The sequence below is a fragment of the Actinacidiphila yanglinensis genome, from assembly GCF_900107965.1.
Taxonomy (GTDB): domain Bacteria; phylum Actinomycetota; class Actinomycetes; order Streptomycetales; family Streptomycetaceae; genus Actinacidiphila; species Actinacidiphila yanglinensis.
In genome coordinates this window covers 93,687-151,357 of record NZ_FNVU01000024.1, presented here as the reverse complement: position 1 = coordinate 151,357, position 57,671 = coordinate 93,687, and the positions used below count along the sequence as shown (strand labels likewise).

The 57,671-nt window shown below is 73.6% G+C and carries 26 protein-coding genes and 1 pseudogene (1 of these 27 only partly in view); 7 read left to right on the top strand and 20 right to left on the bottom strand.

The window, feature by feature from the left end:
- The 15 genes and pseudogenes from C4U44_RS35450 to C4U44_RS35380 all read right to left on the bottom strand — a co-directional run.
- A pseudogene (locus tag C4U44_RS35450) lies at positions 1-1,508 on the bottom strand (type I polyketide synthase) (its annotated part extends 3,913 nt beyond the left edge of the window); the annotation flags it as partial.
- Between the two features lie 38 nt (positions 1,509-1,546).
- Positions 1,547-10,009 (bottom strand): type I polyketide synthase, encoded by an 8,463-nt coding sequence (locus C4U44_RS35445; RefSeq protein ID WP_103890193.1) that lies wholly within the window; start codon positions 10,007-10,009, stop codon positions 1,547-1,549.
- Positions 10,010-10,277: 268 nt separating this feature from the next.
- Positions 10,278-11,453, bottom strand: coding sequence for an acyl-CoA dehydrogenase family protein (locus tag C4U44_RS35440; RefSeq protein WP_146088421.1), 1,176 nt, complete (start codon positions 11,451-11,453; stop codon positions 10,278-10,280).
- Between the two features lie 192 nt (positions 11,454-11,645).
- The gene (locus tag C4U44_RS35435) at positions 11,646-13,157 is read right to left on the bottom strand and encodes an MFS transporter (protein ID WP_103890191.1); all 1,512 of its coding nucleotides are present in this window, start codon (positions 13,155-13,157) and stop codon (positions 11,646-11,648) included.
- 72 nt (positions 13,158-13,229) lie between these two features.
- The gene (locus C4U44_RS35430) at positions 13,230-16,091 is read right to left on the bottom strand and encodes an aminotransferase class III-fold pyridoxal phosphate-dependent enzyme (RefSeq protein ID WP_235032596.1); all 2,862 of its coding nucleotides are present in this window, start codon (positions 16,089-16,091) and stop codon (positions 13,230-13,232) included.
- Between the two features lie 15 nt (positions 16,092-16,106).
- A complete protein-coding gene (locus tag C4U44_RS43000; RefSeq protein WP_103890190.1) occupies positions 16,107-26,513 on the bottom strand; it encodes a type I polyketide synthase in 10,407 nt (3,468 codons plus the stop codon).
- A 33-nt stretch (positions 26,514-26,546) separates the two neighbouring features.
- Positions 26,547-32,846 carry a type I polyketide synthase gene (locus C4U44_RS35420; RefSeq protein WP_407642935.1) on the bottom strand — a complete coding sequence of 2,100 codons (6,300 nt, stop codon included), beginning with the start codon at positions 32,844-32,846 and terminating at the stop codon, positions 26,547-26,549.
- Between the two features lie 148 nt (positions 32,847-32,994).
- Positions 32,995-34,977 (bottom strand): BTAD domain-containing putative transcriptional regulator, encoded by a 1,983-nt coding sequence (locus C4U44_RS35415; RefSeq protein WP_103890188.1) that lies wholly within the window; start codon positions 34,975-34,977, stop codon positions 32,995-32,997.
- 67 nt (positions 34,978-35,044) lie between these two features.
- A complete protein-coding gene (locus C4U44_RS35410; protein ID WP_103890187.1) occupies positions 35,045-36,136 on the bottom strand; it encodes an HAD-IIIC family phosphatase in 1,092 nt (363 codons plus the stop codon).
- Positions 36,137-36,163: 27 nt separating this feature from the next.
- Complete coding sequence (locus C4U44_RS35405) at positions 36,164-37,273, bottom strand: acyl-CoA dehydrogenase family protein (RefSeq protein WP_103890186.1); 1,110 nt, start codon at positions 37,271-37,273, stop codon at positions 36,164-36,166.
- Positions 37,257-37,532: an acyl carrier protein gene (locus tag C4U44_RS35400; RefSeq protein WP_103890185.1), complete on the bottom strand. Its 276-nt coding sequence runs from the start codon at positions 37,530-37,532 to the stop codon at positions 37,257-37,259. Before C4U44_RS35400 ends, C4U44_RS35405 begins: the two co-directional genes overlap by 17 nt.
- A gap of 14 nt (positions 37,533-37,546) precedes the next feature.
- Positions 37,547-38,218 (bottom strand): O-methyltransferase, encoded by a 672-nt coding sequence (locus tag C4U44_RS35395; protein WP_103890184.1) that lies wholly within the window; start codon positions 38,216-38,218, stop codon positions 37,547-37,549.
- The gene (locus tag C4U44_RS35390) at positions 38,218-39,081 is read right to left on the bottom strand and encodes a 3-hydroxyacyl-CoA dehydrogenase family protein (protein WP_103890183.1); all 864 of its coding nucleotides are present in this window, start codon (positions 39,079-39,081) and stop codon (positions 38,218-38,220) included. Before C4U44_RS35390 ends, C4U44_RS35395 begins: the two co-directional genes overlap by 1 nt.
- A gap of 648 nt (positions 39,082-39,729) precedes the next feature.
- Positions 39,730-40,716 (bottom strand): helix-turn-helix transcriptional regulator, encoded by a 987-nt coding sequence (locus C4U44_RS35385; protein ID WP_103890182.1) that lies wholly within the window; start codon positions 40,714-40,716, stop codon positions 39,730-39,732.
- A gap of 470 nt (positions 40,717-41,186) precedes the next feature.
- Positions 41,187-41,765 carry a flavin reductase family protein gene (locus C4U44_RS35380; protein WP_103890181.1) on the bottom strand — a complete coding sequence of 193 codons (579 nt, stop codon included), beginning with the start codon at positions 41,763-41,765 and terminating at the stop codon, positions 41,187-41,189.
- Positions 41,766-42,271: 506 nt separating this feature from the next.
- Between C4U44_RS35380 and C4U44_RS35375 the strand changes: the two genes are divergently transcribed.
- From C4U44_RS35375 to C4U44_RS35360, 4 genes are all read left to right on the top strand, one after another.
- The gene (locus tag C4U44_RS35375; RefSeq protein ID WP_160145177.1) at positions 42,272-44,083 is read left to right on the top strand and encodes a peptide ABC transporter substrate-binding protein; all 1,812 of its coding nucleotides are present in this window, start codon (positions 42,272-42,274) and stop codon (positions 44,081-44,083) included.
- Between the two features lie 10 nt (positions 44,084-44,093).
- Positions 44,094-45,047 (top strand): ABC transporter permease, encoded by a 954-nt coding sequence (locus tag C4U44_RS35370; protein ID WP_103890179.1) that lies wholly within the window; start codon positions 44,094-44,096, stop codon positions 45,045-45,047.
- Positions 45,034-45,960: an ABC transporter permease gene (locus tag C4U44_RS35365; RefSeq protein ID WP_103890178.1), complete on the top strand. Its 927-nt coding sequence runs from the start codon at positions 45,034-45,036 to the stop codon at positions 45,958-45,960. Before C4U44_RS35370 ends, C4U44_RS35365 begins: the two co-directional genes overlap by 14 nt.
- 61 nt (positions 45,961-46,021) lie before the next feature.
- A complete protein-coding gene (locus C4U44_RS35360) occupies positions 46,022-48,097 on the top strand; it encodes a dipeptide ABC transporter ATP-binding protein (RefSeq protein ID WP_103890177.1) in 2,076 nt (691 codons plus the stop codon).
- Positions 48,098-48,491: 394 nt separating this feature from the next.
- Here the strand turns inward: C4U44_RS35360 and C4U44_RS35355 are convergent, their stop codons facing one another.
- Entirely contained in the window at positions 48,492-50,951 is a 2,460-nt protein-coding gene (locus C4U44_RS35355; protein WP_103890176.1) for an FUSC family protein, read from the bottom strand.
- Between the two features lie 114 nt (positions 50,952-51,065).
- Positions 51,066-51,902 carry an NAD-dependent epimerase/dehydratase family protein gene (locus tag C4U44_RS35350; RefSeq protein WP_103890175.1) on the bottom strand — a complete coding sequence of 279 codons (837 nt, stop codon included), beginning with the start codon at positions 51,900-51,902 and terminating at the stop codon, positions 51,066-51,068.
- A 299-nt stretch (positions 51,903-52,201) separates the two neighbouring features.
- Here C4U44_RS35350 and C4U44_RS35345 point away from each other — a divergent pair, with 299 nt between their 5' ends.
- Positions 52,202-53,347, top strand: coding sequence for an enolase C-terminal domain-like protein (locus C4U44_RS35345; protein WP_235032594.1), 1,146 nt, complete (start codon positions 52,202-52,204; stop codon positions 53,345-53,347).
- A 28-nt stretch (positions 53,348-53,375) separates the two neighbouring features.
- On the opposite strand, the gene C4U44_RS35340 is transcribed toward C4U44_RS35345, so the two are convergent.
- Positions 53,376-53,843, bottom strand: coding sequence for an NUDIX hydrolase (locus C4U44_RS35340; protein WP_103890209.1), 468 nt, complete (start codon positions 53,841-53,843; stop codon positions 53,376-53,378).
- A gap of 147 nt (positions 53,844-53,990) precedes the next feature.
- Positions 53,991-55,181, bottom strand: a complete 1,191-nt coding sequence (locus C4U44_RS35335) for a PP2C family protein-serine/threonine phosphatase (RefSeq protein WP_235032593.1) — start codon at positions 55,179-55,181, stop codon at positions 53,991-53,993.
- A gap of 135 nt (positions 55,182-55,316) precedes the next feature.
- On the opposite strand from C4U44_RS35335, the gene C4U44_RS35330 reads away from it, so the two are divergent.
- Entirely contained in the window at positions 55,317-56,363 is a 1,047-nt protein-coding gene (locus C4U44_RS35330) for a zinc-dependent alcohol dehydrogenase family protein (protein WP_103890174.1), read from the top strand.
- A gap of 121 nt (positions 56,364-56,484) precedes the next feature.
- Positions 56,485-57,351, top strand: a complete 867-nt coding sequence (locus C4U44_RS35325; RefSeq protein WP_103890173.1) for an EI24 domain-containing protein — start codon at positions 56,485-56,487, stop codon at positions 57,349-57,351.
- Positions 57,352-57,416: 65 nt separating this feature from the next.
- Here C4U44_RS35325 and C4U44_RS35320 read toward each other — a convergent pair.
- The coding region (locus C4U44_RS35320) for a SpoIIE family protein phosphatase (RefSeq protein WP_160145176.1) at positions 57,417-57,671 on the bottom strand (255 nt) is incomplete at its 5' end.

The following is a 57,671-nucleotide window of genomic DNA, read 5'->3' as shown; positions in this document are numbered from 1 at the left end:
TCCAGCGGGTCCGCCGACCGCGCGGCGGACAGCAGCCGTTCGGCCTGGTGCGCGGGCGCGTCCGGGGTCCGGCCGGAGAGCACCACCGGCACCAGCGGCAGCGCGGCCCGTGCCTTCAGCTGGTCCGCTGCGCCGTCCGTGCCGTCCGCCTCTTGCCGGGGGGCCTGTTCCAGGATCACGTGCGCGTTCGTGCCGCTGATCCCGAACGCCGACACCGCGGCCCGTCGCGGCGCGCCGGTGCTCGGCCACTCCTGACGCTCGGTCAGCAGCCGTACGTCCCCCGTGGACCAGTCCACGTGCGAGGACGGGGCGTCCACGTGCAGGGTCTTCGGCAGCACGCCGTGCCGCAGGGCCTGCACCATCTTGAGCACGCCGCCGACACCGGCGGCGGCCTGGGTGTGCCCGATGTTGGACTTCAGCGACCCGAGCCACACGGGGCGGTCGCGGTCCAGGCCGTAGGTGTCCAGGATGGCCTGCGCCTCGATGGGGTCGCCGAGGCTGGTGCCGGTGCCGTGCGCCTCGACCGCGTCCACTTCCGCGGTGGACAGGCCGGCGTCCTCGAGGGCCTGACGGATCACCCGCTGCTGGGAGGGGCCGTTCGGTGCGGTCAGGCCGTTGGTCGCGCCGTCCTGGTTGACGGCGCTGCCGCGCACCACGGCCAGCACGCGGTGTCCCAGCCGCCGGGCGTCCGCGAGCCGCTCGACCAGGAGCATGCCGGCGCCCTCGGCCCAGCCGGTCCCGTCGGCCGCGTCGGAGAAGGACTTGCAGCGCCCGTCCGTCGACAGCCCGCGCTGGCGGCTGAAGGCGACCAGCATGCCCGGGGTGGACATCACCGTGGCGCCGCCGGCCAGCGCCAGCGAGCACTCCCCGCGGCGCAGCGACTGGATCGCCAGGTGCAGCGCGACCAGCGACGAGGAGCATGCCGTGTCGACGGTGACCGCGGGCCCCTCCAGTCCCAGGGTGTACGCGATCCGCCCGGAGGCGACGCTGTTGGTGGTGCCGGTGAGCAGGTGCGCCTCGGCGCCTCCGGCGGCCTGGTGCAGCCGGGGCCCGTAGTCCGGTGACATCGCCCCGGCGAACACCCCGACCCGGCCGCCGTGCAGCGAGGACGGGCGGATGCCGGCCCGCTCCAGCGCCTCCCAGGACGTCTCCAGCAGCAGCCGCTGCTGCGGGTCCATCGCCAGCGCCTCGCGCGGCGAGATCCCGAAGAACTCGGCGTCGAAGTCGGTGGCGTCGCGCAGGAATCCGCCCCGCCGGGTGTAGGTGCGGCCGGGTGTCTCGGGGTCCGGGTCGTAGACGCCCTCCACGTCCCAGCCGCGGTCGGTGGGGAAGTCGGCGATCGCGTCGGTGCCGGTGTCCAGCAGCCGCCACAGGTCCTCGGGCGAGTCGACGTCGCCCGGGAAGCGGCAGGCCATGCCGATGATGGCCACCGGGTCGCGGGTCACCGGGTCCTGGCTCGCCCGCTCGGCGTCCTGCAGGCGCTGCTTGGTCTGCTGCAGTTCGGCCGTGACGCGCTTGAGGTATTCGACCAACTTCTCTTCGTTACTCACAAGTCCTCCGTCAGGACGCCGAGTTCGCCATCGATGAAGTCGAAGAGCTCGTCGAGCTCCAGCCCGTACACCTCGGTGCCCGCCCGCGCGGGCTTCGCCGCGGTCCCGGCCGGGACGAGTGCCGCGCCGAGGTGGCCGGCCAGCGCCGTCGGCGTCGGGTAGTCGAACACGAGGGTGGCACGCAGCCGCAGCCCGGTCGCCGCGCCGAGCCGGTTGCGCAGTTCGACCGCGGTCAGCGAGTCGAGCCCGAGTTCCTTGAAGGTGCGGGCGGGGTCGACCCCGCCCGAGGTGCCGTGGGCCAGCACGGTGGCGGTGTGCTCGCGGACCAGGCCGAGCAGGGCCTCCTCGCGCTCCTCGTCGGTCATCCGGGCCAGGCGGTCGCCGAGCGGGACGGCGGCGGCCGGGCCGCCCGCGGCGGCCTCGGCCCGCCGGACCCGCTCGCGGACCACGCCGCGCAGCAGCGGCGGCACCGCGCCCTGCGACCGTACCGCCGCCGGGTCGAGCCGGGCCGGGACGAGCAGGGGCGTGCCGGCGGCGAGCGCGGCGTCGAACAGGGCCAGTCCCTCGGCCGAGGACAGCGCGGCCAGGCCGGCGCGGCGCATCCGGCTCAGGTCGGCGTCCGCGAGGTGGCCGGTCATCCCGCTGGCCTGCGCCCACAGGCCCCAGGCGAGGGAGACCGCCGGCAGGCCGCGGGCGGCGCGGTGCTGGGCCAGGGAGTCCAGGAAGGCGTTGGCGGCGGCGTAGTTGGCCTGTCCCGGCAGCCCGAGGACGCCGGCGACCGACGAGAACAGCACGAACATCGACAGGTCCGACTCGCGTGTCTGCTCGTGCAGGTTCAGGGCGGCGTCGACCTTGGGCCGCAGGACGCGGGCGAGTTGCTCCGGCTCCATCGCCTCGATCAGGCTGTCGTCGAGCAGCCCGGCGGCGTGCACCACGCCGGTCAGCGGGTGCTCGGGCGGGACGGCGGCGAGCAGCCCGGCCAGCGCGTCGGGGTCGGCGGTGTCGCAGGCGGCCACGGTGACGGTGGCGCCCATCCCGGTGAGTTCCGCGGCGAGTTCGGCCGCTCCGGGGGCGTCGGGTCCGCGCCGGCTGACCAGCAGCAGGTGCGCCGCGGCGTACCGGGACACCAGGTGGCGGGCGAACAGGCCGCCGAGCGTGCCGGTGGCGCCGGTGATCAGGACCGTGCCGGTGGCGAGGTCGGGGCGCCCGCCCGGCGTCCCGACCGCCCGTGCCAGCCGGGGGACGAGCAGTTCCCCGCCCCTGAGGGCGAGTTGCGGTTCCCCGGTGGCCAGGGCGGCGGGCAGTGCCGCGACGGACCGCTGGTCGCCGTCGAGGTCGGCGACGACGAACCGGTCCGGGTGCTCGCGCTGCGCCGAGCGGACCATGCCCCACGCGGCGGCGCCCGCCACGTCGGGGCGGTCCGTCCCGGCACGCGGCACCCCGGGTCCGGCGCCCGGTTCCGGGTCCGGCGCCGCGGTCACGGCGTCACGGGTGAGCAGCACCAGCCGCGCCCCGGCGAACCGTTCGTCGGCGAGCCAGTCCTGGACCAGCCGCAGGGTGCGGCCGGCCACGTCATGGGCGCCTTCCGCGCCGGGCGCCCCGGCCAGGGCCGCGCACACCACCTCCGGTACCGGTCCCGCGCCGGCCAGCGCGCCGAGGTCGGCGTGGGCGGGCCCGCCGACGCCGAAGTGGTCGGCGCCCAGGACCGCCCACGGCGCCGCACCGGAGGTCTCCGGCAGCGGGGCCGGAACCCAATCGACCCGGAACAGCGCGTCGGTCGGCCCGGCGGTCGGCTCGCCCGCCGGGATCGGCCGCAGTGCCAGCGCCTCCACCGATGCCACCGGTGCGCCCGTGGCGTCGGCGAGGCGCACCGAGACGGTGTCCGGGCCGTCCGGCGCGATCCGCACCCGCAGCGTGGACGCGCCGGTGGCGCGCAGGGACACGCCCTGCCAGGAGAACGGCAGGCGGCAGTCCCGGCCGCCGGCGACCGCGGCGTGCAACGCCGCGTCCAGCAGCGCCGGGTGCAGCCCGAACCGGCCCGCGTCCCCCTCGATCTGCGGCGGCAGCGCGACCTCGGCGAAGGTCTCCTCGCCCCGCCGCCACCAGGAGCGCAGGCCCTGGAACGACGGGCCGTAGTGGTAGCCGAGCGCGGTCCAGCGGTCGTAGCCGCCGTCCCACTCGACCGCTTCCGCGCCCGGCGGCGGCCAGGAGGTCAGCTCGAACTCCTCGCCGGGGCCGGTGGCGAGCAGCCCGCTCGCATGCCGGGTCCAGCCGCCGGAACCGTCGGCGGGGCGGGCGTGGACGGCCAGTTCACGCCGGCCGGCGCCGTCGGGCTCCGCGACGGTGACCCGCAGATCGACCGCGCCGTGCGGCGGCAGGACCAGCGGCACCTCGCAGGTCAGCTCGGCCAGCTGGTCGCAGCCGACCTCGTCGCCGGCGCGGATGGCCAGCTCGACGAAGGCCGCGCCGGGCAGCACCACGGTGTCCCCGAGCCCGTGGTCGGCCAGCCAGGGCTGGGCCTGCACGGAGAGCTGACCGGTGAGCAGCAGGGCCCCGGAATCGGGCAGTTCGACCACGGCGCCGAGCAGCGGGTGCCCGGCAGTGGCCAGTCCCGCCGCCTCGACGTCGGCCGATGTGCCGGGCGTCGCCGCGTCGAGCCAGTAGCGCTGCCGCCGGAAGACGGAGGTGGGCACGTCGACCTGCCGGGCGCCGGGGAAGACGGCCCGCCAGTCCGGGCGCACCCCGCGGACGTACGCCTCGCCCAGCGAGGTGAGGAAGCGCTCGGGGCCGCCCTCGTCGCGGCGCAGGGACCCGACGGCGATCGCGCCCTCGTGGACGTCCTCGACCGCCGCGGTCAGCACCGGATGCGGGCTGACCTCGACGAAGACGGAGTGGCCGTGCTCGGCCAGCACGCCGACGGTCTCGGCGAAGCGGACCTGCCGGCGCAGGTTCCGGTACCAGTAGCCGGCGTCCAGGGCGCTGGTGTCCAGCACGCCCGCGGTCACCGTGGAGTAGAACGGGATCGCCGAGGGGCGGGGCGCCAGTCCGGCCAGCACCCGGGCCAGCTCGTCCTCGATCCGCTCCACCTGCGCCGAGTGCGACGCGTAGTCCACCGGAAGGCGCTTGACCCGTACGTCGGCGGCCTCGCACTCGGCGACGAGCTCGTCCAGCGCGTCCACGTCGCCGGCGACGACGACCGCTCCCGGGGCGTTCACGACCGCCACCGAGATCCGGCCCTCCCACCGGGCCAGGCGGGCGGTGGCCTCGTCCTCGGACTCGGCCACCGAGACCATCCCGCCGGCGCCGGACAGCACCAGGATCGCCTTGCTGCGCAGTGCGACGACCTTCGCCGCGTCGCCGAGGTCGAGTGCTCCCGCGGCGCAGGCGGCCGCGATCTCGCCCTGCGAGTGGCCCACCACCGCGTCGGGTTCCACCCCGTAGGAGCGCCACAGGGCGGCCAGCGACACCATCACCGCGAACAGCACGGGCTGCACCACGTCCACGCGTTCCAGCGCGGCCCGGTCGCCGAGGACCTCGAACAGGTCCCAGTCGACGTGCGGGGCCAGGGCCGCCGCGCAGGCCCGCATCGAGGCGGCGAACACCGGTGCGGAGTCAAGGAGTTCCACCGCCATCCCGACCCACTGCGAACCCTGGCCGGGGAAGACGAACACCACGCCGCCCGCCTCCCGCGCGGTGCCGCGCACCACGCCGGGGGCCTCCTCGCCGGCCGCGAGCGCGGCCAGCGCCCGGCGGCGGCCGTCGCGGTCGGCGGCGACGACGGCCGCCCGGTGCGGGAGTCCGGAACGGGCGACGGCGAGGGATAAGCCGGTGTCCGCCGGGTCCGGCCCGGGTTCGACGTCGAGGAACGACAGCAGGGCGCCGGCCTGGGCGGCCACCGCGTCCTCGCTGCTCGCGGAGAACACCCACGGCAGCACCGGGCCGGCCGCCGCGCCCGCCGCCCGCTCCGTACGCTGATCCGCCTGCTCCGTCGGCTGCGCCTGCGCCGCCGAGAGGTCAGGGGCGGGGACCGGGTCCTGGGCAGGAACCGGCGCCTCCTCCGGCGGGGCCTGCTCGATGATCACGTGCGCGTTCGTGCCGCTGATCCCGAAGGAGGAGACCGCCGCACGCCGGGCCCGGCCGGTCCGCGGCCAGTCCCGCGCGCCGGTCACCAACTCCAGCCCCGCGCCCGCCCAGTTCACGTGCGGCGTCGGCTCGTCGGCGTGCAGGGTCGCGGGCACCGTCTCGTGCCGCAGCGCCTGCACCATCTTGATGACGCCCGCCACGCCCGCGGCGGCCTGGGTGTGCCCGATGTTGGACTTCAGCGATCCCAGCAGCAGCGGGCGGTCCGGCTCCCGGTCGCGCCCGTACGTGGCCGCGAGCGCGTCGGCCTCGATCGGGTCGCCGAGCGTCGTGCCGGTGCCGTGCGCCTCGACCACGTCCACGTCGGCGGGCGCCATCCCGGCGCCCGCGAGTGCCTGCCGGATCACCCGTTCCTGCGCGACGCCGTTCGGCGCGGTGAGCCCGTTGGAGGCGCCGTCCTGGTTGATCGCGCTGCCGCGCAGCAGGGCCAGCACCCGGTGGCCGTTGCGCCGCGCGTCCGACAGCCGCTCCAGCACCACGGTCCCGGCGCCCTCGGCCCATCCGGTGCCGTCCGCGGCGGCGGAGAACGCCTTGCACCGCCCGTCCGCGGCCAGCCCGCGCTGCCGGCTGAACTCCACGAACATGCCCGGGCTGGACATCACCGCGACGCCGCCGGCCAGGGCCAGCCCGCACTCCCCGGCCCGCAGCGCCTGGGCCGCGAGGTGCAGCGCCACCAGCGAGGAGGAGCACGCGGTGTCCACGGTGACCGCGGGGCCCTGGAGCCCGAGGGTGTAGGCGATCCGGCCGGAGGCGACGCTGATGGTGCTGCCGGTCAGCCGGTAGCCGTCGGACTCGGCGTGCGCGGCGTGCAACCGCGGGCCGTACTCCTGCGCCATCGCCCCGACGAAGACCCCCACGGACGCGCCGCGCTGGCCGGCCGGGTCGACCCCGGCCCGCTCCAGCGCCTCCCAGGACGTCTCCAGCAGCAGCCGCTGCTGCGGGTCCATCGCCAGCGCCTCGCGCGGCGAGATCCCGAAGAACTCGGGGTCGAACCGGTCGGCGTCGTGCAGGAATCCGCCGTAGCGGGTGGAGGACGTGCCGGGCCGGTCGGGGTCCGGGTCGTGGAGCCGGTCGGTGTCCCAGCCGCGGTTGGCGGGGAACTCGGAGATCGCGTCGGTGCCGTCCATGACGAGGCGCCACAGGTCGTCCGGCGACGCGACGCCGCCGGGGTAGCGGCAGGCCATCCCGACGATCGCGATCGGCTCGTCGGCCGCCGTACCGCCCCCTTCGACTCCGGCGGTGTCCCCGGCCGTGTCACCGGCGGGGGCGCGGTCGCCGCCCGACGCCAACATCCGCAGGTGGTCGGAGAGTTCGGCGGGGGTAGGGTGGCCGAACAGCAGCCCCGCGGGCAGCGCGATCCCGGTCGCCGTGCTCAACCGGTCCCGGAGCTCCACGGAGGACAGCGAGTCGAGCCCGAGGTCCTTGAACGTCGTGGCCGGATCGACCGCGTCCCCGCCGGAGTGGCCGAGGACGACCGCGACGGTCGAGCGCACCAGCGCCAGCATCTCGGGACCGGCGGGCGCCCGAGCGGGTGTCCGGGCAGCGGGCCGGTCCTGATCGCTCTCCTGAACGGCCACCTGACCGGGCGTCAGGGAAGCGTCCGCGAGCAAGCCCGCCCCGGATGCCGTCACGGCCGCGGCTGCCCCGCCCGCGGGAATGTCGGTCCCGGTGGTGAGCCAGTGGCGTTCCCGCTGGAAGGCGTACGTGGGCAGGGGCACCACCCGCGCGCCGCTCGGGGCGCACACCCGGGACCAGTCCACCTCCACGCCGCGCACGTGCAGTTCGCCGAGCGACGCGAGGAACCGCGCCTGCCCGCCCTCGCCCCGGCGCAGCGAGCCGGTCACCACCCCGGACTCCACGCCGGCCTGCTCGACGGTGTCGCGCAGCGCCGGCAGCAGCACCGGGTGCGGGCTGCACTCGACGAAGACGGTGTGCCCGTCCCGCACCAGAGCCAGAGTGGTCTCCTCCAACTCCACGGTCTGCCGCAGGTTCCGGTACCAGTAGCCGGCGTCCAGCCCGGCCGTGTCCAGCCGGCCCCCGGTCACCGTGGAGTAGAACGGCACCGGCGAGGACACCGGCCGGATCCCGTCCAGCACGGCGAGCAGCCGCTCCCGGATCCGCTCCACGTGGAAGGAGTGGGACGCGTAGTCGACGGCGATCCGGCGGGTCTCGACGCCCTCCGCGGTCCAGCGGACGGTCAGCTCGTCCAGCGCGCCGGCGTCGCCGGACAGCACCACGGACGCCGGGCCGTTCACCGCCGCGATCGACACCGTGTCCTCGAAGCCGGCGATCAGGTCGCGCACCTCGGCGGCCGGCCGCAGGACCGACACCATCCCGCCGCTGCCGGACAGTTCCGGCAGCGCCTGGCTGCGCAGGGTCACCACCCGCGCGGCGTCCTGGAGCGAGAGGGCGCCGGCCACGCAGGCGGCGGCGATCTCGCCCTGGCTGTGCCCGATCACCGCGGCCGGCTCGACGCCGCAGGACCGCCACAGGGCGGCCAGCGACACCATCACCGCGAACAGCACGGGCTGCACCACGTCCACGCGTTCCAGCGCGGCCCGGTCGCCGAGCACCTCGAACAGATCCCAGTCCACGTGGGGCGCGAACGCCTCCGCGCAGGCCCGCATCGACGCGGCGAACACCGCGGAGGACTCCAGGAGTTCCACCGCCATCCCGACCCACTGCGAACCCTGGCCGGGGAAGACGAACACCGTGCTGCCGACCGCCGCGGCCTGCCCCTCGACCACGCCGGCCACGGCCGCGCCGCCGGCGAACCCGGCCAGGCGGTCGCGCAGTTCGGCCCGGTCGGCGCCGACCACGACCGCGCGGTGGCGGAACGCCGTCCTGCTGGTGGCCAGCGACAGCCCGAGGTCGGCGGCGGAGTCGTCCCGCGTGTCGACGAAGGAGAGCAACCGGGCCGCCTGGGCGCGAAGCGCCTCGCCGGTGCGACCGGAGATCGGCCACGCCAGGGCGCCGGCCTGCGACGGTTCGCGGTCCTGAACGGAGGGCGCGGAGAGCACGGTGGGGGCGGTGGATGAGGTGGATGCGACGGCCGCCGGGGGCTCGCTCACCACCAGGTGGCAGTTCGTGCCGCCCATCCCGAACGAGCTGACCCCGGCCACCAGCGGCCGGTCCGGCTCCGGCCACGGCGTCAACGCGGTCTGCACCCGCAGCCCGAGGTCGTCGAGAGGGATGTCGGAGGGCGGCGCGGTGAAGTTCAGGCTCGGCGGCAGCAGGCGGTGCCGGATGCTCAGCGCCACCTTGAGCAGCCCGGCGATCCCGCCCGCGCCCTCCAGGTGCCCGATGTTGGTCTTGACCGAACCGACCGGCAGCGGCGCGCCGGGCTGCCGGGCGCGCCCCAGGGCGGCGCCCAGCGCCGCGGCCTCGATCGGGTCGCCCACCTTCGTGCCGCTGCCGTGGAGTTCCACGTACTGCACGTCCCGCAGCGCGACGCCCGCCCGCCGGTACGCCTGGCGGACGACCTCCTCCTGCGCGGAGCGGGTCGGCACGGTCAGGCCGGCGTGCTCGTCCTCCCCCGCGCCGTCGTTGTTCATGGCGCCGCCGGTCAGCACGCAGTAGATGTCGTCGCCGTCAGCAAGTGCGGCGTCCAGCGGTTTGAGCACCACGGCGCCGCCGCCCTCGCCCCGCACGAACCCGTTGGCCCGCGCGTCGAAGGTGTAGCAGCGGCCGTCCGGTGACAGGCCGCCGAACCGGACCGCGCCGAGGGTGGGTTCGGCCAGGATGTTCAGGTTCACGCCGCCGGCGACGGCCACCCCGCACTCGCCGCGCCGCAGGCTCTCGCACGCGAGCTGGACCGCGACCAGCGAGGAGGACTGCGCGGTGTCCACGGTCAGGCTCGGTCCGCGCAGGCCGAGGTGGTAGGAGATCCGGTTGGCGATGATCGCGCGGCGGGTGCCGGTCATGGTGTGCCGGCCGACCCCGTCCGCGCCCAGCCGGTCCTGCAGGGCCGCGTAGTCGTCCCACATGACGCCGACGAAGACGCCGGTGTCGCCACCGCCGAGGGTGGCGGGGACGATCCGCGCGTCCTCCAGCGCCTCCCAGGCCAGCTCCAGCATCATCCGCTGCTGCGGGTCCATGGCCGCCGCCTCGCGCGGCGATATTCCGAAGAACGCCGCGTCGAATCGGTCGATCCCCTCGACGAAACCACCGCGGCGGTGCGGCAGATCGGCGGTGCGCCACCGGTCCTCGGGGGCCTCCGAAACGGCATCGGTCCCCTCGCGCAACAATGTCCAGAACTCGTGGCCGTCGCCGGCCCCAGGCAACCGACAAGCCAACCCGACAACGGCGATACGTCTCATATCCATAGTCAACAATGGATGCCGGCCCGGCGGCTTGTTGCACGGGCCCAAAACCCTGAGGCAAATCCGGTGGCCGATCCCAGTCGGCGTCCGCAGAGAAATGCGAGGCAGCGCGCGGTAATGCCGTGGTAATCGGGGAAAACGCGTGGTTCCGGAAAAGAAGAATCGGTATTGCCCGGCGGCCGGATTTCGTTCCGGCCGTCCGGACAATACCGAGAGGAGACGGACCCAGGCGGTCATTCCACGGGGAACGACCCGAAGGAGCGCCTCAGTACACCAGCGTCACTGCCGGCTGGAGGTCCAGCAGCGCGCGGCTGTAGTCCTCCAGGATGATCGGCGCGTTCAGCGCATTGTGACGGCTCATCACGGCGATGTCCCGCCACAGCCGCTGCAGCGGGTTCGACAGCGCGAAGGCGCTGCCGCCGACGACGTCGAGCATCTTCTCCACCGCGGCCCGCGACTTCTCCTGGGCGGACCGCTCGTGCATGCGGATCCGGGCCCGCTCGACCCACGGCACCGGGTCGGTCTCGCCGACACCGTCGAGGGCCTTGCCGACCTCGCGCAGGTGCATCTCGGCGGTCTCGACGAGGTGCGAGGCCTCGGCGAACCACATCTGCACGGACGGCGCGTCGGCGGCCGCCGCGTAGGTGACGTACGTGATCGGCCGCTTGCTGTCGAGCACCTTGCGGGTGACCTCCAGCGCGCCCCGCGCCGCACCCACGGCCGCGGCCAGCGACTGCGCCGCGCCCTGGGTCAGCATGGAGTCGCGGGTGTCCTCACCGGTGAGGTCGGCGAGGTTGAAGGTGACCGCCCGGCGCTCCGGGACGAACAGTTCCTCGGCGACGACGGTGTGGGTGCCGGAACCGGCCAGACCGGCGGAGTACCAGGTCCGCTCGATCCGGAACTCGCTCATCGGCGCCACGAAGCCCACCAGGTCCGAGGGCTGCTCCTCACCCTCGATGAGGAACACCCCGGGAACGTAGGCCCAGTCGGCGATCTCGCAGCCCGAGCTCCAGGGGAAGGTGCCGCTCACCCGGAAGCCGCCCTCGACGCGCTCCGCCTTGGTGGTGGTCAGGTGGGCGGTGGAGATCACGTACGCGTCGGGGTGGCCCTCGAAGATGTCGGAGATCGCTTCCTCCGGCATCCCGTCCAGGGCGAACCGGGTCGACGCGGTGTCGATGGCGAGGTTCCAGCCGGCCGAGCCACATGCCTTGCCGACCTCGAGGATGACCGAGATGAGGTCGTTCAGCCCCAGGTCGAAGCCGCCGAACCGGGCCGGCGTGGAGAGCCGGAACAGCCCCGCGTCCCGCAGCGCGACAACGACCTCCTCCGCCAGGCGGCGGTCCTGCTCGGTCTTCACCGCGTGCTCGCGGATCAGCGGAGCAAGCTCGCGGGCGCGCGCTACGAGTTCCGCCGGGCTGACCGTCTCCGTCACTGCTGTCACGGAATTCTCCTTCGGTTTATGGGTCGCAGGCCGACCCCGAGGGGGGAGGGCTCGCCGCACCGCGTCTCGCTGACGAGTACATCGGCTTCGGCCCGCGGATCCCAGCGCCGGAAAACCAAAAACCGGCCGCCGCGCTGGTACTGGGGACCAAGTACCAGCGGACGACCGGTGGTTGACGCAGGGAGCGGCAGGTCAGACGCCGACGACGGCGGGCTGCCCGTCCACCTCGGGGTCGGCCTGTGCCTTCACGTAGCGGTCGAAGAGCAGGCCGCAGATGACCGCGCCGCCGACGAAGACCACCGCGCCCCAGAAGAAGGCGGTGGTATAGCTCTTCACGGATGCCTCGGCGGCGACCTGCAGGGTCGGCTGCTTGCCCTTCAGGAAGTGGTCCGACGCGGTGATCGCAAGGGTGCTCAGCAGCGCGGTGCCGATCGAACCGCCCACCTGCTGAACGGTGTTGACCAGCGCCGAGCCGGCACCGGCATCCTGGGGCTGCACCCCGACGGTGGCGACCGCGGCGCCCAGGGAGACCACCAGGCCGAAGCCGATGCCGGCGATGAAGCACGGCACCAGTACGCCGCCGGCGTAGGAGCTGTCGACGGTGAGCCGGCTCAGCCAGAACGACCCCACCGCGGCCAGCACCAGGCCGGCCGGGATGAGGATGCGCGCGCCCAGCTTCGGTTCGAGCACCGGCGGGACGGTGGTGGCACCGATGGCGATGCCCACGATCATCGGCAGGAAGGCCAGACCGCTCTCGATGGCCGAGAAATTCAGCACCAGTTGGAGGTAGTAGGTCAGGAACAGGAACTGCACGAACAGCCCGATCCCGAGCAGGAACATCGCCAGGTACGCGCTGCCCCGGTTGCGGTGCACCACGATCCGGATGGGCAGCAGCGGTGTCGGGGAGCGCAGTTCGACCAGGACGAAGGCGACCAGCAGGACCGCGCTCGCAATGAGGTAGCCCCACACGTTGGCGCCGCTCCAGTCGCCGTCGGCGGCATTGGACAGACCGTAGGCGAGGCAGAACAGGCCGACCGAGACCGTCACCGTGCCCGGCAGGTCGAGCCGTTCGGGACGGTGCTCGGCCTGCCGGTTGTGCATCGTCAGCAGCGCGCCGACGAAGACGATCACCGTGAAGATCACGTTGACGAACAGGCAGTAGCGCCAGTCCAGCCAGTCGGTGAGCGCGCCGCCCAGGATCAGGCCGAGCGCGAGCCCGCCGCTGCCCATCGCGCCGTAGACGCCGAACGCCTTGACCCGTTCCTTGGGATCGGTGAACACCGTGAGCAGGAACGACAATGCCGCCGGGGCGACGAGCGCGGCGAAGGTGCCCTGCAGCGCGCGGGCCGTCACCAGCATGGGGAAGCCGTTGGCCGCGCCGCCCAGCACCGACATGGCGCCGAACCCGATGATCGAGACCATCAGCGACCGCTTGGCGCCGATGAGGTCGACCAGCCTGCCGCCGAGCAGCAGCAGACTGCCGAAGGCCAGCGCGTAGGCGGTGACGACCCACTGCCGATCGCTGTCGCCGAAGCCGAGGTCCGCCTGCGCCGACGGCAGCGCGATGTTGACGACCGTCGTGTCCAGGAAGATCGTTAACTGGGCGACGCCGATCACCACCAGGATCCACCATCTGTTGGCGAAGTGGGGGTCGGGCGGACTGTCCGCTGCCTTATTCAGATCGGGTCCTGCTGGTTGCGACATTCTACGTACCCTCTATTGATCTGGCCAGGCCATCGAAGGCCGATGGCCTGGCGAACCGGTGTTCGGCAGACGTCAGGTGGTTGTCGTCTCGAATCCGTGCTCCCGCGCAAGACCGACAATCGCGTCAACTCGTGCACGGGTGGAGGCGCCGCCGTCCGTCGGCCGAGCACTGCTTCCGGACAACGCGAGCGTGATTGCTTCCGCCACGCCCGCGAGCAATTCACCAGCACCCAGCGAGGCACTGACTCCGCGCGGCGGAGTAGGGTGATTAGACACAGAAACTATACCACCCCGCACGTAGCGTATATCGTCGCGAGCGGAAATCGCGTTGGCCTCCGCACCGGTGCCGAAAAAGGACAAATCGCAGAGGATGCTGCCATCCGCGAGATGCTTCTCGTCGAGTACGGGAACGGCACTTGAATGCGCGGAGAACACCACCTGCGCATTTCCCACCGAAAGAAGGTCGTCGGTCGTGACGACGAACGGATTGACGTCGTGGGCATCGGCGAGATGGGCCGCAATCGCCGCGCCGCTCGGCTCGTCACCGGAGCGCCCCTCGGCCAGCCATCCGGCCACGAGCGGCTCGGCCGCCAACGCCGCGGGAATGCCGCCGAGTTCACCACCGGCCGCGATCCGGCTCCATGCCTCCTGGTAGATCCCCAGTTCCGCGGCGCGCAGCCGCTCGGCCGAACCCGGCCGGCCGCTGCCCACCAGCACGATCTTGCCGAACTGCCCGGCGCCCAGAGCGGCGAGAGCCGAACCGATCTGCCCGCCACCGCCGACGACGGCCATCGTCAGCTCGCCGAGGTCGCCGAACCGCTCGGTCGCGGCGCTCTCGACGGCGGCCAGCGCGGAACCGGCCGCGAGCGCGCTGCCCGTGGTCAGGGTGATCCCCGGCACCCGCAGCGCGCGGCCGTGGTCGCTGACCGAGCCGAGGCCGAACCCGAGGCCGACGGTCTGGCAGCCGTCCGCCCTCGCCGCGCGCACCCGGCGGTCCAGGTCGATGCCGATCAGGAAGGTCTGCCCGGCGACCTGGTACTCCCTCAACTGCTGCTGGGTCACCAGCAGCGGGTAGACGGTGAGGTCCGCCGACGTGCCCTGCGGCGACTCGTAGCGGACCGGCGCGAACGCGGGCAGGTCCTTGAGCAGCTCGGACCGGCGGGCGTAGCCGAGCAGGCGGTCGTCGTCCAGCGCGGCGAGCGAGGGGTCGAACTCGCGCAGCATGTCGGGGGTCAGCGGGTAGCTGATCAGCCCGACCTTCGCGGTGGCGGGCTCGGCCGGCGCGGCCTCCTCGACGGCGGCCGGCCGGAAGTCCTCGACCTCGGTGCGCGGCGCCTGCTGCCCGCCGGCGCCGCTCAGCGGGTACACCAGCGGCAGGGCGTCCTGGTGGCGCAGGATACGGCAGACCTCGGTGAGGCCGGTCCGCATCTGCTCGATCTCCTGGTCGCTGATGTGGATCGACGGCTCGATCCGCAGCATGGTCGGCACGCTGGCGGTCGGGCCGGTGCGGATGTGGTGGGCGAGTTCGAGGTAGCTGCCCAGCTGGAAGACGAGCAGGCCGGCGCGTGCCTTCTCCCGGATGACCGGGGACGACGCCTGGCTCTGGTCGGCGAACTCCACGCCGATGAGCAGCCCCTTGCCGCGCACGTCGACCACGACGTCGGGGAACTCGGCGGCCAGCTCGCGCAGCATGCCCAGGATCCGCTCGCCTCGCTCGGCGGCACGGTCGTAGGCGGCGCCGTCGTCGGCCTCCAGGATCTCGATGGTCCGCCGGGCGATGGCCGTGGAGAAGCCGTCCTTGGCGAAGGTGGAGCTGTGCACCAGCTCGAACTCGGGGCGGTATCGGGACTGGCGGATCAGGATGACGGAGGACTTCGCGATGCCGCCACCGAGCGACTTGCCCAGCACGAAGTAGTCACCGAGCAGCCCGATGTGGGAGCTGGCGAGGAACTTCCCGGTCCGCCCCATCCCGCTCTGGATCTCGTCCACGACGATCGGGCACTGAACGGTGTCGCAGATCTGCCGGATCCGGGCGGCGAACTCGGCGGTCAGCGCGTGGATGCCGCCCTCGCCCTGGATCGGCTCGACGATCAGCCCGGCGATGACCGGCAGGTCCCGCTCGACCAGCGTGACCTTGCCGTCCACGACCTGGACGTCGAGCACGGTGACCCGGTGCGCGGCGACGGCGCTCTCGAACGCTTCCGCGTCGTTGGGCGGCACGAAGTTCACCGCCGGCCCGAGCGACGCGAACGCCGCGCGGAAGATGGGGTTGAAGGTGAACTGGAGGCTGCCGACCAGCTTTCCGTGGAAGGCCCGCTCCAGCGCGAAGAACACCGGGCTGGTCCCCGCCCGCGCGATGTTGTGCTCGGCGACCGCGCCGAGCAGCGCCCCGAACTCCTCGATCGTCGTCGGCGCCGGCACCTCACCGGGCAGCAGGGACGTGTCGTCCGGCAGCGCGGCGCTGCCGCCGAGCACCGCCTTCAGCGCCACGTCCGCGTTCCACTCGATCTCCTCGAAGAGGGTCTTCAGCCGCAGCACGCGATCGAACTCGCAGTGCTTGACGGCCGTCTCGATCCCCTCCGCGCCGCTGTTGGCGAAGGTGATGGTGTACGGCTCGGCGCCCGGCAGCTCGCGCCCGATGATCTGGTTCAGCGCCGCGCCGACCTGGTCGGCGACGGGGTGCGAGGAGTGCTGCGAGTGCGTCGGCCAGCCGGTGTCGAGCAGCTCCTTGGCGTAACTCACGATCTCGGGGTGGTTGTGACCGAGCATCAGCGAGCCCCACCCGCCGATCAGGTCGAGGACCGGCACCTCGGCGCCGTCCTCGTCCAGGTAGTAGAGGGTGTTCTTCTCCGCCCGGACGTACTCGATGTCCAGGCCGAAGGTCCCCAGCATGCCGGTCAGTAGGGCCTCGGCGTATCGGATGGGTGCGTTCACCGTGTCTCCTGGTGGTCAGTGGTTGGGGTGGGCTGTGGAGCGGCCGAGTTCCCTGTCGATGAAGTCGAAGACCTCGTTCTCGGTCGCGGTCTCGATCACGGCGGCGAGATCGGTGCTGCCGGTGCCGGGGACCGCGTCGGGCCGCGTGCTGGTCCAGGCCTTGTTCCAGCGGGAGAGGATGGCGGTCAGCCGGGTGGCGATCTCGCTGCCACCGGACTGCGGGTCCTCGCCCTGCTCGACCGGGACGGCCATCAACACGGCCTCCAGCTTGTCCAGTTCCGCCAGTGCGGAGCGGGCGCTGACCCCGTCGGTGAGGGCGAGTCGTTCGAGCAGGTGGTCGACGAGCACGCCGGGCGAGGCGTAGTCGAAGACCAGGGTGGTCGGCAGGGACAAGCCGGTCTGCTCGGCCAGCCGGTTGCGGAACTGCACGGCGGACAGCGAGTCGAAGCCCGCGTCCCGGAAGGACACCTCCCATTGCAGGTTCTCCGGGGCCGCGTGGCCGAGCACGCCGGCCGCCTCCGCCCGTACCAGGCCGCGCAGGGAGGTCTCGGCCTCGGCCGGCGTCATCCCGGCGAACCGGTCGGCCGGCGCCTCGGCGCTCGCCTTGCGGCGCTCGCCGCGCGGGACCAGACCGAGCAGCACCACCGGGACCTGCGTGGTGTCGCGGCGCAGGGCGGCCAGGTCGAGCGGCGCGGGCGCGACCACGGCGTGGCCGGAGGCGAGCGCGGCGTCGAACAGCTCGCACGCCTCGTCCCCGGCGATCACCTTCAGCCCGGGCTGCCCGCCGTCGACCATCCGGCCCCAGGCCATCGAGACCGCCGGCAAGCCGCTCGCCCTGCGGTGCGTGGCCAGCGCGTCCAACCCGGCGTTCGCCGCGGCGAAGTTGGCCTGGCCGGGGCTGCCGAGCATGCCGACCACCGAGGAGGCCAGCACGAACAGCGGGGGCGGGTCGTCCGCGGTCAGCTCGTGCAGGTGCCAGGCCCCGTCCACCTTGGGCCGCAGCACCCCGGCCACGCGCTCCGGGGTCAGCCCGGTGAACACCCCGTCGTCCAGGACGTTCTCGGTGTGCACGATCCCGGTCAGCGGGTGTTCGGCCGGGATGCCGGCCAGCAGGTCGCGGACCGCGTCCCGGTCGGCCAGGTCGCAGGCCGCCACCGTGGCCGTCGCGCCGAGACCGGTCAGTTCGTCCCGCAGCCGCTCGGCGGGCGCGCCCGGTCCGCGCGGGTGGGTGAGCAGCAGGTGCTCGACTCCGTACGCGGTGACCAGGTGCCGGGCGAAGAGCGCGCCCAGCGGCCCGTCGGCGCCGGTGACCAGTACGCTGCCGCCGGCCGCCGGGAGCGGCTGCCGCGTGTCCGCGGGCGTCGCGGGCACCAGCCGCGGGGCGAGCATGCGCCCGGCGCGCAGGGCGAGTTGGGGCTCGCGGGTCTGGACCGCGACGAACAGCAGCTCGGCCGAGGCCGGGTCGTCGTCCAGGTCGACCAGCACGATCCGGTCGGGGTTCTCCGCCTGGGCGGACCGCAGCAGGCCCCAGACCGCGGCGCCCGCCGGGTCGGGTACGCCGTCCTGTTCAACGACGGCCATCGCGCCCCTGGTCACCACGACCAGGCGGTTGTCGGGCAGGTCCTCCTGGGCGAGCCAGGACTGCGCCGTGCCGAGCGCCTGCTCGACGGCCCGGTGCACTTCGGCGACCTGGTCGCCTTCCGTGCGCGGCAGGGAGGGCTGCGACGGCTGGGCGAGCAGGGCGTCCCACGGGGTGAACGCCGCGGCCGCCTCCTCGACGGTGCCGAACCGCAGCGGCGCGAGCGCGCCCAGGTCGCCGGTGTCGTCGCCGAGCAGGGCGAGCAGGCTCTCCGGCTCGCCGTCGTCGGCCGGCTCGACCGGTGTCCACGACAGCGTGAACAGCGGCCCCTTGGCGGAGGGCGCGGGTGCGGCGCCCTCCCGGGCGGAGAGCCGTACCGGGACCAGGCCGACGGAGGTGGCTTCGAGTACCGGCAGGCCCGCCTCGTCGACCACGTCGAGGGCGAACGCGTCCTGTCCGGCGGGGGTCAGATGCACCCGCAGGACCGCCGCCTCGGTGGCGTGCAGGGTGACGCCCTGCCACACGAGGGGCAGGGTGGCCGTGCCGTCCGCCGCGGCCTCGGGGCCGCCGACCAGTAGCGGCTGCACGGCCGCCTCCAGCAGGGCCGGGTGGATCCCGAACCGGCCTATCTCGGCGATCGCCGCGTCGGGCAGGCGGACTTCGGCGAACAGCTCGTCGCCTCGGCGCAGCACGGATCCGAGGCCCTGGAACACCCCGTCGTAGCGGTGGCCCGCGTCGGCGAGGTCGTCGTAGTCCCAGTCCACGGGCGCGGCGCCGGCCGGCGGCCAGGTGGCCGGGTCGGCCTGGGCGGGTGCGGTGGCGGGGGCGAGCGTGCCGGTCGCGTGGCAGGTCCACGCGCCACCCGCGTCGTTTCCGGCGGGCGAGCCGGGGGCGGCGGTGACGTCGGCGACGTCGGCGGGGCGGGTGAAGATCCCCACGGTGCGCTGCCCGCGCTCACCGGCGGCGCCGGTCACGACCTGCACCTGAAGCGCACCGCGCTCGGGCAGCACCAGCGGCTCGGTGACGGCCAGTTCGGCCAGCACCGGGCAGCCGCTCGCGTCGCCGGCCCGGATCGCCAGGTCCACCAGGGCGGACCCGGACAGTACCGGCACCCCGGCGACGGCGTGATCCGCCACCCAGGGATGCGTGGCGAGCGACAGGCGGCTGGTGAAGACCAGTTCGTCCCGTCCGGCGACCGGGACGGCCGCACCGAGCAGCGCGTGGCCCGTGGAGTCGGCGCCGTGGGCGTCGGCGTCGCCGGACGGCGCCGCCCAGTACCGCCGGCGCTGGAACGGATAGGTGGGCAGGGGGGTGCGGCCGGCGCCGGTTCCGGCGAACACCGCGGCCCAGTCGACCGCCGCGCCGGTGACGAACAGCTCCCCCACCGCGTCGAGCAGCGTCCGGACCTGCGGCCGGCCCTCGCCCAGCAGCAGCACCGGGCGGTCCAGCACCGGTTCGGGCCCGGATACGGCGACACGGGTCACGCGCTGCTCGCCCATCCACCGCCCGGCGGACTCGATCCCCTCGGTACCGGGCCGCCCCAGCCGGTCGCCGGCGGTCAGCGGGCGGCCGGTGCGCAGCGAGACCACCGGCATCCGGGGTTCGGAGAACGTCACATCGGTCTGGTCCCGGTCGGTCACCAGCAGGGCGGCGTCGGCGAGCGAGAGCGCGCCGGCGACGTGCGCGGCGGCGATCTCCCCGACCCCGGTGCCGGCGACGCAGCCGAACCGCAGGCCCCAGGACTCCACCAGGCGGAACAGGGCCACCTCCGCGGCGAGCAGCGCGGCGTCCCCGCCCGGCTCGCCGAGTTCGGCCCGCACCTTGTCGAACGCCCGGGCGTAGACCGGGAAGGTGTCGTACAGCTCGCCGTGCCCGCCGTCGGCGGCCCGGCCGGTGAACACGAACGCGGTCCGGCCGTCCCCGGCGGGGGCGGCGTCGCCCGCGGCGATCGCCCGCAGCCCGGTCAGGGCGTGCTCGCCACCGGTGGTGACCAGCACGGCGCGGTAGTCGAACACCGACCGGCCGGCCAGCGAGAACCCGGCGTCGAGCGGGTCCGGCGCGGCGCCGGACTCCATCAGCGACAGCAGCCGCGCGGCCTGCGCGCGCAGCGCCTTCGGCGACTTGGCCGACAGCACCCACGGCACCGCCGGCAGGGTCACCTCGGGGGCGGCCGGGACTGCGGCCGGGTCGTCGGGTGCCTGCTCCAGGATGATGTGCCCGTTGGTGCCGCTCATGCCGAACGAGGACACCGCGGCGCGGCGCGGCCGGTCGAGTTCCCGCCACGGGCGGGACTCGGTGAGCAGCCGCATGGTGCCCGACGACCAGTCGATGGCGCTCGCCGGCTGGTCGACGTGCAGGGTCTTCGGCATCAGGCCGTGCCGCATGGCCATGACCGCCTTGATGATCCCGCCGGCGGCCGCGGCGTGCTGGGCGTGCCCGATGTTGGACTTCACCGAGCCCAGCCAGATCGGGTTCTCCTCCGGCCGTTCCTGACCGTAGGTCGCCAGCAGCGCGTGCGCCTCGATGGGGTCGCCGAGCTTGGTGCCGGTGCCGTGCGCCTCCACCAGGTCCACGTCGTGCGGCGCGACGCCGGCGTTCGCCAGCGCCTGCCGGATCACCCGCTGCTGCGAGGGGCCGTTGGGGGCGGTCAGGCCGTTGGAGGCGCCGTCGGAGTTGACGGCGCTGCCGCGGATCACCGCCGCGACGGGGTGCCCGTTGCGCCGGGCGTCGGACAGCCGCTCCAGGACGAACAGGCCGGCGCCCTCGGACCATCCGGTGCCGTCGGCGGACTCGGCGAACGCCTTGGACCGGCCGTCGGGGGCGAGCGTGCGCATCCGGGAGAACTCCACGAACCCGATGGGCTTGGCCATCACCGTCGCGCCGCCGGCCAGTGCCAGCCCGCACTCGCCGTTGCGCAGCGCGTTCGCGGCCAGGTGCACCGCGACCAGCACCGACGAGCAGGCCGTGTCCACCGACATCGTCGGGCCCTCCAGCCCGAAGGTGTAGGAGATGCGGCCGGAGCCGAAGGACGTGGTGGAGCCGGTCAGCAGGTATCCCTCGGCGCCCTCTTCGAGGACCTCGGCGCCGCTGCCGTAGTGCTGGGCGGTCAGCCCGGTGTAGACGCCGGTGTCGCTGCCGCGCAGGGACTGCGGGTCGATGCCGCTGTTCTCCAGCGCCTCCCACGAGGTCTCCAGCAGCAGCCGCTGCTGCGGGTCCAGGGCCAGCGCCTCGCGCGGGGAGATCCCGAAGAAGGCGGCGTCGAAGTCGGCGGGGTCGTCGATGAAGCCGCCGGTGCGCGGGTAGAACGTGCCGGGCTTGTCGGGGTCGGGGTCCCAGAGCCGCTCGATGTCCCAGCCGCGGTCGTCCGGCATGTCCGTCACCGCGTCGACGCCGTCCGCGACCAGCTGCCAGAGCTCCTCGGGCGTGCCGGCGCCGCCGGGGAAGCGGCAGGCCATCCCGATGATCGCGATCGGCTCGTTCTCGGTGCCGGACGCGTCGCGGACGGAGGCGGCCACGGTCCGTGCCTGGGCGGGCAGTTCGCCGCTCAGCTCGGACAGCAGGTAGTCGGCGAGCGCCGACGCGGTGGGGTAGTCGAACACCACCGAGGGCGACAGCCGCAGGCCGGACGCGTCGGACAGCCGGTTGCGCAGCTCGACCGCGGTCAGCGAGTCGAAGCCCAGGTCGCGGAAGGGCACGGTCTCGCTGACCCGCTCGCCCGCGCCGAACTGGAGCACCGCGGCGACCTCGGTCCGCACCAGGTCGGCGGCCTGCTCGTGCCGCTCCTCCGGGGGCAGCGCGGCCAGCCGGTCGGCCAGCGACCGCTGGTCGCCGGCGCCCTTGCGCACCACCCGGCGGGACGGGCGTCCCACCAGGCCGCGCAGCATCGGCGCGACCGGGGCCGATCCGGCCCGCAGCGCCCGCAGGTCGAGCCATGCCGGCATGGTCACCGGGCGGTCCAGCGCCAGCGCCCGGTCGAACAGCGCGGCACCGCTCCGCGCGGACAGCGCCCGCACGCCGGTGTTGCGCAGCTGGTCGGACCCGTTGGCGACGACCCCGGACTGCATGCCGCCCTCGGCGGCCCACAGGCCCCAGCCCAGCGAGACGGCGGGCAGGCCGTGGGTGTGGCGGTGCTGGGCGAGGGCGTCGAGGAACTGGTTGGCGGCGGAGTAGTTGGCCTGCCCCGGGCTGCCCAGCGTGCCGGCCAGCGACGAGAAGAGGGCGAAGAGGGTGAGGGGTTGGTGGCGGGTGAGTTCGTGGAGGTGCCAGGCGGCGTCGACTTTGGGGCGGAGGACAGAAGTGAGTCGGTCGGGGGTGAGGGCGGTGATGACGCCGTCGTCGAGGGTGCCGGCGGTGTGGACGATGCCGGTGAGGGGGTGGTCGGTGGGGATGGTGTCGAGGAGTGCGGCGAGCGCGGTGCGGTCGGTGACGTCGCAGGCGGCGATGGTGACGGTGGCGCCGAGTGCGGTGAGTTCGGCGGTGAGTTCGGTGGCGCCGGGTGCGTCGGGTCCGCTGCGGCTGGTGAGCAGGAGGTGGCGGGCCCCGTAGGCGGTGACGAGGTGGTGGGCGAAGAGCGTGCCGAGGGCTCCGGTGCCGCCGGTGATCAGGACCGTGCCCTCCGCCGCCAACTCCGGCCCGGCCGCACCGGTCACCGGGGAGCGCAGCACCAGGCGCGGCACGCTCACCGCGCCGCCGCGCACCGCGACCTGGTCGTGGCCGGCTGCCAGCACCGCGGGCAGGACGAGGACCGAGGCCGGGTCGTCGTCGACGTCGGCCAGCACGATCCGGTCGGGGTTCTCCGACTGCGCGGAGCGCAGCAGGCCCCACACCGCGGCGCCGGCCAGGTCGGGGGCCGCGGTGTCCTGCTCGGTCAGCACCGCGCCGCGGGTCACCACGACGAGCCGGCCGGCCAGGAACCGGTCGTCGGTCAGCAGGTCCCGCACCAGTTCCAGGGTGTCGGCGACCGTGTCGTGGACGGCTGCCACGACGTCCTCGCCGGTCTGTCCGGCGAGCACGCTGACCAGCACGTCGGCGCCGGCCGCGTCCGCGAGCGTCGCATGACGGTCGGCCGCCAGCGCCTCGACGCCCGCCAGGTCCGCGGAGCCGAGCAGCGCCCAGGTGCCCGCCGGCTCGGCCGGGGGCACCTCGGTGGCGGCCCAGTCCACGCCGAACAGCGAGCCGGCCGTCGCGTCGGACGCGGCCAGCTGGTCGGTGGACAGCGGGCGCGCCTCCACCGAGCGCAGCTCGGCGACCGGCTGGCCCAGCTCGTCGGCGAGCTGGACCCGGCAGGAGCCGCTCTCGGCGTCGATGACCACCCGCACCCGCAGCGCGGTCGGACCGGTGGCGTAGAGGCTGATACCGCTCCACACGAACGGCAGTTGGAGCGTGAAGTCCTCGCCCGCGTCGGTGATCGCGGCGACCACCCGGGGGTGGATGGCCGCGTCGAACAGGGCGGGGTGGATGCCGAACCCGGTGACGTCGGAGTTCTCCGGCAGCGCGACCTCGGCGAAGAACTCCGGGTCGGCGGTGCCCTCGCGGCGCCACAGGGTATGCAGGCCGCGGAACATCGGGCCGTAGACGTAGCCGTTGTCGGCGAGCTGGTCGTAGAAGCCGTCCACCGGGACGGGCCGGCCGCCGGCCGGCGGCCACTGGCCCAGCTCGAAGTCCGGTTCCGGGTCGGAGGGGGCCAGCACGCCGGTGGCGTGGCAGGTCCACTCCTCCTCGGGCTCGCCGTCGGTCTCCGGGCAGGAGTGGATCATGAACGGCCGGTGCCCGCTGTCCTGCGGCTCGCCGACCACGACCTGGACGCGCACCGCGCCCGTCTCGGGCAGGACCAGGGGCGCGGTGACCACCATCTCGTCGACGCCGGCGCAGCCGGCCTCGCCGCCGGCCCAGATCACCATGTCGATCAGCGCGATGCCGGGCACCAACGCCCGCCCGCCCAGCATGTGTTCCGCGATCCAGGGGTGCGTGCGGGCCGAGAGGCGGCCGGTGAAGACCACCTCCTCGGCGCCGGCCACCCGGATCACCGCCTCCAGCATCGGGTGGCTCGCGGCGACCTGGCCGGCGGCCACGACGTCACCCGACGTCGGCTGCGGCAGCCAGTAGTCCTGGTGTTGGAAGGGGTACGTCGGCAGGTCGACCAGGCGCGCGCCGGTACCGGTGAGCACCCTGGTCCAGTCGACGGTGTGCCCGCCGACGTGCAGCCGTGCCAGCGCCGTCACCGCCGCACGCACCTGCGGCTGGTCCCTGCGCTGCAACGCCACGAAGGACGCGTCCGCCACGCTTTGCGGGCCCATGCCGCTGAGCACGCCCTCGGGACCGATCTCCAGGAACCGGGTCACCCCCCGCTCCCGCAGCCGCACCACATGCTCGGCGAACCGCACCGGCCGCCGGACGTGGTCCACCCAGTACGCAGCGGAGCACACCTCCTGCGACCCGGCCGCCATCTCCACCACCGGCGCGGACCACTCGACGGCGCCCACCACCGACCCGAACTCCTCCAGCACCGGGTCCATCAGCGGCGAGTGGAACGCGTGGCTCACCGCCAGCCGGCGCGTCTTGCGGCCGCGGCCGCGCAGCGCCTCCGCGATCGCCTCGACCGCCTCCTGCTCCCCCGAGACCACCACCGCCGTGGGCCCGTTGACCGCGGCGATCCCCACCCGGTCCGCCACCCCGGCGACCAGCTCGGCGACCTCGGCCTCGTCGGCCTCCACCGCGACCATCGCCCCGCCCGACGGCAGTGCCTGCATCAACCGGCCCCGCGCCGCGACCACCCGGCACGCGTCGGCCAGGCCCAGCACCCCCGCGCAGTGCGCCGCCGCCAGCTCGCCCACGGAGTGGCCCGTCACGAAGTCCGGCACCACGCCCCACGACTCGACCAGCCGGAACAGCGCCACCTCCACCGCGAACAGGGCGGGCTGCGTCCATCCCGTCTCGTCCAGGTCGCCACCCGTACCGGTGAACACCACGTCCCGCAGGCTCCCGGGCAGCAACCCCTCGAAGCCGGCGCACACCTCGTCGAAGGCCGTGGCGAACGCCGGGAACGCCTCGTACAGGTCCCGGCCCATTCCCACCCGCTGCGCGCCCTGGCCGGTGAACAGGAACGCCGTGCCGCCCTCGACCGCCTCGCCGGACACCACACCGGGACCACCCGAGCCCGCGGCCACCTTCCCGAGCCCCGCCACCACGTCCTCGTGGCCACCCGCCAGCACCACGGCGCGGTGCTCGAACGCCGCGCGCGAGGACGCCAGCGACCACCCGAGGTCGACCGGCGAGATCTCCGTGTCCCGCGCCGGACCGTCCACCAGGGCGAGCAGCCGGTCCGCCTGGGCCCGCAGCGCCTCCGCCGACCGCGCGGACAACGCCACCGGCACCACCGGCAGTTCGACCGCCGCGGCCTGCTCCACGAGGGCAGCGTCCGCCTCGGGAGCGGCGTCGGCGTCCGGTTCGGGTGCGGCCGCGGGGGCCTGTTCGAGGATGACGTGCGCGTTGGTGCCGCTGATCCCGAACGACGACACGGCCGCGCGCCGCGGATGGGCGGTCGCCGGCCACGGCCGGTTCTCGGTCACCAGCTCCATCGCCCCGGTGGACCAGTCCACCGCGGACGTCGGCTCGTCCACGTGCAGGGTCCTCGGCACCACCCCGTGCCGCATCGCCATGACCATCTTGATCACGCCGGCCACGCCGGCGGCCGCCTGCGCGTGCCCGATGTTCGACTTCAACGAGCCCAGCAGCAGCGGCTGGTCCTCCGGCCGGGACCGGCCGTACGTCGCCAGCAGCGCCTGCGCCTCGATCGGGTCGCCCAGCCTGGTGCCGGTCCCGTGTCCCTCGACCACGTCGACCTCGGCGGGAGAGACGCCGGCGTTCGCCAGCGCCTGCCGGATCACCCGCTGCTGGGACGGGCCGTTGGGCGCGGTGAGGCCGTTGGAGGCGCCGTCGGAGTTCACCGCGCTGCCCCGGATCACCGCCAGCACCCGGTGCCCCAGGCGCTGGGCCACCGACAGCCGTGCCAGCACCAGGACGCCCACGCCCTCGGCGAAGCCGGTGCCGTCGGCCGCGTCGGCGAACGCCTTGCAGCGCCCGTCCGGCGCCAGCCCGCGCTGCCGGGAGAACTCCACGAACACGCTCGCGCCGGCCATCACCGTGGCGCCGCCGGCCAGCGCGATCTCGCACTCGCCGCTGCGCAGCGCCTGTTCGGCCAGGTGGATCGAGACCAGCGACGACGAGCACGCCGTGTCCACCGTCATCGCCGGGCCCACCAGGCCCAGCACGTAGGAGATCCGGCCGGAGGCGACGCTGGTGGTGCCGCCGGTGAGCAGGAAGCCCTCCAGTTCCTCGGGAGTCTCCCCCGGGCGGGGCATGTACTCCTGCGCGATGGCGCCGACGAACACGCCGGTGTCGGTGCCGCGCAGCGACGTCGGGTCGATGCGCGCGTTCTCCAGCGCCTCCCAGGAGGTCTCCAGCAGCAGCCGCTGCTGCGGGTCCATGCCCAGCGCCTCGCGGGGCGAGATCCCGAAGAACTCGGCGTCGAAGCGGCCGGCGTCGGGCAGGAAGCCGCCCCGGGTGAGATAGGTGGTGCCGGGCGTGTCGGGGTCCGACGCGGACAGCCGGTCGAGGTCCCAGCCGCGGTCGGCGGGGAAGTCGACGAGCGCCTCGCGGCCGTCGCGGACCAGTTCCCACAGCTGCTCGGGGGTGCCGGCGCCGCCGGGCAGGCGACTGGCCATTCCGATGATCGCGATCGGGTCGCGGGCGACGGCCTTGCTGTCGCGCAGCTCCCGCTGTGTTCGCTGCAGGTCCGTCGTGACCCGCCTGAGGTACTCGCGAAGCTTCTGCTCGTTGGACATGCCGGGAAACCCCCTTCCGTTCGGACCGGCGACCTAGTCGATGTCGAGTTCGCCGTCGATGAAGTCGAAAATCTCGTCGTCGGAGGCGGCGGTGAGATCCCGCTCCTCGGTTGCGTCGTCGTGCGCCGCGAGCCGGTGCAGCACTTCCTGGAGCCGCTTGGCCAGCACGCCCCGCTCGCTGTCGTCCAGTTCCGCAACGGTGAGCCGGTCGAGTTCCGTCATGACCGACCCGACGCCCGTCTGCTGCGCGGGTACCAGCAGTTCGTCGAGGTACGCGGCGAGCTCGACCGGCGTCGGGTGGTCGAAGACCACCGTCGGGGGCAGCCGCAGCCCGGTGCCGTTGCCCAGCCGGTTGCGCAGTTCGACGGCCGTCAGCGAGTCGAACCCGAGCTCCTTGAAGGCGCTGTCGGCGTCGACCGCCTCGACCGTGCTGTGTCCCAGCACGACCGCCGCGGACTCCCGGACCAGCTCCAGCAGCTCCTTTCGCCGCTGGCGTTCGGGCAGTTCGAGCAGCCGGTCCAGCCGGCTGGTGGCGACGGCCGGCGTCACCACCCGTCGCCGGGCCGAGCCGGCCGGGTCCAGCCCCAGCAGCAGTTCCGGCACGAGTTGGCCGCTCCTGCGCAGCCGGGAGACGTCGACCGGCACCGCCAGCACCACCGGACGCTGCAGGTCGAGCGCGGCGTCGAACATGGCCAGGCCCTGCGCGTCGGTGATCGCGCCCAGGCCCATCCGGTCCAGCCGCTCGCGGTCGGTCCCGGTCAGGTGGCCGGTCATCCCGCTGACCTGCGCCCACAGGCCCCACGCGATCGAGGTGGCCGGCAGCCCCAGCGCGCGGCGGTGCTCGGCCAGGCCGTCGAGGAAGGCGTTCGCCGCGGCGTACCCGGCCTGGCCCGCGTTGCCGAGCACCCCGGCGGCCGAGGAGAACAGCGCGAACAGCGCGAGGTCGTGATCGCGGGTCAGCTCGTGCAGGTGCCAGGCCGCGCGCGCCTTCGCGCGCAGCACGGTGTCGAGGTCCTCCCGGGTCAGCGCGGACAGCACGCCGTCGGAGATCGCCCCGGCCGCGTGGACCACGCCGGTCAGCCGCTCCACGGAGCCGACCAGTTCCGCCACCGCGTCCCGGTCCCCTACGTCGCAGGCGGCCACGGTCACCTCGGCGCCCGCCGCCCGCAGTTCGGCGGCCAGGTCGGCGGCGCCCTCGGCGGCGGGGCCGCGCCTGCTGGTCAGCAGCAGCCGGCGCACGCCGTGCTCGGCGACCAGGTGCCGGGCGATCAGCCCGCCCAGCACGCCGGTCCCGCCGGTGACCAGTACGGTGCCGTCGGGGTCGAGCGGCGCGGGCACCGTCATCACGATCTTGCCGACGTGCCGTGCCTGGCTGATGTACCGGAACGCCTCCGGCGCGCGGTGCACGCTGAACGCGGTGAGCGGCATCGGCCGCAGCGCGCCCTCGTCGAACAGGACGCGGATCTCCTCCAGCATCGCGCCGAGCCGGTCGTACCCGGCCTCCATGATGTCGAACGCCTCGTAGCGCACGCCCGGGTGGCGGCGGGCGATCTCGTCGGCGTCGCGGATGTCGGTCTTGCCCATCTCGATGAAGCGGCCGCCGGTGGGCAGCAGGGCCAGCGACTCCTCGACGTGCTCGTGGGCCAGCGAGTTCAGGACCACGTCCACGCCGCGGCCGCCGGTGGCGGTGCCGAAGTGCGCGGCGTAGCCGAGGCTGCGGGAGTCGCCGAGGTGGTCGTCGTCGAAGCCCCAGGCGCGCAGCACGTCCCGCTTGCCGGAGCTGGCGGTGCCGAACACCTCGGCGCCCCAGTGCCGGGCGAGTTGCAGGGCCGCGAAGCCCACGCCGCCGGTCGCGGCGTGCAGCAGCAGCGACTCGCCCGCCTGGAGCCCGGCCAGGTCCGCGAGACCGTAGTACGCGGTCAGGTACACCACCGGGACACCGGCGGCCTGCGCGAACGACAGCCGCTCCGGGATCGGGGCGACGAGCCGGTGGTCGGTGATGGTGACGGTGCCCAGGCCCTCGGTGAACAGGCCCATCACCCGGTCGCCGGGGGCGAGTCCGGTGACCTCGGAACCCGTCTCCAGCACGACACCCGATCCCTCGCCGAGCGCCGACCACCGGTCCCGCGCGACCATGCCGAGTTCCAGCAGCACCGACTTGAAGTTCAGGCCGCCGGCCCGGACCGCGATCCGCACCTCGCCCGGCTCCAGCGGACGCAGCACCTCGGGGCAGGCGGCGAGCGACAGCGCGTCGAGTTCGCCGCGGAAGGTCAGGGCCAGCCGCCACGGCTGGTCCTTCGGCGCCGCGAGTGCGGGCGAGGCAGTCGCGCGCACCAGCCGGGGCACGGCGCCGTGCCCGCCGCGGATGACGAGTTCGGAGTGGTCGGCGGCCATCGCGGCGGGCAGTGCCCGCTGCGTGTCCAGGTGCTCGTCGACGTCGATGCGGCGGATCCGGCCGGGGTACTCGGTGTGCGCGGTCCTGAGCAGGCCGGCCACCGCGCGGTGCGCGAGGTCGTCCGCCCGGGTGAGCACGACCAGCGGGACCTCGGCGAGGTGGTCCTGCGCGAGCCACTCCTGGACCACGCGCAACGTCCGGGCGAGGACGTCCTCCAACTCGCCGCTGGGGCAGGTCCACAGCGCGGCGGTCGCCGACGCCCAGGAGGCCGGGTGGTCGTGGGCCTCGGTGGGGAGCATGACCCAGCCCTGCTCGGTCGGCGGGTCGGGCAGCTCGACCGGGGTCAGGTCCAGGCCGAACAGCGCGGACAGGTCCGCCCGCACCCGGCCGAAGGCGCCGGTGTCGGCCTGCCGCAGCGCCAACGCGCCCACGGACGCGACCGCGTGGCCCTCCTCGTCGGTCACCAGCACGGACATCGCGTCGGGCCCGGCCGGGGACAGCCGGACCCGGACCGCGCTGGCACCGGTGGCGTACAGGTCGACGTCGCTCCAGCTGAAGGGCATCCGCACGCCGTCCGACCCGGCCAGGACGGACGCGTGCAGCGCCGCGTCCAGCAGCGCCGGGTGCACCCCGAACCCGGAGACGTCCTGGCCCTCGGGCAGCACCACGGACGCGTAGACCACGTCGCCGTCGCGCCAGGCCGCGCGCACGCCGCGGAAGGCAGGCCCGTAGGCGTAGCCGAGGTCGGCCAGCGAGTCGTAGAAGCCGTCCACCGGCACGGCCTCGGCGCCCGGTGGCGGCCAGGCGGCCAGGTCCTCGGCCGCCCGGGGGGATCCGGCGGTCAGCACGCCCTTCGCGTGCGCGGTCCACTCGTCGGCCCCGCTCGGGCTGGTGTGGACGCTCACCGGCCGGCCGTCGGCGGTGGGCGGGCCGATCAGCACCTGGAGGTCCAGCTCGGCGTCGAGCACGACCGGTGCGTGCAGGGTGAGTTCGGCCAGGTGACCGCAGCCGACCCGGTCCCCGGCGTGCAGCGCGAGCTCGACCATCGCGGTGCCGGGCAGCAGGACCGAGTCGCCGATCCCGTGGTCGCCCAGCCACGGCTGGGCGGTGCGGGAGAGACGTCCGGTCAGCACCAGCGTCTCGGCGTCGGCCGTCCGCACGGCCGCGCCGAGCAGCGGGTGGTCCGCGGCCCGCAGGCCGAGCGCCCCGGCGTCGGCGGCCGCGGCCGGCTCGGCCCAGTAGCGGCGCCGCTGGAACGGGTAGGTCGGCAGGTCCGCCCGGGTGGCGGGGAGGTGCCAGTCGACGTCGATCCCGTGCACGTACGCGGTGGCCAGCCCGGTGCGGAACCGCGTGCCGCCGCCGTCGTCCCGGCGCAGCGACTCCAGCACGACCGCGTCGGACAGCTCCGCCTCCTCGACGGTCTCGCCGATCGCGCTGGTGAGCACGGGATGGGCGCTGACCTCGACGAACACCCGGTGTCCCTGGTCGAGGAGCGCGCGCGTACCGGTGGCGAAGCCGACGGTACGGCGCAGGTTGCGGAACCAGTACTCCGCGTCCAGCTCCGTGCCGTCCACGATCTCGTTGGTGACCGTGGAGTGGAAGGGGACCCGGGTGGGCCGCGGGCGGATGCCGGACAGCGCCGCCACGATCTCCTCCCGCAGGGCCTCGACGTGCGCGGAGTGCGAGGCGTAGTCCACCGGGACCATCCGTGCCCGCAGGCCGTCGGCCTTGCAGGACTCGACGAGGTGCGTCAGTTCGGCGGGCGTGCCCGACACGATGGTGCTGCCGGGGCCGTTGACCGCGGCGATCTCCACCGCGCCGTCGTAGCACTCGATCCGCGCCGCGACCTCGGCCGCCGGGAGCTGCACGGAGGCCATGCCGCCGGTGCCGGACAGCCGCGTGATGGCCTTGCTGCGCGAGGCGACGACGGCCGCGGAGTCCTCCAGGGTGAGCGCGCCCGCCACGTAGGCGGCGGCGATCTCGCCCTGGGAGTGGCCGAGCACCGCGGCGGGGGTGATGCCGTGGTGCTGCCACAGCGCGGCGACCGAGATCATGATGGCCCACAGGGCCGGCTGGACCACGTCGACCCGCTCCAGCGGGCCCGCCAGCTCGTCGAGCAGATCCCAGTCGACGTGCGGGGCCAGCGCGTCGGCGCAGGCGTCGAGTTGGGCGCGGAAGACGTCCGACTCCCGATACAGGTCCAGGGCCATGCCGGACCACTGCGAGCCCTGGCCGGGGAAGACGAACACCGTCTTGCCGCGGGTGCGGGCGCTGCCGAGCACGACGCCCGGGGCCGGCCGGCCCTCGGCGAGTGCCTGCAGTCCGGCCGGCGCGTCGTCGCCGGTCACCGCCGCCCGGTGGACGAGCCGCGGTGCGCCGGTGGCCAGCGCGTGGGCGACGGGGGCGTCCGGGTGGGCCGCGAGGTGGGCGTGCAGCTGCGCCGCCCTGGCCGCGAGGGCCGCCGGGGAGGAGGCGGACAGCAGGAGCGGCACCTGCCCGGCCTCCGTCCGGGACGCTGCGTCAGGTGCGGTGCCGGTGACCGCGTCTGCGGCACCCGCTTCCACCGGGGCCTGCTCGATGATGAGGTGCACGTTGGTGCCGCTGATGCCGAAGGACGAGACCGCGGCCCGGCGCGGCCGTTCGGCCCCGGACCAGGACTGCGGCTCGGCCAGCAGCCGCACCGTGCCCGACGTCCAGTCCACCGCGGGGGTCGGCTCGTCGACGTGCAGCGTCCTGGGCAGCACTTCGTGCTGGAGCGCCATCACCATCTTGATCACACCGCCGACACCCGCGGCGGCCTGGGTGTGCCCGATGTTCGACTTCAGCGACCCCAGCCACAGCGGCCGGTCCGCCGGCCGCTCCCGCCCGTAGGTCGCCAGCAGCGCCTGCGCCTCGATCGGGTCGCCCAGCGTGGTGCCGGTGCCGTGCGCCTCGACCGCGTCCACGTCGGCCGGCGTCAGGCGCGCGTCGGCCAGTGCCTGGCGGATCACCCGTTGCTGGGACGGCCCGTTCGGGGCGGTGAGGCCGTTGGAGGCCCCGTCGGAGTTCACCGCGCTGCCCCGGATGACGGCCAGCACGCGGTGGCCGAGCCGTTGCGCGTCGGAGAGCCGCTCCAGCGCCACCATGCCGACGCCCTCGGACCATCCGGTGCCGTCGGCGGTGGCGGCGAACGCCTTGCAGCGGCCGTCCTCGGCCAGCCCGCGCTGGCGGGAGAACTCCACGAAGGTGTCCAGGGTCGACATGACCGTCGCGCCGCCGGCCAGTGCCAGCGAGCACTCCCCCGCGCGCAGGGCCCGGGTCGCCAGGTGCATCGTCGCGAGCGACGACGAGCACGCGGTGTCGACCGTCAGGACCGGCCCCTCCAGGCCGAGCAGGTAGGAGATCCGGCCGGAGGCCACGCTCAACGCGCTGCCGGTGACGCCGAATCCGTCGCCGCCCTGCCCCGACTCGTCCGCGCCCAGCCAGTACCGCTGGCCACCGTGGCTCAGCACCCCGACGAAGACGCCGGTGTCGCTGCCGCGCAGGGACTGCGGGTCGATCCCGATCCGCTCCAGTGCCTCCCACGACGCCTCCAGCAGCAGCCGCTGCTGCGGGTCCATCGCGAGCGCCTCCCGCGGCGAGATCCCGAAGAAGTCCGCGTCGAACTCGGCCGCCTCGTGCAGGAATCCGCCGCCGCGCGCGTAGTAGCTGCCCGGGGCGCCGGGGTTGGGGTCGTACCGGCCGTCGACGTCCCAGCCGCGGTCGTCGGGGAAGCGGCCGATCGCGTCCCGGCCCTCGTCCACCAGCTGCCACAGCCCGTCGGGTGAGGCGACACCGCCGGGGTAGTGGCATGCCATGCCGACGATCGCGATCGGTTCGGCGGCGGCCCGCTCCAGTGACTGCAGACGCTCGCGCGTGTCCTGAAGCTCCCCGACGGCCTGCTTGAGGTAGTTACGCAGCCTGCCTTCGTTCTCCATCGTGTCGTCACTCCTCAGGCCGAGTACTCAACTCGGCCAGTTAACCTTGCGGGGACGGTGGTCAGCCGGGGTCGAGAACCCCAGACCGGGCGACGAAACTGGCTCCCCGTACCAAAGGACGGGGTGCAGCTCAGAGGGCGGCATGGGCGTGCCGGGGCAGGTCTCGTTCCGCCGGTGCCTCCACCGGGTCGAGGGTCACCGCCTCCAAGGTCATCCGGGTGGCCTGGCGCCGGCCCTCGCCCCACCCGGGGCGCCGGCGGAACAGCTCCGGACGGGCGGCGGCGACCACCAGCAGCGGCCTCGGCTCGGGCAGGTCCAGCAGGTCCTCGACGGTCTCCAGGACCTGGTTGTCGGCCAGGTGCAGGTCGTCGGCGAACACCACGAGCGGGCGGTGCGCCGCGAGTTCGGCCACATCGGGCATGGCCACCGGGCCGCGGGGGTCGAGCCGTACGGTCGCCGCGTTCCCGACGCGGCGCTCGAACGCCGCGAGCAACGGCGACTTGCCGATGCCCGCGGAGCCCAGCACCAGGACCAGGTGCGGCCGGGCCCGGCGCCGGACGTGCTCCAGCAGGCTGCTCAGCACGTCCAGTTCGGGTTCGCGGTCGAGGACCTCGGGCGGCGCGAGGCAGTCGCGGTCCTGCGCCCTGACCGTCCACCGCGGGTGGAGGCCGCCGGCCCGGCCGTACCGGATCGCCGAGGCGGTCAGCCGCCTGGTGCGGCCGCAGACCACGATCTCCCGGTCCTCCGCGGACTGGAGCAGCGACTCGCAGTCGGCGAGCAGCGCCCCGTCGACCGGGAGCGGCCGGGGTAAGGACTCGCCGGGCCGCAGCGGGATCTCGCCGGTGGCCACCGCCGCCCGCAGCGCGGGCCGCGCGCCGTCGGGCAGGTCGGAGCACAGCCGCCGGCGCAGCGACACCGCGGCACCGACGGCGCGTTCGGCGGCCTCGGCGCTGCCCGCCTCGTGCGGAGAGGCGGGCAGGAACAGGGCCAGCGTGACCGAGCCGGTCGACCCGGCGACCACGCCGCCGAGCCGTTCCACCTCCTCGCGCACCGTGGCCGCGGTGCGCTCCAGTGCCTCGCCGAGGTCGGCGGGCCGGCTGCCGGTCCCGAAGTCGGCGCGGATCAGCATGGCGCTGGCGCCGGTGCGGCCGGCGACGGGCGGTGCGAGGGGCGGCGCCGCCGGAACCGGCGGGACGGCCCGACCCGGGGCGACCGGTGCGGCCGGGGTGATCAGGGCGGGCGGCGGACAGGGTGCGGGCGCGAGCGCCGGCGCGGCCGGGTGCGGGAGGTTCCCGGCCTGCGGTACGGGTCCGGAGATCATCACCGGCCGGGTCGGGCCGGCGGGGACGGCGATCGCGGGGTCGTGCACGAGGATCGCGTGCTGGAGCAGCCGCAGCTCGCGGCCCGGCTCCAGGCCGAACTGCTCGGCCAGCCGCATCCGCACCCGCCGGTAGACGGACAGGGCGTCGGTCTGCCGGCCGCTGCGGTACAGCGCGAGCATCAGCTGGTGGCACGCCCGCTCCCGCAGCGGTTCGGCCTTGACCATCGCCTCCAGGTCGTTGAGCACGGCCTGGTGGCGGCCGTTGGCCAGCTCCGCCTCGTAGTAGTCCTCCATGACGTCCAGCCGGGCGCTCTGCAACGCCGTCAGCTCCGCCCAGGAGTGCCCGGTCTCCACCAGGTCGGCCAGCGCCTGACCGCGCCACAGCCCGAGGACCTCCCGGAGCGTCTGCGCCGCGGCGCCGGGCCGGCCGACCGCGAGTTCCGCGCGGCCGGCCTGCGCCTGGCGGTAGAACCGGTACATGTCGACCTGCTCCGGGTCGACCTGCAACTGGTAGCCGTGCGCGCACGTCAGCAGGGCCGGCGGGCGGGTGTCGCCCCGCGCGTGCTCGGCGAACATGACGCGCAGGCCGCGGACCGCGTTCTGCAGGATCTTCCGGGCCGTCGCCGGGGTCTCCTCGATGTTCCACAGCCCTTCGAGCAGCTTGCTGGTGGCCACCTCCCGGTTGGCGTTGAGCAGCAGCAGGCCGAGCGTCGCCCGCCGCCGGTCACCGCTGAGCGCGACCGCTTTCTCGCCGTTCATCAGTTTTAAGGAGCCCAGAACCAAGAACTGCATGAGATCCCCCGTAGATCGTCGAGTCCGGCGTCGACCGTGCGACGGGGCTTCGCCCCGCGGTACCGCTCTACTTCCAGTCCGCCTCCTGCCCGGCGTGCTGCGGGTCGGGAGCGACGACCCGCATGGTCGTGGGCGCGTCCTGGCGGACCGCTTCGAGATGCAGGCACTCGGTCCCCTCGGGCGGCGAGAACGCGGCGAGGCACGCGCACTCGGCGGTGGTGAATCCGGCGAAGCGGTAGGCCACTTCCATCATTCGGTTGCGCTCGGTGCGCCGGAAGTCGGCGACGAGGTGCGCCCCGGCGCGCGCGGCGGCGTCGGTGAGCCAGCGCAGCAGCACCGCGCCGGCGCCGAACGACACGACCCGGCAGGAGGTCGCCAGCAGCTTGATGTGCCAGGCCGACGGGGTCCGCTCGATCAGCATCACGCCGACCGCGCCGTGCGGACCGAAGCGGTCGCTCATCGAGACCACCAGCACGTCGTGGTCCTCGTCGGTCAGCAGTGCCCGGAGGTCGGCGTCGGAGTAGTGCACGCCGGTGGCGTTCATCTGGCTGGTGCGCAGGGTGAGTTCCTCGACCCGGGTGATCTCCTCGTCCCGGGCCCGGCCGATCCGCATCACCAGGTCCAGCGAACGCAGGAAGTCCTCGTCCGCGCCCTGGTACTCCTCCCGCTGCTGGTCCCGCTCGAAGCCGGCCTGGTACATCTGCCGGCGGCGCCGCGCGTCGACGGTGACCACCGCCGGGCTGAACTCGGGCAGCCCCAGCAGCGCATCGGCCTGCTCGGCCGGGTAGGTCCGCACGTCGGGATGGTGGTACTCCACCTCGGCGCGCTCGGTCGGCAGGTCGTCGATGAACGCGATCGTCTTCAGCGAGAAGTTCAGCCGCTCGGCGATGCTGCGCACCGACTCCGACTTCGGGCCCCAGCCGATGTGCGGCAGGACGAAGTACTCGGCCAGGCCGAGCTCTTCGAGCCGGGCCCACGCCTCGTCGTGGTCGTTGCGGCTCGACACGGACTGCAGGACTCCGCGCGCGTCGAGTTCCACCACGACCTTGCGGACGGCGTCGTCGACCTCGACGCTGCCGTCCTCGACCAGCGTGCCCTTCCACAGGGTGTTGTCGAGATCCCAGATCAGGCACTTCACGACTGGCTGTGCTTCGGACATGTCCCCACTCCCGTCCCGTACGGCCGCTCAGCCCGCCGTCGAGGCCGCGTGCTCGGCGAGTATCAGCTGGCAGATCTCGTTGCTGCCCTCGATGACTTCCATCAACTTCGCGTCGCGGTAGGCGCGTTCGACCACGTGTCCGCCGGTGGCGGCCGAGGAGGCGAGCACCTGCAGCGCCGAGGCCGCGCCGCGCGCGGCGTTGCCGGCCGCGACGTGCTTGGCCAGCACCGACGCCGGCACCTGCTCGGGCGACCCGGTGTCCCAGGCCCGGCTGGCCTGCTCGCAGGCGAACGTCGCCGTGCGCTCGGCGGCGTACAGCTCCGCCAGGTGCCGGGCGACGAGCTGGTGCTGGAGCAGCGGCTTGCCGAACTGCTCGCGCTGCCCGGCGTGCCGGGCGACCGCCTCGACACAGGCGCGCAGGATGCCGACGCAGCCCCAGGCCACCGACAGCCGGCCGTAGGTGAGCGCGATGGTGGTCATCATGACAACGGGCAGGCCGGTCACCGCGAGCAGATGCTCCTCGGGCAGCCGTACGCCGTCCAGTTCCACGGTGGCGTGCCCGGCCGCGCGGCAGCCGAGCGGGTCGGGCACCCGGGTCACCTTTACGCCGGGGGCCGTCGCCGGCACCAGCGCGACGGCGCCGCCGCCCTCGTAGCGGCCGAACACCACGATCCAGTCGGCGTAGGCGGCGACGGTGATCCACGTCTTGGTGCCGTCGACCACGATCTCGCCGCCGTCGCGCCGGATCCGGGTGGACATCGCGGCGAGGTCGCTGCCGGCACCGGGCTCGCTGAACGCCACGGCGGCCAGCTCTCCGTCGGTGAGGCGGCCGAGGTACTCCACGCGCTGCGCCTTGTCACCGAACCGCCGGACGGTCCAGGCGGCCATCCCCTGCGAAGTCATCACGCTGCGCAGCGAGCTGCACAGCGCGCCGGTGTGCGCGGTGAGCGCGCCGTTGTCGGTCCCGGACAGGCCGAGGCCGCCGAACTCCGGGTGGGCCTCGGCGCACAGCACCCCCTTGGCACCGAGGCCGCGCAGGACGTCGAGCGGGATCTCGCCCGCCACGTCCCACCCGCGGGCGGCGTCGCCGACCGTCTCGGTCACCAGCGCGCTCAGGGCGTCAAGCACCGTCACCACCGCCGCGCAGGCGGGTCACCAGCGCGCTCATGACCCGTACGGTCCGGAAGTTGTCGATCGCGAGGTCGGCGCCCTCCACCGCGACGCCGAAGGTGCTCTCCACGAACACCACCAGCTCCATCGCGAAGAGCGAGGAGACCACGCCCGAGGCGAACAGGTCCACCTCCGGCTCCCAGGTCATCTTGGTCTTCGCCAGGAGAAACTCGCCGATCTGCTTCTCGATCACGGCGACGGGCAGTTGGGTTGTCGAGTCGGTCATGGGGCAGTCCCTTCTCATCGCACCTTGTTCTTGCGGACCAACGTGATCCCGTCGGCCATGACGAGCATCGAGAGCTCGATCCGGCTGTCGACGAGGAGAGAGGCGTTGAGCTCGCGGATGGCCACCGTGTCGGCGTCGTTCGCCTCGGGGTCCGCGACCCGCCCGAAGTAGAGCGTGTTGTCGAGCACGATCAGGCCGCCGGGCCGCAGATGGGTCAGCGCGTCCTCGTAGTAGCGGGGGTAGCCGGTCTTGTCGGCGTCGATGAAGACCAGGTCGAAGGTCTCCGGGCCGTTCTCGGCGAGCAGGTCCGCCATGGTCTGCGACCCGTCGCCGAGCCGCAGCTCGATCCGGTCGGACACCCCGGCCCGGTCCCAGTACTTCCGGGCGATCCCGGTCCAGCGCTCGCTGATGTCACAGGTGACGATCCGCCCGCCGGGCGGCAGCGACCGTGCCATCCACAGCGTGCTGCACCCGGTGAAGGTGCCGACCTCCAGCACCCGGGCGGCGCCGGTCAACCCGACCAGCATGGCGAGCAGCTGTCCTTCCTCGGGCAGCGTCACCATGGCGTTGAGCGACGGCATGAAGGCCGTCTCGGCGACCAGCTCGCGGACGATCTCGTCGTCGCGCAGGGACACCGACCGCACGTAGTCGAGCAGCCGCTCGTCCAGCTCCACCTGACCGGCCATCAGCGGACTCCGTACTCGTAGAAACCACGCCCGGTCTTGCGGCCGTGGTCGCCTTCGGCGACCTTGCGCAGGAGCAGCGGGCTCGGGCGGCAGCCCTCGTCGCCGGTGCGCTCGTAGAGCACCTGGAGGGAGTCGACCAGATTGTCGATGCCGATCAGGTCGGCGGTCCGCAGCGGTCCGGTGGGGTGGCCGAGGCAGCCCTCCATGAGGGCGTCGACGTCCTCGACGCCGGCCCGGCCCTCCTCCACGACGTTCGCCGCGTCGTTGATCATGCGGTGCAGCACCCGGCTGGTGACGAAGCCGGGGCCGTCGCCGACCACGATCCCCTTGCGCTCCAGCGTGGACAGCAGCACCTTGACGGCCGACATCGCCGGCTCGCCGGTGCGCGGTCCGCGGATCACCTCGAGCGTGCCGATCAGGTAGGGCGGATTCATGAAGTGGATGCCGACCAGGTCCTCGGGGGTGGGGACCTGGCCGGCAAGCTCGTCGACGGGGATGGAGGAGGTGTTGGTGACCCGGAGCGTCCCCGGCGCGACCACGGAGGCGATCTCCTTGTGCACCTCGGCCTTGAGGCCGGCCACCTCGGTGATCGCCTCGATCACCCAGGTCGCGTCCGCCGCGGCGGAGGCGGACCCGGCGAGCTCCAGCTCGCCGATCGGACCGCCGCGCGGCAGGGCACCCATCATGTGCGCGAGCCGCAGCTCGTTCCGCACCCGCTGGCGCGCGGTGCCCAGTCGCTCCTGGTCCACGTCCACCAGCACGACGGGAATGCCCCGCCCGATGGCCAGGGTCGTGATGCCGATGCCCATGACTCCCGCGCCGAAGACCGCGAGCCGCCGCGTTCCCCCGCTGTCCGCGCTCATCGGCCGACCACGCCTGGCTGTCCCGGAACGGTGCGGGGCGCGTTCGGCCCCCGACCGATGTCACGAACGACTGACCCGTTCATAACCACCTCAGCTCTACGTGCGGAAAAATTTTCGGAGAACATGTCCGATATCGTGGAGAAACGCGCCTGATGCGGGCCGGACACGAAAGCAGATCACCTGGTCGACCGAGTCGCGTCTGATGCGACGCCGACTGCGAGGTCGTCCTCGGCGATGAATTCAACCATACCTGTCGAAGGACAAGGACCTGCAATTGTTTCGTGTGGGTCGCCCTGCACCGGATTACCGCCGCTGCCCTGGTCGCAGAACCGCCGAACAAGCCGTTCCGGGCCGACTTGCGGCGCGGGGAAAGACTGTATTGACGCGGCCCCCATGGTCTCGGCGAGCATCTCCGGATTGCATCATTGCAACGCCCTACAGTCTGTGCGAAAAAGCCGGCCGCAGCCACCCCGTCACCCGCTCATGAAGCTGCACTTCCACTTCATGAAGCTCGCCGGGACCGCGCTCCACCAGGGCATGGCGAAGCACCGGGCGTGGCCGGTCCCCCCCTGCCACGACGCCGGCGGACGGGCCGGACGTGCGCGTCACCCGCGCGACGACCAGCCGTAACACCCCGGTCGACGAACCTTAGAGGTCCTCGACAAGGGTGGCTTCGCGCACCAGATAACCGAACTGGAACCGGCTCGTGGCACCGAACATCTGCATCACCTGGCCGATATGTTTACGGCAGGTGCGGACCGAAACTCCGAGACGCCGGGCGATGGCTTCGTCCTTGGCGCCGGAGATCAGCATCTTGACGATCTCCCGCTTCATGTCCCCACTGATGACGTCGGTTTCGGCCCGCCGGGTGTCGAACTCCTTGGCGGTCGCCCAGACGTATTCGAAGCAGGACAGCAGGAAGTCCACGAGCGACCGCTCCTGGACGACGACGGCACCGTTCTCCTGACTGCTCGCCAGAATGTAGGCGGTGGTGCGGTCGAAAATGAAGATGTTGCCGAACAGCGCTCCCGCCGTGCGTATTTCGGCGCCGGATTCGACGAGCGCCGCCGCCTGCTCGCGGGTCGGCATGTCGAACCGGGCGGCATGCTGGTACAGAACACGCAGACTCACGCCCGGGGCGAGCACCTGGAAATCCAGGGTCTCTCCGTCGGGTGACCCCTCCGCCGGCCACCCGCTCCGCGGCTGCATGCAGACGACCTCGTGCGAGGAGTTCGCCGCAGCTTCGGAGATCATCAGCCTGATCGTCTCCGGTACCTTCAGGATGTCGAACGAGTTCGTGTGCTGGCTGCCGAACTTGCTCGTCCGGAAGAGCAGCGAGAGCCGCGCGAGGTCGTCGCGGAGCTGCGCCGCCTCCAGTTTCCTTTCCAGAAGGTCCAGTTCACTCCTGTTCAGGAGTTGTGAAGAAGCGGTGGTCGGATCCGTCGGGACGAACCACGCGTCCTGTTCACGGGACGGCTCGATGAGCTGGAGCTCCAGGAGCTTCGCGACGATCTTCTCGCTCTCGCCGAGATCCTTGAATCCCAGCTCGTTCGCGATGTCGTCGACACCGAAGCCGTCCCGGCTTAAGCTCCATTCATAAACTTCGAAGATTCGGTCAACTGACTTGGGGGACAAATGAACTCCAAGTGACTGTGAATTCCTTCCGCTTACCGCTTCTTAAGCATACCCCGAGCGATGTTCAGTCTTTCCGACAATGGTCTGATCCATACGGAGTCGACCCCATGGTCCGACAGTGGGCGATATGATCCCTATCGGATGCGATCGGGCGTTTTACCGACCCGTTTCCCGCCACCGGGAACATGCCGCCGCGACCGGCCCACACATCTCTCGCACCACCGTGGTCACAGTGGTGTCGAGGTGCGGGCAGGCCGCCGAGCAGGCAGTCCGTCCGGGCGGGCACGGTGCGAACTCCGCCGCGGCGCCGCCGGCCCGAGCCCCCGGGCACGGCACCCGCCGGCGGGCCAGTGCGTCGACCCCGTTCCATGCGCTCGCGCAGGTTCGGGGTCGACCGTCCACGATACGGACGGGTAGCGGTACCGCTCCGCCCGTTCCCGCCCAACGGCCCGAGGCCGGCGGGGAATTGCCTATCCGGCGCCTCCGGGCACGCTGGTGGTCGTGCGGGTTCCCCCGCGCACGCCCTGCGGGGAAATGGATCCCGCGGCCGCGAGCGGTTCCGGCGCCTCGAAGAACGAACCGAATCTGCCGCGGTGGAACACCAGCGGCGCGGGCTCGTCCTCGTCCACCCGGAGCGCCGTCACCCTTGCGATGATGACGACGTGATCGCCGGCGACATGCTCGGCCTCGATCGTGCAGGACATCCAGGCGATCGCGTCGCACAGTTCCGGTCCGGCCTCCGATTCGGCGAGGCGGACACCGGCGAACCGGTCGATGTCCTTGATCGAGAACTGCCGGCACAACTGCCCCTGGCCGGAGCCGAGAATGTTCACGCAGAACGTTCCGCTTTTCCTCAGGTCGATCAGTGTCGAGGACGTGTGTCCGACCCCGAACAGGATGAGCGGGGGGTCGAGCGACACTGACATCAGTGAATTGCACGCCATGCCGACGGGTTGGCCGAGTTGCCCGGTGGTGGTGATTACCGTTACTCCGGTCGGCAGGTATCCGAGGGTGCGCCGGAAATCCGTCGCGTCGAACGGGTCAGCCATAACCGACTCCTCAATTAGCCACTCCCCGAAGTGTAATGAGCAGCCAGAACGCTGAGTTGGGGCCCGCCACCAAGACCTCCGGCCGGATTTGGCTCTCCGGCGCAGTCGCCGAGGGCGTGGCCGGTGCCATTGCGGGCCTGTCCGGTAAATCCCGCCAACGGGCCCGAGTCCGCGCGACCGGGTCTTCGTGCCCGGCTCTTCGAGCGCGAGCCTTCGCACCCGGGCCTTCGTACCCCGGTCCATGACAGTGACATGATGCCGCAGTACTCCCGCAACAATCCCCCAGCATGCTGGTGTTGATCAACGGGCACCCTCTCGAAGAGTCGGGGTTCGGGACATCGACGCACGTGGCGCTTCAGATCGCTTGGGCCCGGGTAGATCCATCCCGGCCGATGATTGACGTGCACCTGTCACTGTGCGTCACCATCGGTCCCGATGCGGGTGCCTCAGGAGCGGGGAGGGCGATGACACGCATGCGCGTGATCCGACGAACGAGAGGTGCCGCGGTGGCCGCGGCACTGGCGATGGCCGCCGTGGCGTGCACCGGCGGCGGGAGCGGGGGCCACGGCTCGATCGCGGACGGCCAGAGCGCCACCGCGTCCAAGGCCCCGGTGAAGAAGGGCGGGACGATCACCGTCGCCGCGGTGTCGGCGGTGCCCGACTTCATCTTCCCGCTGGTGCCGGCGACGAACCAGAACGGCTGGAACGCCAACCTCACCGAGGCGTTGTGGCCGTACCTGGTCTACCCGGGCGACGGCGCCAAGTCGGAGGTGAACAAGGAGAAGAGCCTGTTCAGCTCGCTCGACTGGTCCAACGGCGACAAGCAGCTGACCATCCACCTCAAGGACTGGAACTGGTCGGACGGCAAGCCGATCACCAGCCGTGACTTCACCTTCGTCTACAACCTCCTGAAGGCGAACTCCAAGAACTGGGCGGCGCACCTGCCCGGCCTCTTCCCCGACGACGTGGCGAAGGAGTCGACCCCCGACGCCCACACCGTGGTGCTGGACCTCACCCGGTCCTACAACCCGGACTTCTACACCGACGACGTGCTCAGCACGATCCCGCTGCTGCCGCAGCACGCCTGGGACAAGACCTCCGCCACCGGCGCGGTCGGCGACAACGACACGACGACCGCGGGCGCGAAGGCGGTGTACTCCTTCCTGCAGAAGGAGGGGGCCAAGACCGCCGACTTCGCCGGCAACCCGCTGTGGCAGGTGGTCGACGGGCCGTGGAAGCTCAAGGAGTTCCGCACCAACGGCTACTACAGCTACGTGCCCAACCCGGCCTACTCCGGGGCCTCGAAGCCGTCCGTCGACAAGCTCGTCATGTCGCCGTTCACCACCGACACCCCGGAGCTGAACGCCCTGCGCTCCGGCAGTTCCCTCGACGTGGCCGGCCTGCCGCTCAACGACGTGAAGCAGGCGGAGGCCCTGCGCTCCAGCGGCTACTCGATCGCCAGCGTGCCCATCCCCGGCGTCGCGGGAATCCTGCCGAACCTGTACAACGCCAAGGTCGGGCCGGTACTGCAACAACTCTACGTCCGGCAGGCGCTGCAGTACCTGATCAACGGGCCGCAGATCGTCTCCAAGGTCTACAACGGCTACGCGGACCCGGGCTACGGACCGGTCCCGGTCAAGGCCACCGGGACCTGGGCCACCCCGCTGGAGAAGTCCGGCGGACCGTACCCGTACTCCCCCGCCAAGGCGAAGTCGCTGCTGACGGCCCACGGGTGGAAGGTGGTGCCGAACGGCACGACGACCTGCCAGTCGCCCGGCACCGGCGCCTCCCAGTGCGGTGCGGGCATCAAGGCGGGCCAGGCGCTGACGTTCCAGATGGTCTACTCCTCCGGCCGGGCCACCACGGACGAGCAGGAGGCCGCCATCAAGTCCTCCGAGGCGCAGGCGGGCATCACGCTCAACCTCAAGGCGGAGCCGTTCAACACGCTGATCGGCACGATGGGCACCTGCACCGCGGCCTCGCACCCGTCGTCGACCTGCGGGTGGCAGCTGTCGGACTTCGGCTACGAGCCGTATCCGCTCTACCCCAACGGCACCGGCTTCTTCGACACCGGCGGTGAGGGCAACCTCGGCGGCTACTCCGACCCGACGATGGACCGGCTGATCAAGGCCACCGAGTACGGCTCCTCCACGAAGGCGTTCTCGGAGTACGAGGACTACGCGGCCAAGCAACTGCCTTGGCTGTGGGTCCCGTTGCGCAGCAGCCTGCTGGTCTACCGGACGAAGCTCCAGGGCGTCGTGCCGCTCAACCCGTTCTCGGGGACGGTCGACTACGAGGACTGGGCCTACACCTCATGACGGGCATGCTGTGACGACCTACCTCCTGCGCCGGGTCGGCCAGGCGATCGTGGTGATCATCGGCGTGATGATCGTGACCTTCGCGCTGATCCACCTGGAACCGGGCAGTGCCGCGCGGGCCACGCTCGGCATCCGGGCCAACTCCGAGCGGATCGCGGTGTTCAACGCCGCCAACGGCCTCAACCGGCCGTTGGCGGCGCAGTTCGCGACCTTCGTGAAGCAGGCGGCCGAGGGGAACTTCGGCACCTCCTACTCGATGCACCAGCCGGTGTCGACGCTCATCACGCAGCGGCTGCCGCGGGACGCGGTGCTGCTCGGGCTGTCCACGCTGGTCGCCCTGGCCATCGCCCTGCCGATGGGCATCTACCAGGCGGTGCGGCGCGGCCGGGCGCAGGACCACGCGTTCACCGTGGTGTCGTTCGTGCTGTACTCGATGCCGGACTTCTTCTTCGCGCTGCTGCTGATCGCGGTCTTCTCGGTGCAGTTCCACCTGCTGCCCTCCCAGGCACCGCAGGCGCAGTCCGTCGGCGGCATCCTGTCCGATCCGCGCGGCCTGGTGCTGCCGGTGGTGACGCTGTCCCTGGTCAGCGTGGCCGGCTTCAGCCGGTACATGCGGTCGTCGGCGATCGGCACCCTGGCGCAGGACTACATCCTGGTGGCGCGGGCCAAGGGACTGCCCAACCGGCTGGTGCTGCGCCGGCACGTGCTGCGCAACTCCCTGCTGCCGGTGATCACCGTGCTGGGGCTGCAGGCGCCGGCCATCGTGACCGGCGCGGTGATCGCCGAGTCGGTCTTCAACTACCCGGGCATGGGCCTGCTGTTCTACCAGGCGGCCACCAGCAAGGACTATCCGGTGCTGCTCGGTTCGACCCTGGTGGTCGGCGTGGCCACCGTGGTCGGCAGCCTGCTCGCCGACATCGCCTACAGCCTCCTCGACCCGCGGATCCGCTATGACCACTCATGACACCGGCCCGGTCACGGCCGGCCCCCCGCAACCCGGCCCGCCGGAGGGCGGCGCACCGGCCTCGGGCCGCGGCGCCGGGCGCCTGTCGCTGGCCGCCTTCCTGCACAACCGGCGGGCGCTGGCCGGGCTGGCCATCGTCGTGCTGGTCGCGGGCTTCTGCTTCATCGGCCCGCTCTTCTACCACACCGACCAGGTCACGGTGCATCTCGAACTCGCCGAACTGGCGCCCGGCGCCGGGCACCCGCTGGGCACCGACGCCTCCGGGTACGACGTGCTGGGCCGCCTGATGGCGGGGGGCCGCTCCTCGCTCGAGCTCGGCTTCGCCGTCGCCCTGGCCACCACCGTCATCGGCACCCTGTACGGCGCCTTCGCCGGGTACTTCGGCGGGTTCGTCGACGCGGTGATGATGCGGGTGATCGACACCTTCCTCGCCATCCCCGGCCTGGTGCTGCTGCTGATCGTGGTCAGCATGTTCACGCCGTCGCTGTGGAAGATCATCGTGCTGCTGTCGCTGCTGTCCTGGCTCACCGCGGCCCGGCTGGTCAGGGGCGAGGTACTGACCCTGCGGTCACGGGAGTTCGTCCAGGCGGCGCGGATGATGGGCAGCACCGGACGCCGGGTGGTGGTGCGCCACCTGGTGCCGAACGCGGCCGGCGTGATCATCGTCAGCGCGACCTTCACCGTCGCCGACTCGATCCTCATGCTGTCCACCCTGAGCTTCCTCGGCCTCGGGCTGCCGCCGCCGCACGCGGACTGGGGCACGATGCTCACCCGTGGCCTCGACTACCTCTACGACGGGTACTGGTGGCTGGTGTACCCGCCCGCGGCGATCCTCATCGTCACCGTGGTGGCCTTCAACCTGATCGGCGACGCCGTCCACGACGCGCTGGACGTCCGCCTGCAACGCCCGTGACCGCTCCGCCGCCCGGCCCGCTCCCGGGCGGCGGCGGAGCCGGCGACGAATCGAGGAGCGCATGTCCCACCTGCTCGACGTGGACCACCTCACCACCCGCATCAGGACCAGCCGCGGAGTGGTGCGGGCGGTGCAGGACGTCTCCTTCCACCTGGAGGCCGGCGAGACCCTCGGGCTGGTCGGCGAGTCCGGCTGCGGCAAGTCCATGACCGGCCTGTCCCTGATGGGCCTGCTGCCGCCCGGCGGCACGCTGATGGACGGCTCCTCGGTGCGGCTGGACGGCCGCGAACTGGTCGGGCTGCCCGAGCGCGAGATGACCCGGGTGCGCGGCAACGACATCGCGATGGTCTTCCAGGACCCGATGACCTCCCTGGACCCCACCAAGACCATCGGCCACCAGGTCGCCGAACCGGTGCTGCTGCACCGCGGCTGCTCCCGGGCCGAGGCGGCGGAGCGGGCCGCGGACGTGCTCGGCATGGTCGGCCTGCCGCACCCGCGCGAGCGGATGTCGGACTACCCGCACCAGCTGTCCGGCGGCCTGCGCCAGCGGGTGCTGATCGCCATGGCGCTGGCCAACGAGCCCAGGGTGCTGATCGCCGACGAGCCGACCACGGCCCTGGACGTCACCATCCAGGCGCAGATCCTCGCCCTGCTGGCCGACCTGCGCGCCCGGCTCGGCATGGCGATGATCCTCATCACCCACGACATGGGCGTCACCGCCGGCCATGCCGACCGCGTCAACGTCATGTACGCCGGCCGCATCGCCGAGAGCGCGGGGACCGACCGGCTCTTCCACGGCATGCGTCATCCGTACACCCAGAGCCTGCTGGCCTCGGTGCCGCGCCTCACCCAGGACCCGGAGGTGCCGCTGGCCACCATCCCGGGACTGCCGCCGGACCTCACCGAGCCGGCGTCCGGATGCCGTTTCGCGGCCCGCTGCCCATACGTCACCGACGCGTGCCGCGCGCAGGAGCCAGAGCTGACCGGCCCGGACGAGCACCGCTACGCCTGCGTCCACCCGACCGACGGTCCCCGGCTGCCGGGGACCGGCCCGTTGGCGGCGCTTCCGCGGACCGCCGCGAAGCCGTCCGAGAACGGTGCGCCTGGGGCGAACGCCACCGCCCGGCCGCTGCTCGAAGCGCGCGGCCTGGTACGGGAGTTCCCGCTGCGCGGCGGCCGGGTGCCCGGCGTCGGCAGGCGGGTCGTGCACGCGGTGTCCGGGGTCTCCTTCACCCTCGGCGAGGGCGAGACCTTCGGGCTGGTCGGCGAGTCCGGCTGCGGCAAGACCACCCTGGGCCGCCTGCTGGTCGGCCTGGACCGGCCCGACGCCGGCACGGTGACCCTGGACGGCACCGACCTCGGACACCTGCGCGGGCGCGAACTGCGGTGCCGCCGGCGCGACTTCCAGATGGTCTTCCAGGACCCGTTCTCCTCCCTCGACCCCCGGATGCGGGTCGGCGCCATCCTGCGCGAGCCGCTGCGCATCCAGGGCATCGGCACCACCCGCGAGCAGAAGGACCGGGTCGCCGAACTGCTCGCCGAGGTCGGCCTGCCCGAACGCGGCGCCGACCTGTTCCCCCACGAGTTCTCCGGCGGGCAGCGCCAGCGGGTGGGCCTGGCCCGGGCCCTGGCACTCACCCCCCGGCTGATCGTCGCGGACGAGCCGGTCTCCGCGCTCGACGTCTCCGTGCGCGCCCAGGTGCTCAACCTGATGAAGCGGCTCCAGGCGTCGCGCGGCCTGTCGTACGTCGTCATCTCGCACGACCTCGCGGTGGTCCGGTACCTCGCCGACCGGATCGGCGTGATGTACCTCGGCCGGCTGGTCGAGATCGGCAGCGCCGACGACATCCACCTGCGCGCCGCCCACCCGTACACCGCGGGCCTGCTGGAAGCGGTCCCCGTGCCGGACCCGGAGGCCGAGCGCGCCAAGCACGGCGCCGCGGTCACCGGCGAACTGCCCAGCCCGGTCGCGCCGCCGTCGGGCTGCGGCTTCCGCACCCGCTGCCCCCTGGCGACCCGCCGCTGCGCCGAGGAGCAGCCCGCGCTGCGCTCCTTCGGCCCCGCGCACGCCGCCGCCTGCCACTTCCCGCTGCGAGAGCCCGCCCCCGAAAAATCCGCCGCCCCCACCCCGGCCTGACCCCGCCCCGGCCGAGCGAGTCGGCCTCCCCTTGACCGCCGTACGACCGCCCGCGGCAGCGGAGTTGGGCTCGCCGTCGCGCGGGCGGTCAGGCGGTCGCCGCCGGCTCGGGCGACGTCATTGCCGCCTCGTCCTGACAAGCCCGCCCGGGGGCGACCGGGGCCGGCGACCCGTACCCCGTACCCTGTCCGCCGTACGACCGCCCGCGGCAAGGGAGTTGCGCTCTTGCCGCGCGGGCGGCCGAGCCCTCTCCGCTCGCGCGGCCGGAAGCACGTGCCGCCGCGCCCCGACAGCCCGCCCGGGGACACGTGAAGGCCGGCGACCCGTACCCCGCCGCCGGGCCCCCGTACGACCGCCCGCGGCAGCGGAGTTGGGCTCGCCGTCGCGCGGGCGGTCAGACGGTCTTCGCCGGCTCGGGCGGACGCGTCGCCATGGCGTCGCGGGGGCCCGGGCGTTGCTGGAGGGCGGCGGCGGCGCGGGCCGGGGGGAGGAGGGCCGCCTGGAGGCGGCGGGCCACGTCGATGTGGTCGGCGGTCCAGATCATGCGGATCGCGGTCGCGCTGACGCGGCCCTGCTCGCCCGCCAGGTCGCGGCGCACCGCGGCGACCAGGCCGCTGTCGTCGGGCTCACCGGAAGCGGCCGAGCCCGCCGGGAGGGCCGATCCCGCGGGCATCGGCCCGTCGCCCGCGAGCGCCCGCGCCACCTGCTGGTACCACCCGGTGACTTGGGTGCCGGCCCGCAGCAGTTCCAGGCGCGCGGCCGTCCGGTCGCCGGACGGCTCGCCGTCGTCGCGCTGCCAGAGCGCGTGCACCGCGTCCGCGGACAACCGCAGGACGGCGACGATGGACAGCAGGACGGTCACGTCGGCCAGCGGCAGGTGCTTCGTGCCGCGCTCGGCGAGGAAGCCGCGGAAGGCGTCGTCCAGCCGACGGGCCGCCGCCGCGGCGGCGCGGCGCTCGTCGTCGGGCGCGGCGGCGTCCGGCGCGAGGGCGTCGCACCGGCTCACCCCGAACTCGATGGACCTGCGCAGGTACCGGGCGCTCTCGTCGATCGCCTCCGACGCGGCCCGGCCCAGCGCGGCGCCCGCGCCGTGCGGCCAGAACAGCGCGCCGACCCCGACGCTCACCGCGCACCCGATCGCCACGTCCTCGAACCGCACCAGGCCGATCGCCCAGCCGGCCGGCGCGATGATGTTGAACATGATCAGCAGCAGTGCGGTGAAGCCGGCCTGCCCGGCCGCGAAGGAGATCGCGGCGGGCGCGAGCCCGGCGAACAGCACGGCCGCCGGGAGCAGCACCCACAGCGCGGTGGTGTCCGAGCCGAGCGCGTAGATCAGGACACCGCCGAGGACGGTCCCGACCACCGTGCCCAGCAGCGCGCGCAGGGCGTTCTGGCCGGTGAGCAGCGCGCTGGAGCGCAGCACCGCGAGGGCGCCCAGGGCGACCCAGAACGAGTGCTGCAGTCCGGTGAGTTCGGCGACCAGGACGGCAAGGCCGAGGGCGGTGGCGCCGCGCAGGCTGTTGTGCAGCCAGACCGAGTGGGGCTCGACGTGGGCGCCGGCCCGCTCCTGGGCGGCCACGAGTGAGGACGGCACGTCGGTGACGGGTACGTCCGTGCCCGCAGCGTCCGTTCCGCTCCCGCGGCCGAGGACGCGCTGCCACCAGGGGCGGCCGCCGGCGGCCGCTGCGATCTCGGCGTTCGCGGCGATGACGGCGACGGCCGCGGCGGTCTCCTGCGCGCGGAAACCGGGTTCGAGGGAGCTGACCGCGTCGATCCCGGCCGGGGCGAGCAGGGGTTCGGTGCCACCGCCCTCGGTGCTCCCCGCGGCCACCCCGGGCGCGGGCGTCGCGACGACGGCCGACTCCAGTGCCTTGCGCGCCGTCCGCAGCCGCGCAAGGTCCCGCTGGAACCCGGCCGGGTCGGGCACTGCCGCCTCCAGCCGCCCGGCCGCGGCCTGGAGCATCTCGGCGGCCGCCCGCTTGACCTCCGACACCGCCGGGTCGGACGGCCGTTGCGGCCCGCGCACCGGGGTGCGGTCGAGGATCGTCTCCAGCCAGACCACGTCGTCGACCAGCCGCACCAGCGCGCGGGCCTCGGTGGACAGGCCGGTCGGACGGTACGGCGTGGCGTAGAAGGACCTGCGCAGCGCGGCCGTTGCCTCGGCCGCCTGCTCGGCCGTGTCGTCGAGGGCCGTGTGCGCGCCCGGCGCGTGGCCGCTCTCCACGCACTCCACCTCCGCCCGCAGCCGCCGCGCCAGCAGCGCGCAGCTGCGCGCGGTGGCCGCGCGCAGCGGATCGCGGGTGGGCGCGGGCCACAGCAGGCCCACCGCGATCACGGAGGCGGCGCCCGCCATGCCGTAGCCGGCCAGCCGGTCGGGGATCTCGCCCATCGGGCCCGGCACGGACACCGACAGCACGAAGCCCGCCAGCAGCGCTGTCGAGGCGCCCGCCAGTACCGAGCTGACCACGCCGGTGAAGAGCACCCCGAAGGCGACCACCGCCGTCGCGATAGCGGCTGTCCAGGTCGTCCTGGACGCGAGCGTGCCGAGTGTCACCAGGACGGCGCCCGCGAGGGCCAGCGAGCACTGCGCGGCGAGCCGGTCCCGTATCCGGCCGCCGAAGTCCACGAAAAGCAGCAGGGAGATGGAACCGAAGGACGCGAACAGCGCGGTCTCCGCGTTGCCGATGACCTCGAAGCTGAGCGCGAACAGGCCCGGGGCCACGATCGCGGCGCGGCACGCGCGCCGCAGTGCGGCCAGCCCGGCGTCCCGCCGGCGCACGGCTCGCAGCAGTGCCGCCGCACGTCCGCCCACCCCCGTGGCCGTACCGACCGCCACGTCCACGCCCTCGCCCATGAACCGCCCCCTGTTCGTCGCCGGTCCGGCGGGTCGCCGTTCCCGCGCGCCCCGTTCCGCCGCCTGCCAGGGTCAGCATGTCATCGGCGCCGCCGCGCCGAGCGGGCAGGCGCTTCAGGTGCGCCAGGTGTGCAGCGGGGTGAAGGCGAGCAACGAGCGGCTGCGGGCCAGGTCGAAGGGGACGGTGAAGCCGTCGAGCGGTGCGTCGAACCGGGCGGTGGGGTGGTAGCGGCGCAGCAGTTCCGCGGTGGGTTCCAGGGCGGTGGTGTCGGGGGCGGCGACGTTGATCACGGGGTGGCCGTCGAGGGGTGCGGTGAGCGCGGCGTCGATGGCGCGGGCGGCGTCGCGCGGGTCCAGCCACCCCCACAGCGAGCCGCGGTCGTAGCCGGGGTCCTGGTGTACCCGGGCCAGGTGGTCGCGCAGCCGCTCGCCGGCCCCGAGGAAGGGGAAGCGGAGCGAGACGACGGTCATGCCGTAGCGGCGGGCGGCGGTGGCGGCGACGGTCTCGCCGAGGTACTTGGACAGGCCGTAGACGTCGTCGCCGAGGTAGGGGTGCTCCTCGGTGATCGGCACGCGCTGCGCGGAGGTGCCGTGCGCGGAGAACGCCAGGCCGAGGGCGGAGAGGCTGGAGACGTAGACGGCGCGGCGCACGCCCGCGCGACCGGCGGCGTCCAGGACGAGGTAGGTGCTCCGGACGTTGTTGGTGAAGACCACGTCGTGCGGGGCGGCGTTCGGTGAGGGCAGGGCCGCGGCGTGCACCACCGCGTCGACGCCGTCGAGGAGTTCGGCCGGCCCCGCCCCGTCCAGCAGGTCTCCGCCGGCGACCTCGTCGGCGGAGGCCGGATCGGGCGCGCTGCGGTCGTGGGCACGCACCATGTGGCCCGACTCCCGCAGCCGCGCGACGACTTCGCGGCCGAGCAGGCCGCCCGCCCCGGTGACCAGAACCTTCACGGTGATCTGCTTCCTCTCGACCGGTCGCGCGGCACTCGCCACAGAATTGTCGCGTTCTTGCGTTTATCGCACCTGTATACGTCAATCCGCTGCGGGAAACGTAACATGAGCGCGTCCACCCGCCCCCGCCCCGAACAGAGGAATCCCATGACCGGTCCAGGCCCCGACCGACTGCTCGACGACTCCGGCGCGCTTCCGCAGGCCGCGCCGCCCTGGCCGGGCCGGGACCGGCTGCGGGTCACCGCGGTCCGCGCGATCGTCACCGCGCCGGAGGGCATGCCGCTGGTGGTGGTGTGCGGGTGGACACCTCGGAGCCGGGCCTGTACGGCCTGGGCTGCGCGACCTTCACCCAGCGGTACGCCGCGGTGGCGGCCGCGGTCGACGAGCACGTGGGGCCGCTGGTGGTCGGCCGGCACCCGGCCGACATCGAGGACATCACCCGCATGATCCACTACTCGTCCTACTGGCGCGGCGGCCCCGTGCTGGGCAACGCGCTGTCCGGGGTGGACCAGGCGCTGTGGGACATCGCGGGCAAGCGCGCCGGGATGCCGGTGTACGAACTGCTCGGCGGCCGCAGCCGGGCCGCGGTCGAGGTGTACTCCCACGCGGCCGGCGCCACGGTCGAGGAGACGCTCGCCCGGGCCGAGGAGTTGCTGGAGCAGGGCTACCGGCATGTACGGCTCCAGGTCGGCGGGCCGGGCCTGGGGACGTACGGCGCGCCCGGCACCCGCGGCGGCTACCCGCGCTCGCCGCACCCGGACGGCTGGGACGTCGCGCAGTACCTGCGGGCCACCCCGAAGCTCTTCGCGGCGGCGCGGGAGCGGCTGGGCGAGGAGGTGAGCCTGATGCACGACGTGCACAGCAGGCTCACCCCGAAGCAGGCGGTGGTGCTGGCCCGCGCCCTGGAGCCGTACGCCCTGTCGTTCCTGGAGGACGTGATCGCGCCGGAGTACTACGACCGGCTGCCGGAGGTCCGTGCCGCCTCGCCGGTGCCGATCGCGGTCGGGGAGCAGATCGGCAACGTCACGGACGCCGCGCGGCTGATCCGGGACGGCGGGATCGACCTGCTGCGCCTGCACACCTCCGCGATCGGCGGGCTGACCCCGACCCGCAAACTGGTCGCGCTGGCCGAACTGACCGGCGTGCGCACCGCGTTCCACTCCCCCGGCGACATCTCCCCGGTCGGCGTGGCGGCGAACCTGGCGGTCGACATCTCCACCCCGGCGTTCGGCTACCAGGAGTCGCACACCTACGAGGACGCCGTCCACGAGGTCTTCCCCGGCACCCCGGTGGTGCGCGAGGGGCATCTCGCACCGTCCGACGCACCGGGCTGGGGTGTCGACCTCGACGAGAAGGCCGCGGGCCGCTTCCCGCCGGTGAAGTTCCTGCACGAGCGGTGGGCGACCGGGGTGCGCCACCCCGACGGCGGCCTGGACGCGCCCTGATGGACCGGCCCGGCGGCGCCCGGCCCGGTCACCCCGCCTGGCGTCCGCCCGGTGCGAGGCGGCCGGCCGGGGGCTGCTCCCGGTACAGGCGCAGCGCCAGGTCGACCAGCTCCACCCGTTGCAGGGACGGCAGTTCGGCCAGCGGGTGCCAGGCGGCGCGGTCGGTGCTGCCGCCCACCTCGTCCCGCAGGGTGCCGCCGGTGACGCGGACCTCGTAGAGGATCCGCAGCGCCTGGAAGTCGTCGGTGACCCCGGAGTCGAGCGTGCGGCGGCCGCGGAAGGAGTCGGTGCCGAGCAGCCGCTCGACCGCCACCTGGTAGCCGGTCTCCTCCTCGAGCTCGCGGACCACCGCGTCCACCGGGTCCTCGCCGTGTTCGAGGCCGCCGCCGGGCATCGTCCAGCCCGGTTCGTACAGTTGGGGCGCGTTGTGCGCGAGCAGGACACGGCCGTCGCGGACGCACACGCCGTACGCGGCCACCCGCAGCCTGCGCCGCACCTGTTCCGGCTCCTGCTCCTGCCTCTGGCCCCGTTCCTGCTCCGCCGCCGCCTCTGTCATCGCCCGCCCTCTCCCTGTCTCGCCCGCCCTCGGATCGAGGCGGCGATCCTCGCACGGTGCCCCGCCGCGCCGCCCGCTGATTTCCCGTCAGGGGGACTCGGACGCGCCGGACGGGCCGTTCGCGCGGGGGTCGGAGGCCAGGTCGCTGTGGACGACGAGAGCCGCGATGTCGTCGTCGAGCGCGCCGCCGCTGAAGTGCAGGAGCTGCTCGTGCAGCAGGGGCAGGAGTTGCGCGGCCGGCACGCCGGTCTGCCGGGCGACCCACGCGGACAGCGGGAAGAACCGGCCGGCCCGGTCCCGGGTCTCGATGACGCCGTCGGTGTAGAACAGCAGCCGGTCGCCGGGGGCGAGCGCCACGTTGTCGACGGTGTAGTCCCCGCCGATCAGGCGGGCCATGTTCAGCGGCGGGGACGGCGCGGACGGATCGAGGACCCGGGTGCCGCCGCCTCCCGCGAGCGCCCCGCCGGAACTCCCCGACCCGCCCGCGCCGTTCGCCCCCAGCACCAGCGGCGGCGGATGGCCGCAGTTGAGCAGCGCGACCTCGCGCCCGCCGCGACGGACCTCGGCGAACACGGCGGTGGCGAACCTCTCGCCGGCGTCGGGTGCGGTGAGGGCCGCGCTGTAGCGGGCCATGGTGGTGTCGAGGCGGCGGGCCAGCCGGGTCAGGTCGGGCTCGTCGTACGCCGCCTCGCGGAAGCTGTTGGTGAGGGCGCTGGCGACCCCGACCGCCGACAGGCCCTTGCCGCGCACGTCGCCCAGCAGCACCCGCACGCCGTGCGGGGTGTCGACGGCCTCGAAGAAGTCCCCGCCGATCCTGGCCTCCTCGGCCGCGGCCAGGTAGAGCGTCTCGATGCCGACGCCGCCCAACCGGTGCGGCACCGGCCGCAGCACCACGGTCTGGGCGGCGTCGGCGACCGAGCGGACCTTGACGAGGGTGCGCTCGCGCTGCAGGCGCACATGGGCGGCGTACGCTGCCGCGGCGGTGACGGCGGCGAGCGAGGCCGCGGTGAAGGTGGTGCCGGGTTCTGCGTAGGCGAACTGGATCGCCAGCACGCCCGCCATGCTCAGCACGCCGAGCAGCAGCGTGGCCTCCACCGACCACATCGACGCGGCCAGCGCGGGCGCGGCGGGCAGCAGCCGGCTGACCGCGAAGTCCGTCGGGGTGGCCACGGCGAGCACGCCGATGAGGAAGGTCAGCAGCAGCGGCGACCAGTGGGAGAGACCGCGCCGCTCCCTGCCGGGCGGACCCGGCCGGCGGCTGCGGTGAAGGTTCGTCACATGTGTGAGCTTATCGCCCCTTTTGCCGAGATTGCCGGGCCGGTGGGACCGCCGGTGCGGGCGGCTGGGATGCTGGGCGGCGGACGGCCGGAGGCGACGGGAAGCCCGGCGGAAGAGGAGAGGCGGTGGGGCCCGGTGCGGGCTGTGGTGTTCGAGGAGTTCGGGCGGCTCGCCACCGTCCGGGAGGTGACCGACCCCCAACCACCGCCGGGCGGCGTGCTGGTGCGGGTGGCGGCCACCGGTGTGTGCCGCAGCGACTGGCACGCCTGGATGGGGCACGACGACACGGTGGCACTGCCGCACGTGCCGGGCCACGAGTTCGCCGGCGAGGTGGTCGCGGTCGGTTCCGGACTGCCGCGGCTGCGCGGCGGCGAGCGGGTCACGGCGCCGTTCGTGCACGCGTGCGGGCGGTGCGCGGCCTGCGCGCGCGGCGACCAGCAGGTCTGCGAGCGCCAGGAGCAGCCCGGCTTCACCTACTGGGGCTCCTACGCCGACCTGGTGGTGGTGCCGCGCGCGGACGTGAACCTGGTGGAGCTGCCGGACGGCCTGGAGTACACCACCGCCGCCTCGCTCGGCTGCCGGTTCGCGACCGCGTACCGGGCGGTGGTGGCCCAGGGGCGGGTGCGGCCCGGTGAGTGGGCCGTCGTGCACGGCTGCGGCGGTCTGGGGCTGTCGGCGGTGATGATCGCGGTCGCCTGCGGAGCGCGCGTGGTGGCGGTCGACCCGTCGCCCGAGGCACTGCGGCTGGCCGGGACGTTCGGCGCCGCGGTGTGCATGGCACCGGAGGCCGACGCGGACGCCACCGCCGCGGCGGTGCGCGAGGCCACCGGCGGCGGCGCGCACCTGTCGCTGGACGCACTCGGTTCCGCGGCGACCTGCGCCGCGTCGGTGGCCGGGTTGCGGGCGCGCGGGCGCCACGTGCAGGTGGGACTGCTGGCGGCGGGGAGCGTCGAGGTGCCGATGGGCCGGGTGCTGGCCCTCGAACTGGAACTGCTGGGCAGCCACGGGATGGCCGCGCACGCCTATCCCGAGCTGCTGCGGCTGGTGTCGGCGGGAACCCTGCGGCCCGACCTGCTGGTCGGCTCGGTGATCGGGCTGGAGCAGGCCCCGGCGGCGCTGGCCGCGATGAGCGAGGGGTCGCCGACGGGCATCACCGTGATCACGCCCGACGGCGCCGCCTGAGCCGGCCGGCAGCCCCCGCCCGTGCCCGTCCAACCCGGCCGCGCCGCAGGGGAGATGGACCGGCGCGCGCCCGGCCTCCCTCGCTTCCCCGTACGGCACGGCGCCGCGTACGATCCCCCGCATGGGTGAGGTGATCAAGGGACTGCGGCTGCTCGCCGACGGCCAGCGGTGGGTGCTGCGGCACCGCCGCGACTGGCGGTTCGGCATGATCCCGGCGCTGATCACGCTCGTCGGATACGTCGTCGCCCTCGTCGCGCTGGTGCTGTGGGCCGGGGACCTGGTCGACTGGGCGACGCCCTTCGCGGACCACTGGGCGTCGGGGTGGGCCGACGCCTTCCGCGTCCTGCTGACGGTGGTGCTCTTCGGAGGCGGACTGCTGGTGGCGGTGATCTCCTTCACCGCGGTGACGCTGCTGGTCGGCCAGCCCTTCTACGAGGCACTGGCCGAACGGGTCGAGCGCGCCGAGGGCGGCTGCCCGGAGCCGCCCGGGCGGCCGCTGTGGCGCGAGCTGTGGATCGCCGCGCGCGACAGCGTCCGGGTCCTGCTGCGGGTGGCGGCCTTCGGGATCGTGCTCTTCGCCGCCGGGTTCGTCCCGGTGGTCGGCCAGACCGTCGTGCCCGCGCTCGGCTTCTGCGTCTCCGGCTTCTTCTTCACCCTGGAGCTGGGCGCGGTGGCCTTCCAGCGGCGCGACGTCCCCCTGACGACGCAGCTGCGGCTGCTGCGCCACCGCCTGCCGCTGGTGCTGGGCTTCGGGGTGCCGCTGATCGTGGTCTTCCTCGTGCCGCTGGTCGCGGTGGTCCTGATGCCGGGCGCGGTGGCGGGAGCGACCCTGCTGGTGCGCGAGCTGCTGCCGCCCGAGCCGGGCCCGGCGTCCGAGCCGGCGGAACGGGACAGCGGCGACCCGGGTGCCCCCGGCACCGGAACCGGCACGCGCGGGAACGGCCCCGGCGGAACCGGTACCGGCGCGAACGGCTCCGGCGGGGCGTAGCGCGGGCATCACGCGGCCGGCCGAGATCCCGGACGCGAGAGACGGCCGGCTCGGTTCTTCCAGGCTCAGGCCACCCGTTGCAGCGCGACCATCGCGATGTCGTCGCCGAGCCCGGTCGGCGAGTACCTGGTCAGGTCGATCCGGACGTCCTCCAGCAGGACGGCGGGGGTGTCGCGGGTCCAGTACGCGAGACGGTCCGCGAGCGGGTAGAAGGCACCTTCGACGTTGCGGGCCTCGATCACGCCGTCGGTGTAGAGCAGCAGGATGTCGCCGAGCGCCAGGTCGTAGCTGTCGACGTGGTGGCCGCCCCGGCCGAGGTC

Excerpts from the sequence above, each read along its gene's own strand:
- C4U44_RS35415 (WP_103890188.1), bottom strand. The coding sequence starts at position 34,977 with ATGCAGTTCTTGGTTCTGGGCTCCTTAAAACTGATGAACGGCGAGAAA.
- C4U44_RS43000 (WP_103890190.1), bottom strand. The coding sequence starts at position 26,513 with ATGTCCAACGAGCAGAAGCTTCGCGAGTACCTCAGGCGGGTCACGACG.
- C4U44_RS35435 (WP_103890191.1), bottom strand. The coding sequence starts at position 13,157 with ATGTCGCAACCAGCAGGACCCGATCTGAATAAGGCAGCGGACAGTCCG.
- C4U44_RS35360 (WP_103890177.1), top strand. The coding sequence starts at position 46,022 with ATGTCCCACCTGCTCGACGTGGACCACCTCACCACCCGCATCAGGACC.
- C4U44_RS35390 (WP_103890183.1), bottom strand. The coding sequence starts at position 39,081 with ATGAGCGCGGACAGCGGGGGAACGCGGCGGCTCGCGGTCTTCGGCGCG.
- C4U44_RS35410 (WP_103890187.1), bottom strand. The coding sequence starts at position 36,136 with ATGTCCGAAGCACAGCCAGTCGTGAAGTGCCTGATCTGGGATCTCGAC.
- C4U44_RS35395 (WP_103890184.1), bottom strand. The coding sequence starts at position 38,218 with ATGGCCGGTCAGGTGGAGCTGGACGAGCGGCTGCTCGACTACGTGCGG.
- C4U44_RS35325 (WP_103890173.1), top strand. The coding sequence starts at position 56,485 with ATGGGTGAGGTGATCAAGGGACTGCGGCTGCTCGCCGACGGCCAGCGG.
- C4U44_RS35400 (WP_103890185.1), bottom strand. The coding sequence starts at position 37,532 with ATGACCGACTCGACAACCCAACTGCCCGTCGCCGTGATCGAGAAGCAG.
- C4U44_RS35380 (WP_103890181.1), bottom strand. The coding sequence starts at position 41,765 with ATGGCTGACCCGTTCGACGCGACGGATTTCCGGCGCACCCTCGGATAC.
- C4U44_RS35445 (WP_103890193.1), bottom strand. The coding sequence starts at position 10,009 with ATGAGACGTATCGCCGTTGTCGGGTTGGCTTGTCGGTTGCCTGGGGCC.
- C4U44_RS35355 (WP_103890176.1), bottom strand. The coding sequence starts at position 50,951 with ATGGGCGAGGGCGTGGACGTGGCGGTCGGTACGGCCACGGGGGTGGGC.
- C4U44_RS35365 (WP_103890178.1), top strand. The coding sequence starts at position 45,034 with ATGACCACTCATGACACCGGCCCGGTCACGGCCGGCCCCCCGCAACCC.